The sequence below is a fragment of the Arthrobacter liuii genome (assembly GCF_014639275.1).
Lineage (GTDB): Bacteria > Actinomycetota > Actinomycetes > Actinomycetales > Micrococcaceae > Arthrobacter > Arthrobacter liuii.
In genome coordinates, this window is the sequence record NZ_BMFW01000006.1 from 1 (window position 1) to 56,754 (window position 56,754).

Below are 56,754 nucleotides of genomic sequence, written 5' to 3' on the forward strand. Positions count from 1 at the left end.
CGACCGGCAAAGGCAGGGCACGATGGGCCACACGATGGAAGCCGGCACTGAACGCCTTCGCCATCAGCTTCGACGGAAGAATCAACTAAAACGCCAACGGCGGATCCACCGAAAAACGGACAGTCCCCGACAGCCCGCAATCCTAGCGAATGACTGCCAATGACGGTCGAAAACTGAGCCAGTTGTGGGTTGAATGATGCTCCTATAGCTGTCAGTTGGTGTTGAGCCAGTCTGAGTAGCGTTGGAAGAAGTGGTCGTCGCGGGTGAGTCCGCGCTCGAATCTGGACAGTGTTGAGGGCCAGATGTGAAGGGTGTCGGCGGCTCTCTGGAGGGTGATGTTCTTGGCTGTGCGCAGGGCCCGGAGTTCCCCGGCTGCGGGCGCGGGGTGCGGGTGGAGCAGTTGATCGTAGATCTCGCGGGCGATGTAGCGTTTGAGGCAGCGGATGATTTCTTTGCTGGTTTTGCCTTCTTGCCGGCGTTTGCTGACGTAGGTTTTAGTGCGCGCGTCACAGCTCATGCGGACGAGTGCGATGTGGTGGATCGCTTTGTTGGCCTGCCGGTCTCCGCTGCGACTAAGGCGGTGGCGGGTAGTCTTCCCTGACGAGGCCGGGATCGGCGCGACGGCGACGAGGGCTGCGAACTTCGCCTCGGTGGTAATTCTTTCGGGATTGTCTCCAACGGTGACCAGTAGCTGGCTGGCGGTATCGGTTCCGACCCCGCGCAGGTCCCGGAGCATGGGCGCGTGGGCGGTGACGAGCGCATCGAGTTCGGTGTCGATCAGTGCCAGTTCCTGCGCCAGCGCGCGGTAGCGGCGGGCGAGACGTTTGAGCACGATCGCGGTGGTGTTCAACGGATCCTTCAGATCCCCGCCAGGGCGTGATTTTTCCGGCGCGGCGATTATCGCCGTGCCGGTCATGCCCCGGTAGCGGGAACGCAAGGTGTCCGGGGCGGAGACAAGGATGCTTTTGATCTGGGTGATGACAGCTACCCTGGCCCGCATCGCGGTGGACCTCTCGGCACGCACTACACGCATGGCCTCAACGGCACCGTTACGCGCTTTCGGCAGCGATGTCCCGGAGCCCGCCAGGGCGGCTTCGGCTGCCTGGTAGGCGTCCAATGGGTCCGATTTGCCGTGGAGGCGCCGGTACTGCCGGTTAGGCCGCATGACCTCCAGGACCTGCAATCCTTCGCCGGTCAGGACCCGGGCCAGCTCGGCACCATAGGTGCCAGTGCCCTCGACCCCAATGGCCAGGACGGTGCCGAACGAGGTGATGAATTCGACGATCTTCCGGTAACCGGATCCGACAGCGAGGAATTCCTTGTCCGCGAGGTGCTCGCCGGTGTCGCTGATAACAGCGACATGGTGCGTGTCGGAGTGGGTGTCGATCCCGGCGATGACTTTCAGAAAGTGCTTTGCCATGATGAAACTGCCCTGGCCTTTCCGTTGCGTGCGGTTGGGACGAATCGGGGCACGCCGGCCGGGTGGGCAGACAAGACAGTAATGGGACTTATTCGAACAGGCGCTATTAGGTCATGTCCACCTGGCCGCCGCGTTTCCTGCAGCTCGTGCCACGGTGGGCAGATCATTCACAAGACAAACCCTTCGCGAGGGCGTCAGTCAGAACCCAGAGTCACACCGCAGCACGAGCCAATTCCATCATTACTGTCAGCGCTCACTACAACGTTTCAGGCCTCCGGCGAGGCTGAACTCGTGTGCGCCATGGGATTTTGCCCGCCGATGGGTTCGCGTCGGTTGCCGGTTGAGTTCCGCGCGCACCGCCGTGGGCTTGCCCGTGGGTTAGAGGATGGGTTAGAGGAGTCCGGCTTCGGTCATGAGGTCTGTGACTTTGGTGCTATTGAGTTTCGCGGGGTCGATGGCCGGGGCCTGAAGCTGGTTCAGGGGGACGAGTTTGGGGTTGGCTGGCACGTCGGAGCCAACGGTGTATTCAAAGGAGTCGCCGGTCTGCAGGACCTGTTGGCCGGTTTTGCCGGTGATGAACTTCAGGAACTGCTGGGCCTGGGCTTGCTTTTTGCTGGAGGCGAGGACGGCGCCTCCGGAGACGCTGACGAACGCCCCGGGGTCCTGGTTCTTGAAGTAGTGCAGCTCAACGTTCTTGCTGTTCTCTCCGGTCTGGGCCTGGTCCACGAAGGAGTAGTAATGGTAAAGGACGCCTGCGTCGACCTCGCCGGAGTTCACGGCCGCGAGGACCGGGGTGTCATCCTTGTAGGCCTTGAAATTCGTTTTTGCAGCTTCCAGCCAGGTCCGGGTGGCGTCTTCTCCCTTGAGCTCAAGCATGGCACTGATGATGGCCTGGAAATCCGCCCCCTCAGTGGATGCGCCGATGCGTCCCTTCCAGGCCGGGTCCGCGAGGTCCATCAAGGACTTAGGCAACTGGTCGGGGGTGAGCTTGTTCTTGTTATACGCCAGGACGGTGGATCGTGCCGCGATACCCGTCCAGTCGCCGGTGGAGGGCCGGTACTGCGCCGGGACCTGGGCCAGGGTTCCCGCGTCCACGGGGGCGAGCAGGCCTGCCCCGGCGGCGCGGATCATGGCCGGGGAGTTTTCCGTCAGGAAGACGTCCGCCGGTGAGTTCTTCCCCTCCTCGGTGAGCTGGTTACTCATTTCCAGGTCGTCACCGTTGCGGAGCGTGACCTTGATCCCCGTTTCCTTGGTAAAGGCGTCCACCCAGGCGCCGGTGAGGTTCTCATGCTGGGCGTTGTACACAACTATCCCCTCTCCACCGGACGTGCCGGAATCCGAGGTGCCGGGACCGGGAGTGGAGGCACCGCAAGCGGACAGCGTTAACAGCACGGCTGCCCCGGCAGCGAGAGGGGCGGCAGGGGTTCTAAAGCGGAAGCTCACAGGGAGGACCTTTCTGGAATTTCGGGGATGCCATCCCCGCCAGTGGGAGCAAGGTAAGGCAGGCCTAAGTGTAATAACAACACGTGCCTGTTGCGTAATTTTTTCCTCCACTTCGGGATCCTGTCCCGGGCCGCCATAGGCATTCTTCGCGCATTTCGCACGTTCCTCGACTTTTCGGCCCGGGAGCATCCTGCCTGCTGAACTCTGCCCTCAGCTCGCTGATTCGCTAACAACCATCGCTCATATCAAATGGCTACGATATCTTCAGCGTATGGACGAACCAGCACTAGCGTCCTCACTGCATCACCGGACAACCACTCGAAAATCCGCCGCCGTGGTGGTGCCCGCATGAAGCTTGCCATCAAGGTGATTAGGGAACGGGCACTGCCACTCTTGGTCGTCCTGACGCTAACGGCATGCGCCAGCGGGGTCGATCAGGCCAGGAATCCAGGCCCGTTGTTGCAGGCGATGCGCAAAACGGCAGGCGGGAAATGGTTCTACGACCGAGAGATCCTGGATAACGCCGAGCGGGTGTGCCGTAACCGTGACGAATCGAAGTCAACTGAAGAATTAAGTGCCTACGGATTCACGGCCGCCCAAGAGGCCGTGCTGCTCAAAGAGGCTCCAAAGTACTGCGGCAAGTAAAAGCACAAGCAACCCCCCGGAGTACCCACAAAAGTCCAGCCGCCTTGCTGCACCCGCGGAAACCCAGGGAAATCGCTTCTCTTACGAGCTGGACGTTCGGGTTGGGTCAATGGCTCGTTTCCTGACAGCAGATACATCTTCATGGAGATGGTCATATCCAGTGCAACGATGGTCTCCACGGGCGTCGGCCGCCGGACTCCGCGGGTCGGGGCGTTCGAAACAGTGGCGAAACACTTATCAGGGAAGATGGAACACGAGCCAAAGGAAATCAGGACGGGAGAAGGTACGCGTGATTATCAACAACATGTCACGACGCGCGCTCCGCCAGCTTGCCGCGGCGAGTCTTTCGGTTCTCGTGCTGATGGCGGCCGGAGCTGTCCCGCCACACCCGGCCAGGGCGGGTGTCCCGCCTGTTCGGATCGTTGTCGTCGGCGACTCCCTAAGCACCGGTTACGGTACGTCGCCGCAGCTCGCCTGGCCTGCACTGCTCAGCGCCGACCCGCGTTTCAAGGGCAACGTCAATGTTATTAACGCTGCGGTGAACGGTAGCGGCTACGTCAGCCAAGGAGACTTCGACGGGACATTCGGCACACAGGTCAGCAGCTTCGTGACACCCGATACCGACATTGTTGTTTTCTTCGGCTCCGAAAATGACATGGGCTACGCCCCCAATGCTGTGCATGACGCCGCGAAGGCCACGCTCACCGCCGCCGAGGCAACCGCCCCCAATACCCGTTTCATCGTCGTCGGGCCGCCCTCTTACACTCCCGACCCTGAGCCTGAACGGCTGAACGTGCGCCACGAGATACAAGCGGCCGCGCGTGACACGGACGCCCAGTTCGTGGATCCCATCTCCGAGTCCTGGATATCCGGTCAGGTTGACGAGCTCATCGGGCCCGACGGCGATCACCCAACCGAAGCCGGACAACGCTACCTGCGCGAACGCATGCAACAGCTGATCGACAACCAAGGCTTCACCAGACACGACGCCTGAACACGCGCCCGGTCCGACTGTCGTCCTCCTGGCTCGCGAACACATGGGATCGTTCTAACCGGGGATGAGCGTTGTTAACTAACCGCGGACTCTTCCGAGTCCCACCCTGTTGTGTTGCCGGGATGAGCATTGTGCGGGTCAGGCGCCTGGTTGGCGGCAGCACCACTACAGGTCACGGGCGGTTCGGCAGCGGAATGTGGGTGTGGTCTGTCGCCTCGCCGGGTGCGCCTTGGGATAATTGGGGCTGCCCCGGCTTTTGGTTACTCACGGTCTGGATGGACCCGGTAAGACGCCGTCCTGCCGGGGCCAAAAAAGGCTGACATAGTCACACGGTCTTAGACCGCTGGCCCAGCAGTATGCTGCCACTGGGGGATCGGACCGCCACTAGTCTCTGCGGCTAGGTACAGCCCAACCTGACGTCAAGCAGCGGCGAAAAGCGCGTCAGAGTAGGGTCCGAAAGGCAGTTCCTGCACATGCCCACTGTTGAGTCTTAGAGTCCTACCTGACAACCAGCTCGGAGGCGCCCACGACGGCAGCCCGATGCACAGAGTTATGCTCAACAGGGCTGGAGACGTCGAAAATGCCTTCCTTGGTTGCCTCGCGGAGCCGCTGGAGCAGGGCGTGCTGGAGTTGGTGCCAATATATTGATATGAAGTCTCGCCTCTTCGACCTCAACTCCACCTGGCAGTTCCCCGCCTCGCCCACCGAGGTCTGGGCCGTCATCGCAGACACCGACATGAGTTGGCCCCAGTGGTGGCCGCACTGCTCCTTCGCTACGCCCTTGGAGCGAACCCAAGCCGCAAGCAACGCGCAGGAGGATATCCTGCTGGCCACCACGGCCCACCTGAACTTCAAGGCGTTCCTCGGTTACACGCTCACCATCACCATTCATCCCACGAAGGTCGCCATGCCTCGTGAGATAGAGTTCGACGCCGGCGGGCACTTGCAGGGGATCGGGCGGGTAAGCCTCGTCCCCCAGGAACGCGGCCAGACAACCCGTATGGACATAGAGTGGCGCGTGCGGCCTACCCAGCGCTGGATGAACTTACTGACACCGGTTGCCGCTCCCGCATTCCTAGCAGCACATGCCCTGATGATGCGGCAGGGGGAAAAGGGCTTGCAGCGAGAACTGGCCAACAACCGCGCCAAGAAACCTGCGTAGACCCGTCTACATTCACCTAGCCAGCTGAGGACAACAGTTCTAGGATGTAAACAAGTTAGCCGAGCTGGGGAGCCTTCGCAGCCGACAGTTCGAGTGTGCAGTAGCAAGCACTATGAATGGGGGCCACGATGAAGATTCATCCCACCCTCGCTGACAGCCTCCGGCGCCAGGAGAGCTCTTCCTCGAACGACTGGGAAACCACCTTCCGCACCATGGTCCTCTACGATCTGGCGGCAGACATGGAACTTGGCTTCTTCCTCTCGTACTACCGGAATTTTGCCATCCCAAGCATCGCAGCCACTCTCTACCGGAACGGCGAAATCCAAGAGCGTCCCATGAAGCGCTCCTACGACACTGCAATCGTCATCTACGAGCTCATCGCAAGCGGCCTCGAGAGCGACCGCGGACAGAGCATGGTCGCCCTACTCAATCGCGCTCACCGCAACGTCCCCGGTAGCCCTGACGATTACCTCTACGTCCTCCTCACCCTGCTGGTTGTCCCGATTCGGTGGGTCCAGCACCATGCGTGGCGCCCGCCCACAGGAGCAGAACTAACCGCTGCAGCCCGTTTTTTCGCAGAGTTGGGATCCCGGATGAACGTACAGGGTATGCCGGAGACCTATGCCGAAGCGGAGCGTTTCTTCGACCAATACGAGGCAACCCATGTCTCTGCATCGATTGAAGGCCAAAAGCTGATGCACGCGACAGTTCAGGTCTTTCAGAGCCGTCTGCCGCTTCCTCTACGACCCTTCGCTGCAAGAATGATCAGTGTAATGCTCGCTGATGACCGGCTCGTTGGCGCCCTCGGGCTCCCCCGCAGCGGCCGAGGCTCCCGAGCCACCCTGGGAATTATTCTGGCAGTCCGCAACGCCCTCCACCGCCGGCTGCCGTTGCAGCGAAAGCCTCATTTCACGCCAGGAAAGGCCGGCTCGTCTTTGTACCCGGGCGGCTACTCGCTCGATCAAATCGGCCCCGTCAAGGTCCCTGACCCGTCAACCTTCCAAAGCAATGAACTATCGTGAAGCTCGAAAAGTAGCCCGCAAGGCCGAGCAAGGCTTTGGGTTGCCCAAGGCGCCAACGCTCCAGCTCATTCAGGACAAACTGGAACGTCAAAGAAGCCGCCCCATCATTGTCGACGAACTACCCGGCCTATCCGGATCGGAACTCTGCGGGGTCTGGCTCATCTGCGCTGACCGGGACATCGTGTTGCATGCCCCCGTGAAGTCGGCCTGGCACCGGCAGCAGATCGTCCTTCACGAGTTCAGCCATATGATTCTCTGTCATGACCTCGAACAAAGTAGCGCAGACCTTGCCGCGACCTTCTTGCCTGACCTGAGCCAGGACGTACTCCGCGTGCTCGGACGCAGCAGCTACACAGACGGCGCAGAACTCATGGCTGAAGTTTTGGCCGACCAACTCGCTACTCGGATCATCAACAGCGACGTCGATGCCATGCCCGAGCCCTTGGCATTTCGACAAGTATTCGGCTGATGGAAGCGGTCCCTGCCGCCGCACTCTGGGTCCTGACCGTTCTCAGGCTTCCAACAGCGCTCGATGCTCACCGTGGAAGCGTCTTCCGCGCGACTATCCTCGCTGCGATCGCCTGTACCCTTTATGTCCCAGCGGTCTACTACACCGTCGATCCATTACTTGGCGGACACAACCGCGTGGGGCTGGTTACCCTCTTGTCTTTGCTCCTGGGGTTCTGGCAGTTTCGCACGGCGATTCTGCTGGCAGCGGTTACAGATACAGAAGTGCGACGGCGGCAGCTCGTCTTGGGCAGATTCGCTGCTGCCGCCGTGTGCACCACAGTGACGGCCGGGTTTCTCGCCAGCCGCGTGGATGGCACCGATCCCAACTTGCCGCTGACCTACGCTGACCAGCCCGGGATGGCAGTCTTCCTCTGGACAGGCTCCGCTTTCATCATGTGGGTCTGCCTCGACATAGCCCGAGTGTGCCGCAGCAACGTCCCGCACATGCACGCACCGGCCTTCCGGTCGGCTTTTTCCCTCATCGCAGGGGGATGCGTCCTCTTCGCACTTGTCCTGCTGGACCGGCTGATCTACGGCGCTGTGATTGCAGCTGAAGGCGCCGACAGTCAAACAGCTGCCGCACTGACAGGCTTCTACTGGATCGGAGAGACGGCTGCTGTGCTCCTGGTCAGTCTTGGACTACTTCTCCCCCGCATGGCGGGACGCCTCCGGCAGGGCATCTTCGCGCTGCGGGCAAGGCTACTTCTCATGCAGATCAAGCCAATTTGGAATGACGTTACAAGTTGCCAGCGTGAGCTGGTCCTGCAGGACCACCGCCCCGCTTTACTCGTGTTCTTCTCCCGCCACGCGGAAGCCCAGCTTCACCGGCATCTAGTCGAAATCCTAGACTGTGAATTGGCGAGTCCCCTAGCCCGCGAGCGCCTCAACGAACACCACTTGTCGGTAGTCGAACGCGCCGAGCTCTTACTCGAGAGCCGCTCCACGCCCCACCTTCCTCGTTAGAATCCAGCCCTCACACCTCTGGCATCCAAGGCGCCAGCGTTAGATGCTGTCACGGCCCGTCATGTCGCCCCGCTGAGCCTCGCTGATGAATCAACGTGAACCAGAAGAATTGCGAAGAGTGCCGTACCACATTCGAAGCGACGCGGAGGAGCCACCGGTTCTGCTCCCAACGTTGCGCGAACAGGCACCGGAGTCGTCGCCACCGAGCCACAATTCGACCTTCTATAGTGCCGGCAACAACTTTGAGCTCGCCGCACCTCAAAGCGCAGTTGCAGGCTACGAAGCGTCGCCTGGAGTCCGAGAGGATATCCTGCGAGCGCCAACGCCAAGTGGTTCAGTCCAAGCTCCGCTCTCAAGCCGCAGAGATCGACCGGTTCGAAGCCGAGAGTGCGGAACAGCGGCTGAGCATCAACCTCCTCCAGTCGGAGGTCGCACGCCTTAAACGAGCTCAACGGACTAATGTTCAGGACCTGGCGCACACCGCGGCCTTGGTTGTCTCAATCTCCCGTGCCAAGGGAGTGGCTCTTGACGTCCGAACCTTGGACATCCTCCGCCGGCGGGGTTGGGATCCAAGCAAACAGCAGGGAGGGGCACCCCGACTGTGACCATGTCTATCGCACGTCTGTCTGCCCGGTCGGGTCTGCGCTACCTGTTCAAGACAACGATGATGGATGACTTTTCCGGTTCTCCCCCGGACCCCACCACGTACTACATGAAGGCGGGCACACCCCAGGGGCGTTGGATTGGCGGCGGACTAAACGGCATCAGTAAGACGCTGGGTGACGCCGTCACGGAAACCGACGCAAGAGCGGTATTTGACATGGCGATGCATCCGCTGACCGGCACTCCCCTGGGCAGGCCGCACGCCCAATCTGCCGCTGTCGAGAACAAGGCCGGCCAATCAGCTCAACGGCATGCGGTCATTGGCTTCGACCTGACGTTCAGCGTGCCAAAGTCGGTGTCCGTACTCTGGGCGATGAGCCCACACAGCAAGCAGCAGCAGATCCTGCGAACCCACCACGAAGCGGTCGAGGCGACCCTTGCGTGGCTGGAAAAGAACGTCATCCACACAAGGGCCGGCCGTAACGGCGTCGCCCATATCGGCACCCAAGGAGCTGTTGCCGCCGCGTTCGACCATTGGGAGTCACGAACCGGGGATCCGCAGCTCCACACCCACCTTGTTATCGCCAACCGCACACAACGTGTCACCGACGGAGCCTGGGTCACCCTCGACTCCCGGGCTCTGTACAAAGCAGCGGTCGCGGCGAGCGAACACTACAACGGCCTGCTGTTCGACGCTCTCCAACGGGACCTTGGGTGCGACTCCGAGATCCGCGCTCCCCTCACCACAACGCACAACCCCAGCCAACAGCTCACCGGGATCGATGAAGAACTCATCCGCGAATTCTCCAATCGCTCCCGCCTCATCGACTTGGAAACTGATCGTCTTGTGGCAGCTTGGACCAAGGATCACGGCCAGACTCCCTCGGCTACGACCACCATCAAACTCCGCCAGCAGGCAACCCTGGCTACGCGCGCCCCGAAGCCCGAGAGTCCCACACCACTGCACCAGCTCTCTGAACAATGGCAGACTCGAGCAATTGCCAAAGGTTTCCAGCCATCTGACGTCCTCGCCCACGCCATCAACCGCTCCCGCGTCGCCCCTTTTACCTTCCTGGACTTCACTCCCGACTGGACATCCGCCGTCGCGACCATCGCCCGGGAACGGGTTGCCGGAAAACGCTCAACCTGGAACCGCTGGAACCTACTAGCAGAAGCGGAGAGGGTCTGCGCCCAAATCCGCTGCAGTACCTCATCAGACCGGGCCGCTCTGATAGATGCAGTCGCCACCGCCGCCGAACAACAATCAGCGCCCCTGACCGAGTACCGCTACTCCCTTCCACCGAACGCTGGCCCGGACCTGCAGCTCAACCAGCGGAGCGTTTTCGACTTCCCTGGGTCACGCCTCTACACCGACGCTTCAACACTCGCCTGCGAGGACGCCATCATGACGGCAAGGAAGGACAACGGCGGACCGGCTGTTCGCCCATCAGTCGTCATGGACTCGCTGGACAGCGGCCGCCGTCTGCAAGTGCCGAGGCTACATGCCGATCAGCGCGCGGCAGTTGCGGACGTCGTCCTTAGCGGAAACCGGCTGGACGCCATCGTCGGCCCGGCCGGAACGGGAAAAACCACCACGTTGGGCGCCGTGAAGGCTGTTTGGGAAGCAGAGCACGGGGCTGGGAGCGTCATTGGGCTCGCTCCAGCTGCGGCGAGCGCAGCGGTGCTGAGCCACGAACTGCGCATAACCACCGAGAACGTCGCCAAGTGGCTGCACGAGTCAATGGGTCAGAGTGCAGCTACGAGGGGTGAGCGTTTCTTCCACATTCAGGAACTCCTGGGGGCATCCAATTGCAGCGACCGCCGGAGCATCACATTCGCCCAGGAAGCTGCCCAGCTGGCCGCAACCCAACAGCGCTGGTGCTTCCACCCGAATCAACTCGTCATCATTGACGAAGCGTCAATGGTGTCCACCTTTCAGCTTGCTGCACTTGTGCAACAAGCAAAGGAAGCCGGGGCCAAAATCCTCCTAGTGGGAGACCCAGGCCAGTTGGACGCAATCGACGCTGGCGGCGTCCTCGGCTGGCTGGACCGCCAGGGATTAGCGACGCGCCTCAGGACTATCTGGAGGTTCCATGAGGAGTGGGAGCGCTCATCGTCCCTCAAGCTGCGGGCGGGAGACAACTCAGCGATTGAGGACTACGAGCAGCATCGGCGGATCCGGCACGGCTCCTACCTAAGCATGCTGGACCAGGCGTACCTTGCGTGGCGGGCCGACAGGCACGCTGGTAAGTCGTCTATCCTGATTGCCGCAGACAACGAGACGGTCAGCATGCTCAACGAGCGGGCCCGAGCAGACCTGGTGGCCCAGGGAGTTGTGGATGCTGAGCTGGCAGCTCAACTCGCCGACGGCTTGCAGGCCGGTTCCGGTGACACCATCATCGCCCGCGGCAACAATCGCCGGCTCATTGACAGCGAAGGCGAATTTGTCCGAAACGGCACGTTGTTCGATGTCAGGGCCGTCAACAAGCACGATGGCTCGGTTGCCGCAGTGCGGCGGGAGACTGGAGCAAGCGTCGTACTCCCCCGGACCTATCTTGAGACGTCAGTCGAGCTGGGCTATGCGACTACCGCCCACCGGTCCCAAGGCCTCACGGTCGATACCGGGCACACAGTGATCACACAAGGTCGGTTAACCCGCGAGCTACTCTACGTGAGCATGACCCGCGGCCGGTCCGGCAACTTCGCATACGTCAGCCAAGGCAACGACACTGACCACCAGGCCGTTGATCCTTCGCAGCAGCTGTCGTGGCGCAGCATCCTCGGCGAGGTGCTCGCCGCAGAGGGGGCGGAGCGGGCTGCACACGAGGTCCGCGAGGCAGAGAGGAGGAAGGCTGACAGCCTTGAACGGCTGTATGCCGAGTACGATTACCTCGCGCAGATTGCTGCCGGGGAGGACCTCAGACGCTGTCTGGGAACGCGTGCCCCGCTCGCAGTGCAGGAACTAAGCGCGTCACCGTCGTGGGGCGCCGCAGTTGCCGCCTGGCGAAAAGCTACGGCGGTCGGCCGTCACGGCGCAGAGCGCGTCATGGAGCGGACCGTGCAGGACAGCCATTCAGTGCACGACCCGGTGGCCCTCCTTAGCGCGCGGCTTCGTCGCTGCACAAGAGGAACACCGACGACGGCGATAGACCCTTTGCGCGAATCGTTCCCTGTGCTTGGACCCGAGTTGGCAGACATGATCGTCCAGGTCCGCGAACGCATCCGGCAAAGGATGGAATCCGTCACCTGGGCCTGCCTGACGCAGGATGCTCCGTGGAAGGACGAGCTGGCTGCCGCCGTGGGTGCGACAGAATCCTTGGGCGGGCTGATTCGCGATGTTGCCCTGTTCAGGGATAGATGGGGAATCCACGATTCCCACCTGCCATTGGGAGCTCCCCCGGCGGACTATGAGTGGGAACAGTTGCAGCAGTGGGAAGAAATCCAGGAAGCAACTGAAAGCGCCCGAGGACGTCGGGCTGCCCCTCACCCAGAGATGAGTCCACCCGATATGCATCGATCCCAGCAAGTCGTCCTTATTAGTTCAGGCTGGCAGATCTAAGCTGATATAGAGGCAGAACATTGGTCGTGAACCCAGCGGTGAAACCGAGAGTTGCGACAGCCGGGTTGGTACTGGCCAGCGCGGTTGTTTTATCCGCAGCTGCCCTCTCTCTGGTTCTCCTTCTCTCCGCCGGCGTTCCCTTCTCCGCAAAGTTAGGAGGCTGCGCCACGCTGTTCGCTGCTGTACTACTTACTGGATGGCAATGGTGGCGACGGACTAGGCAACGCCGGGCCTGGCAGGAACAGGCGACGGAACAGTGGAGATCGTTCAGCAATGCCAAAGCGCTTGGCGGCACAACAGCGGAGGTGACGCTGGTTAGCGTTAACGCAGTGCAGCCCACCGGCTCCTGGGTCACGATCAGATGGAATCGCTTCAACCACACTCAGCGGGCCTGGCTGGAGTCGCTTCCGGAACCGATCTGGCCCGGATCTGTCCTGCTCATCTCCCCGGACCCAGCCCAGGTTATGCCTGGCGCGCCATGGCCGGACACGTACTTCATTCAGGCGGTCGATTGTTTGGCCTGGGCTCCTGCCGAAGGGCGCCCGGTGGGTGCTGTAAGGGCTACTGCACTGAATGCACCTCATACTTAAAGCTCCTCTCACTGACCGGTACCCCGCAAACCGCATTCGAACATATGTTCTATAGTTGTTGCGTGATCAAGTCCGGCTCGCCAGAAGACCTCGAGCGCATGACGGCCCGGATGGACGCTGAGTCCAGCCGTCCGATCGATGATCCGGCGCCTATTCGGGACTTCCCGAAGTATGCCCGGCCGTTAGTGTACGTCGGCGGAATCTATGGCAAGGCCGTTGGCTGGACCCACAAGTACGGTCTTATCGAATGGATGGATTCCTCCGGGAAGTACCACATGGGATGGGCCCACTCTTCGAGCATCAAGCGGGTGGAACCGGACGAATGGAAGGGCAGTTCGCGGTTATAGCGGGCACCGCGGCCCATCAGCGAGACAGGACGACAATGGCCTGGTCCTCGGCGGAAAGACCAGGCCATTGCCATGTCTCGCTAGGGGGCAAGCTCAGCAGGCCCTCCCAACGGCGCAGGGTCAGAGACTAACCTCATTCCGCGCCGGCTCGCCGAAAGGGGATACCGACACCGGCCCCTTGGTTGCGATGTTGTACGTCGGCTCCGGCGCCGCTTGCAGGCCCGCCTCTGTTGAAGCGCCAGGCCCAGCAGCACGCGCAGAACGTTGGTATGCAGCGGTACCAAAGCGAAGGTCCGGGCCAATGGTCTCGGCTACGATCCGACGAGCCTCACGCCGCTCCCCATCCTTTTCAAAGGAACGGAATTCCAGCTCACCCGAAACGGTGACGGGGTCGCCCTTCTTCAGCGAATTGGAGGCATTCTCGGCGAGCGCCCGGAACGCGGAGACGTTGTGAAAAACAGGTTCCCCGTCATGCCAGGATCCGTCTGGACCTTGGACCCGCTGGTTCACCGCAACGCGGAGCTTGGCGTGGGCTACCCCCGACTCACCGTAGGTCAGATCCGGATCTGCCACGAGGTTGCCGGCGATATTGATCGGTATCTTGGTGCTCATATCGTGCGTCCTTCCTTCGCGGACGGGGCTTTCCCATCCAACGCTTTATCGACTGGCCTCACGGGCCAGACATTTCCAAGCCCTGCGGCGGTCCCTCTGCCGGCTTCACGCCCGCGAATGTTTGCTGGCCTTCAACCCGCAGGGAGGCTTCCGCAGCCGGAACCTTCCCGCCCAGTCCTGGCGGATCGGTCACTTCGAGAATTTCCTTACTTGCGGCCGTCACCCGGCCAAGCACTGATTTGGCAATATCCACGCGTGAGGCGGGCTTCCGCGACGTAGCTCCGGCTGCTGACTGCTCCGCTTCGATAACTGCATCAGCCCAGCCCGACAGATAGCTTGCTGATTGAGGCCCTCTATCAATTCCGTGCGCCTTAAGCACCGTGTAGGCCACTGACTCCGCCTCGACTTCGGCCAGCCCGCGGTGGTCCACGCTGCTTCCATACAACTTGCCCACATTGTCGTTCGGGCCGTGGAGCAAAACGTGCCCGAGCTCATGCGCGAGCACCGCTGCGCGTTCCTCTGAGTTCAGCCAGCCACCCACCTGAACGCGATGCTGGGCAAAGTCCGTGAAGCCGCTTGTGAGCCCGAACTGCGAGTCCGTGACTTGCACTGAGAAGCCGTGAGCGCGGGCAACTCCAGCCAGCGACTCCCACAGCCGCGGCACCTCGACTGACGTGAGCCCAGCTGATCGAGGAACCAGCAGCGGGGTACCCTCGGTCTGGGAGACGTCGAAGACAGCCTGGCCCCGCCAGCCAGTGATGAGCGTCTTCTTCCCCTCGTCAACGGCGCCGTTGGGAGCCTTGTCGCCAACAGGGATGCGGTGACGCGTGCCGTCCGGCAAGAGCACCTGTTGAACGCGGGCCGTCCTTGGCGCAATCACCCACAAGGCATGCTCACCACGAAGAACATTCCGCCCGTGCCGCTCCCATTCCTTGAAGCCCGCCACGAGCGTGGGCTCGTCGGTACCGCGCTGTGCCATCTGCATCATCAGCAGGGCAACGTTCCCGCCGGAATAGCGCCACAGGCTGGCGGAAGCGTCAAGGAGAACCTGCCAATGTGATGGCGACTCGACAGCCTTTTCAAGAATCGAGTGCAGTCCGTCCATCAAGGCAGCAACACGTTCCTCGGGCGCCAGTCGCTGAGGCTCCAACGGGGAGTTCGGGCCAGCGGAGGGGCTTGACGGAACTTCGGGTGCAGCGGCCACGACAGCCACCCTTCTGTTTCTTGGACCGCAGCTCAGCTGCGCAGACACCAGTTCATGGCGACCAGGTCATTGGAGCGACATGACTCAGAATTCGGGAACCAATTGATGGGCCGCCTTGCACCAGTCGAGGAAGGCCGGATCGTCGTTCGCAAGCATGCGCGGTGCGGGATCCTTGTGTGCCTGCAGTCCTACGCATCCGGCCGCCCGGGTGTGCGTCCTAAGACGTTCGACTGCGTGTGGGAGCCTTTCATGGAAGGCGAGCGGCCCGAAGCCAGGATCGTCCGTTGTGTAGGAGGCCAACTCCGCGCGGTGAAGCGCGTACAACTCAGCCACGATCTCAGGGTGACGCCACCAGCAGTCCGGGACGACCGACGTCGTCAGTTGGTAGGTGGCCACGAGCCATCGCACCCACGCAAATAGCGATCGCCATGCCTCCTGTGATTGCTCGGTCGTCATCTCCCGCCAGCGGCGGGTCACGGACTTGGGCCCAGCCTGTCCGGCAAATGCCGACCTGAAAAGTTGTGCAGTAATCTCGTCGTCCCCAAAGGAACCCGAGGAGGGAACATCAAACTCGTCGACGTTGTCACGGCTATGCATCAGGAGCCCCTTCGGTCTTCTGTTGACGCTGCTTGTGCCCGTCGGCCAACAGGCGCTCCATCTCAGCCTTCAGGCGGCGCAGTTCCCCGGCGTCCTTGCGCTTGTGCCATTCCAGGAGATCCAACAGAATAGGCCGCGTGCGCCGACCCAGCATGAGTGCGGTGCCAGCTGGGAGGCGTCGAATCTCGTCCAAGGCGATCACCGGACGGTCGCGAAGCTGTTCGCCGTCCTGCCGGCCCTGTGACGACCAGGAACGCGTGGTGAGCGTCAAGCTGCGCTCGCCGAGCAGACCGGCGAGCGATCGGAGGTCGTGTTCGTCAGATCCGCCTCCGAAAATCACCTTAATGATGGCGGAGTCCCATATTGTTGACGCTTCATCGATGGACCAGCCCGAACGGGCCTGAGAAAGGGATTGGAGGACGACGAGGGTGGAGATGCCGATGCCGCCGCCATCAGCCAGCGCCACGGGGAGGCCCGGCCAGGGAGCCAGGTTGGCGATCTCATCGAGTATGAGGGACAGCGGCGGCTCAAGCCTGCCGCCTGGCGAAACGAACGCCATTTCGCGTGCCGCGCTGTCAATGTCGTCGATCAGGGCGGACAGGTATGGACCGGCAGCAGCCGCGCCTGCGCGCGTGCCGATCAAATAGAGCGTGCCCCGTTCCCGAATGAACGCCTTCGGATCAAACTCCTCGGACTCATCCTGCGGGTTCAGTGCAGCCAAAACCTTCGGTGAAGACAGCGGGGCAACCGCTGCCGAGACACCGATCCAGGAGTTCGAGGTATTCCGCGGGTCGTCTTCCAGGATTCCCATCAGGTCTGACTGCCAACCAAGCGCCGCGCCTGGCGTGCCCAGGACTTCCAGCGCTTCCCGGGCAAGCACAGGGCTGGAGGACCAGCGTCGGAATGCAGCCACTCCCTCGCCGGACAGGGCAGCAGCATGGAGCAGGCATTGGAGGACGATCAGCGAGCGCTTCTGCCACGCAGCGTTTTCGCCCTTCATCTCCGTGTCCGCGGTAATGACCAGCGCTCGCCGGGTGGCAACGTCCGGGTCCTCACATCCCCGCACCGGTGACCAGCGGAGGGACGACGGCAAGCCTGACATGCCTTGGGGATCGAACACCGTCACCGGGCGCCCGTCAGAAGCCCTTGCCTTCATGGTCACTACAAGGTTGTCAGCCCGCGTAGACGTCGTTACGACGGCACCGGGCGCGTCGAGGATCGCGTTGATGACCACGTAGAGGCCCTTGCCGGACCGGGGAGCACCCTGGATCACCATCGATTCTTCAGTGGAAACGTGGACCGTGACGCCGCGGGATCGACCCAGGGTCCAGGACAGATCCTGCACCGAAGGCTTCACCAGTCCCGGGCGCGTGAACTTCCCCCGCTTCTGCACCGCCCTCGCCCCAAAGTCGTGGACGATTTCGGCGCGACGGGCAACGCCGTCCCGGTTCAGGATGTCCTGCCGGAGCCATGCCCCCGATTGCTTCCACCGCCTCCACGCAACCAGCGCAGCCACGGCGAGCGCTCCGACCAGCAGCAGGGCCGGAGCCAAGATCCACCAAACGCTGTCCGTGCCGACTGCGCAGTCCCCACTGCGGATGACTATCCAGTCCATCCTGTTGGCCAAAAGTCCGACGACGGCACCCGGGTTGAAGGGCGACGGCGGCAAGGCGCCGCAGTGCCAAGAGGTCGCGAGCTGCGCCGCGGCCTGCACCAACGCGCAGAGACATACGTAAGCCGCCGCTCCAACGAGAGCAGCGGTGCAGAGCGGATTGTCGCTGGCAGCCCGGGAACTCACTGGCTGTCTCACAGCATCCTGCCGTCAGTCCCGAAAACGTCCAACTCGTCCGTTGTCACCCGGTTGGCAACGATGAAGGAGCGGTTGCCGACCTTCCAGAGACCGACGCCCTTCGGGAGATTCTCAACGTGCTCGCACTCGGCTTCGGTAAGGCCCAGCGCTTCCTTGGTAAGCCGCATTGCGTCGTGCTTCTGGCGGTAGATGATCCTGGTGTCGGCTTCGGTGAGGAGACCCAGGGCTTTCTGCCGATGTCCGCTGGTGCTGTCACCGATCTCGTTGAGGTCAGCGACTTTATGCATGATCAGCAGGTTGGCGATGCCGTAAGTTCTGGCCAAACGCCACTGTTCGCTCATCTTCGCCAGCATGTAAGGATCAGCGAGCATCCGCCAACCTTCGTCGTAGACGACAAGGCGCTTGCCGCCGTCGGGATTGGTGATCGCCGCCTCCAGCCAGGTAGCGCCGCAAGCGGCCGCTAATGACAGGGCTTGCTCCGAAGCCCCAATGAGCGCCGAAGTGTCCATCACCATCATTGGGGCGTCCGCGTCGAAGGCTACGGTGGACGGAGCATCAAACATGCCTTCGAGATCACCGGACACCGTGCGTCTAAGGGAATGGCTGACGGCGGTTCCGCCCTCGACCCCGACGAGAGCCACCATCTCCTTCGACGGTCGCAGCAAATGGTCAAGCACCATGGGCAGCGTGGGGTTGGAGTTTTCCGCCATTGTTTCCATGAGGGCGATATCCAAGGCCGTGTGCTCGACGGGTCGGAGCGGCATTCCTTGACGCATGAGGGAGACAAGTGCCACCAGGAGATACCGGCGCCGCTGGCGAACAACAGCCTGCCACTGTGCTTCAGTGAGGGCGCTTGACCGTGGCCCGGCGTCCAGTGGATTTACTCGTGCGGGACGGCCTGGTCCGACGGAAATGACCTTTCCGCCTACAGCTTTGGCGACGGCAACCCACTCACCCTTGGGATCGGAGGCGACGGCGGCTTTCCTGCCCAATGTGATGGACCGCGCGACGAGCGACTTGCCGCACATCGACTTGCCTGTGCCGACGGTTCCGATAACGACGATGGATGGGCCGCTGATGATCCCTTTGTCGTAAAGGATCCAGGGATCGTAGGAGAAGGCTCCTGACCCGAAGACATCGGTTCCGATGTAGGTGCCTTCATGCCCCAGCCCGGACTCTGTGAGGAACGGGTAGGCGGCCGCGAATGTCATGGTCGAGGCGCGGTGCGGTGCCGGACGCAACCGGTGTGGGCCCCGGAGCGAGTTCGGCTCCTTGCTCCCCCAATCTCCCGTGAAGCGAAGCTTCTGAAGTCCCGGCTGTTCATCCTCCGACGGAGCACTCGCCCGCTTGGACGCCCAAGGTGCGGACCGCCGTCGTGCTTTCTGATCCCCCCGACTTACCCCCGACGGAAGGTACTCGAAGCTGCCATTCGTCTTGTTCATCGCAGTCCTCTTCCCAAGGGCATGGCGCTCGCAACGAAAGCCGCCCATTGCTGTCCGTAGAGAAGCCGCAGCTCAACGAAAGCTCCCGCTGCCGCGGACTCAAGCTCCTGGCGGTGTCGTGCCAAGTCCTCCAGTGAGGTCGCTGTGACGGTCATATAAGAGGCCGGACGGACGTCACCGTGGCCGGCGACAATCTCTTCTTCCCTCTGTGTCACTTCTTCTTCCTCGGCCCTTTGCTCACGCGTGAGCGGCCTGTCGAAGCGGGCATTGATACGGCGACGGGTCTCGTGGGCTTCCTGGGCTGAACGGATGTCGCGCAGAGCTTCAGCGGTCGGTACCGCCCGAATAACCTCGGTGAAGGTGTGGCGGAATTCGCCCACATAGATCAGAGGGTGGAGGAAGCCCGGGAAGACTTTCTGCCGCGGCCATTCAGCAATCCAAAAGGTCTGGTGGAAGCCGGAATCTGTCCGCAGGTAGGTCCAGTGCTCCTCTACACCCATCGGGCCTTGCCTCATGAGCTCATCTGTAGACTCTGCTGCTGGTGCACTCGACGCCGAAGCTGTCGCGGCCATCGCTTTGCCGGCGGGCAAAAGGGCAGGATCGAAAGCGCCGCGAATGATGGCAAGCAACCCCGCCTCGCCGAACCATTCCTCGACCTTGACGTTGTGAGTACCCAGCGACGTTCGTATCGCATCGACTTCGAGCCGTAGGACGTGTTCAAGGCCGGTGACGCCCCCGCCCGACTCCCTGATCCGCCGTCGCGCCTTACTCGTGTCCAGGACAACCGCGACGACCAGCTCATGGCTCATAGCCGAGCCGGCGGCCCCCAGTAAGTCCTCGTATGCACGTTGACCCCATCCAGAGTCTTCCTTGTCTCGCGCCGGCAGGGCATTCTCCCTGTAGAAGTCCCAGAGGGCCGATGACGGGTAGGGCACCGTGTAGTCCTGGATGGCGATGCGGGCAACGCTTTGCCGTTGGGCCATGCCGGCCTGAACGCGTGACCAAGCCTGGACTGCCCACGCTTTATCGTCAGCATCCAGGAGAGCGAACGACCGCGTACTGCACCGCAGCACCGCGATTACCTCCTTGCCGTGTCCATCGACCAGGAAGCATTCCCCACGGGCGGTCGTTCGAATCTCCAGACTGCCCAACCCACCCGGAAGGGCAAGTCGGCCGGCGAGGCGTGGAGCTTCAGGCTTTGCGAGAAACCTCGTCTGGCCCGCAGCTGCGCGATAAAAGAACGTCGCGATCTGTTGTGCCCAGACTGGATATGGGACACGGGAGTACTGCAGGATACCGAGCAGAATGAGCGCAAGCCAGATGGGCCCAGTGGTGAACAACCCGACTGGACCGTGGCTCGCCGAGGCAACGATGGCGACGGCAACTCCCCCGGCGACGATGAGCAACTGGTACCACTTGAGCCCGAGGAAGAAGCCTCGGCGTTCGTACCTTGGGAATTTGACGGCTTCCAACGCGCGCCCGTCTTCAGACATGAGGGGTGCCTCCCTTCGGAGGGTCAATTCTTGGTGGCTGGGGTTTCGGAGGTTGCGGGCTCGACGGTCCGGGGGTGTTAGCGGGAGGCCGCCCTCGCGGTCCCGGTTCTGTAGGTGTGCTCTGCCGGGCTGGCGCTGGAGCAGCGCCGCCTTGGCTTCTCGGACTCTCACGCACGAACCCTGTGGGTTCCGCGGACTGCGCTGCACCCGGTGATCCGGTTGACGATCCTGTCTTCAAGGCTCTCTGTCCTCCATCGGGGCCCGGTGAGGTCAACCCGGCGGGCACAGGAGGAGCTGACACCTGTGTCGGGAAGACGTTACGGCTCGAACTGATGGGCCGTGTCATGGCGGAACGACTCACCATGTTCGCGAGAGTCAGTCGGCCGCCTGCCTGCCGACTGATTTGCCGGGCCGCAACACTGGTGCTTCGCGACAGAACGTGGCCGCCGCCAGCCGTTTGCGCGGCTGCAGCCAGTTCCCCTCCAGCGAAGCTCACGAGGCGCAGGGCCATCATGGGTGCCCCACATGCGAGGGCCATGCCTACGGTTCCGGCTGCCAAGCCCGCGAAGGACTTGGAATCGGCAAAGAGCTTTACGGCGACGGCCAAAACTGTTGCAGCCAAGGGCTTGGCCACAACCAATGCGATGACGACCTCACACCAGCGACGAGCCCAGGATTTTGTCTTGTCCCAGGGCAGCAGCATGAGGGCCACTGGCGCGACGGCGGCGAGTACAACGACGGCAAACGAGCGGAAGATCATCGAGCACATCAGGATGAAGGCGAGTATCCACACGACTACTACGGCCATCATGGTTACCACCGCCGCGCCTGCAGGGCCGCCGGTGTTTCCTGGAGCCAACGAGACCAGGTTCCATTCCCGGCCACTTCCCTGAGGCGCTCGTTCAAAGCCGAAGAGCCGCATGAAGACGAGATAGGGGTCGGAACCAATCGATTGGAGCAGGGCGGCGGATGCCAGGTCCGTTGCCCGCGTCAACTGACGGACAAGGTAAACGGCGGCGCCCACCAGTGGGATGGCGACGGCCCCGCCTATCATCGCCCTTCCAATGCGTCTGGGTTGCTGGCTGATAAGCCCCGAGAGCAGCTGCATAATCATTACGACGGCGAGTGGAGTCAGCATTACAACCACCCACCAGCTCGTGAGTCCCTCGATGGACAGCCACTGGGAGTCGTCGACGTTCGACACAGTGAAGGCACCCGTGATGAAGGCCCACAGCCACGACGCCATGTTCTGCAGAATGTTTGCGAACAGTGACGTGACCGCGCCAAGGGCGTTGTCGTTTGCCTGTGACACCAAGCCGCATCCGGGCGGCCACCATCCATTGAGATCGCACTCAACGGGCATGACCTAGAACCCGAGAGGGAATGCGGTCTGCGACCAGAGGATGTAGCCGTTGATGCCGCCAAGGATGGCAGCCACGGGCCCTGTCCAGAGGAGGATCACGCCTCCGCTGGAAGCCAGGCGCGACGATTGGCTCAGCTTGCCGGCCAGCAGCAGGGCTGCGCCGATGATCGCCACGATGGCGATGATGATGAAAGCGCCGACCAGGATGCCGCCGCCAATTTGTTTGAGCGATTCAAGGAAGGGGAAACTCGCGTTCGGCGTGATTCCTGGGTCCACCGCTGCCAGAAACATGGGTGCTCCGTCCGTCGTATTCCATGGAGTGAGCAGATGAGCTCACACGTTCATGGGAGGTGAAGTATGGAACGACATGACCTGAACATCGAACACGCCTATCGGACACGACGACGACCAGACTTGCATTGGCCCCAGACAAATATGGCGCAGGAGGTGGTCCTGATCGCTCGCAGTCAGATGCGATGAGGCTGCCTAACGTCTGCCTACGAAGAGGACGCGTCCGGCTGATTCGGACGTTTCTGCCCCAGCTCCAGGAGGTTGATGTCCACGCTGCCGCTGCTGCTCGGCTTTGGTGATCCGCGCAGTTTCCGCAGTTTGGTGGCCCGGTACTCGTCGCGGGCGAGGTTGAACGTGTAGAGGGTCATGAGCCCGGCGAAGCCGATCAGCCACAGAGCACCCCACTCCGGGGGATTTCCGTCCCAGAGCGGGCGCTGGAACAGCCACACGCCGGTGGCCAGGCCGAGAACCATGACCACCATGAGGATCCCCATGCCCCACCAAGTGCTGACCTGGGCGTGGCCGCTGCCTGGGGTGAACCCAATCTCATCAGCCGGGTAGCTGTGCAGCTCGCCGGTGCTGGTCTTGCGCAGGACGCGCTTCTCGCCGGCGGCCACTGCCTTCTTGTGTTCGGCGTAGACGGCGTCTTCACGGGCAAACCGTTCACGGTCGTAAACCATGGTCATCCTTTCGTGGCCCGGATGCACGGCCACCGTCTGTCGATCGCGTCATGACACTGATTCCTGCTTCCGAATCCTGACCGAATATGGGAAGAAGTCCAGGGTCATCTGGATGCGGTGATCCGGGTAGCGGAGGAACCATTTGTAGGCTTCGTCGTCGGATGCCTCCCACCAAGGCTTGGGCAGGCCATTGAGCTTCCGGGCCTTCCGGCCCAGCCACTCATGGACATTGACCCAGCACTGAATGACCGCAAGACCGAACAGGACCGCGAAAAACATCATCACCAGTGCCATGACGGGGACAGGCTGAACAATGCAAGTACTCCAAAGCCCAGGCACGCCAGCGAGGCCGGCACCATGAGCATCATCATGAACAGGCTGAAGTTGAAGGATCGAATCAGGTTGTGGTCACCGCCACCGGAGCTGGCCCCAATACCCCACTCCTCCTTGGTGTAGGCATAGATGGTTGTACCAGCCGCGGCGTATCCGTAGTAGAACGGACGGTTGATGGCGCGCTGTAAGGCTTCGTTTTTCGTCTTTTCCCCCATGAAATCAAGCCTATCCGTGTGATGGTGCGGTCGTCGGTCCGCCACCCTTCGGGGAGAGGCCACAGTCGCGGCTAAGTCGGGCAGCGTAGCCGGTGTCAGCGGCTGGCCGTGTGAGTCAGCTGAGCGAACACTATGACGCCGCGCAGCGTTATAGCCGGGCCGCTACCCTTCCAGTCTTCGGCCTTCACGCGCTTGAGGCGGACTTTCGTCACCGGCTTGTTGCGCTTGTGCAACACATCGCCTAGAGCACCGAACCCGACCTGGCCATTCCGGTATTTTGCCTTAGAAGTCCCTATCGAGAATCCTTCGGGATGCCTGTATCTACAAGGGGTTGACGTGCACAATGATGACTTGGGTGTCCTTGGAACCGTCGTAGCGGAGGTCGTAGGTGACCTGGACACCGGTCGAGGTGCCCGGGGTGATGGCGAAGTCGCTCTTCTGATCCGGCTTGGCGGAGACGTCGCGGATCCACCCTTCGGCGGGGTCGCTGGGGATGCCGTACCGGTCAACACCCTCACGGATCAGCGTGGAGAGCTCGTCCAGAGACTTGGCGGTGAGGAAGTAAGTGACCTCACTGAAGTCGGGGCCGCTGTTCATGCCGTTCAGCCGGATGCGGTCCGAGCGTGCCGTGATGGCCGTATAGGGCGCCTCGATGATGATCTCGATGGGCTTGTCGGTGTGGACGTCCGGGGCTTGGCTGGAGCCGTCCTCAAGACCGACACTCTCCTTCGTCAGCCGCCCTTTCTCCATGTCCAGGAGCACGAACTTCGATGCTTTGATGTCCTTGATCCCGGGCTCGTCCAACTTCGAGTAGATTTTGGCACCGGCCGGAGGTGGGCTGCTTGTGGCGGAGGGCGTGGCCCCGCCGTAGGGCACAACACAGCCAGTCAGCAACAGCGGCGTGGCAATCAGTACGGCAGCGAGGCGTTTCATCGTTCCCCCAGATTGATGATGTCGTGTCTCAGACTACCGGCCGGCCCCGCGACTCCCGGCGCACCCCAGAACAAGACCCTAAAAATCATGCGTGGGTGCCGACGCTACTACGCCGGGCGCACACCATTTTTGGCCCTGGGGGTTGGAGAGGTAGTCGGTGTGGGCCACGCAGACGTGTGGTTACAAGTACTTTGAGGTCTCTTTTGTTGCCTGCGTGCCGGACCGAGTCTAATGGTGCAGTGAATCTCCTGACCAAGCTTTCCGTCGCCGCTGCGGCGGCCGCTCTCCTGCTGTCCGGCTGCGCTGCTCCTGCGAAGACCGCCGATGTCTCCCAACCCACTCAGATCAGCGCAAGCGCAAGCGCCAGTGCCACGCCGTCTCCGACGGCTGACCCCGACCGGGATATGAACGCAGCACTCATCCTGAAAAAGACCGCTGATGTGTATCGCCAGCGGATGGCCGAAGCCCACGGCTACGCGGTCACCAAAAACACGGAGGCCCTCGATACTTTCTGGCTGCTGATGACGGACATGGTTCATGGTCACGGCAGATTCGTGTCACTCTCACAGAGGGCCTACTCCGACGCCAGCGATCTGTACGGTGAGGCACCCACACCGGCCGCGCTCGATGATTGGGATGATGTCATGGACGCCAACGGCCCGCTGGTAACGCACGCAACGCTGTGGCGTGAGGCAGGAAATGAGGCTGAATACCAGGCAACCCTGAATGTTCTTGACCAGGCAGACAGATTGGCGAATCAGCTCTCATCGAAGGCACAGTACACTTCGACGCCGTTGCCGCCGCTGGTACCGGGCGCCTGACACGCCTGTACCGGCGTAGTGCAACAGCCGGGCTCCAGGCCCCTGATGCTTAGAGTGTCAGCATGGAGAGTAGCTTCCTGATCGTTTTAGTTGCCGTGGTAGCAGCTGTCCCCGTAAGGGTTATCGTGGCAGCCGTCCGGCCCAGTCGACCAGGCCGCCACAAAGGCGCCTATATTCCTGCCAAGGACCGCCCGTCTTATCCGGATGCAACTAACCACAGCGCCACCAGAGATGCCATTGGACTCCGCTCAAAGAGATTTCCCGAGCTGGAGCGGTAGGAAGCCAGCAGGATCATGGAATCTGAACTGGACGCCGGCGACATGGAAATGTCGTCGAATGAAGCTGCCGCTTACCTCAGCGGCCCTGTGGGCTACACCCTCAGCGCGAAGCTCGTCCGGGGACTTCGCTACCTCGACGCCGGCCCGATAGTCGAGAAGCGCGGGAGCCGGCTGGTGTACCGCAAGTCTGCGCTGGATGCCTTCCTCAATGAACACGGCACGGATCCCCAGGTCTGGATCCAACCAGCCTGGAAGAAAGTCTCGGATCAGCTGCGCGGCATTAGGGAAGCTACTGGTGATAGTGGTTTCGACCCGTTGATTGAGACGCTGGATAAGCGTGGTCCCAAGGATGGCTGGGACCCTGACTTGGCGAAGTAGCAAGAGTCATAGCCCCACGCCTCCCCAAGATGTCACCGCCCTGAATGGCAGCTGTCCGCCGCGCCACCTATGCTTCCTCCATGGGGAAGAAGCCGGCGAGAAGCCCACATCTGTTCAGAGTTTTCAAAAGCACCGATCGCCAGAGCCTTATCGTCAGGTATCCCTATCAGGATGACTCAGACCTTGAGTACGGGTACGCCGAGGCAGCGAAGCGACTCGCCGCTTCATTCCAGGGCCAACCGATCGATGACACGATTCTCCTGCCGTTCATGTATCTGTGGCGGCATGCGGTCGAACTTTCACTGAAACAGCAGATCAAGCTGGCAGCCAGGCTCCGGCGCGCCAACGGTGAGGAGGACGAGTCGCTCGATCCCGAGAAGCTGCGAGGCTGGCTAAATCGAACGCACAGCATGAGGGAGCTGGCCACGTCGTTGGCCGCGCATTTCGCTGAGCTCGACCTGCCTAAGATGCCGCAGGAAACGAACAGGACACTCTCCTGGTTTATCGATGCGGATCCGAACGGCCAGACCTTCCGTTACGCCGGCGGGCTCCCGGACACCCAGGACTTCATCGACTTCCCCGCACTCAACAAGTGCCTTGAGGACACATACAACATGGTTTCTGCCGGCATCGACGTGCTGTGGGCGTATAGCGAGGCGCAGGAGGATTTTCTCGCCGAGAGACGTGAGTTCGAAGCCGAGATGCGGGCCGATTTCGAAGCCGAGATGCGGGCGGAGTACGGGTCAGAATTTGGCGGCTATGCCGACTACTAGGCGGTCGGCCCGTGTCCTGGCGAATGCTCATCAACTAAACGGGGCAGTGATGGAATCCGGATTCGACGCCGGGGACATGACTGCGAAGGAGGCTGCGGCCTAGCTGAGCGGCCCGGTCGGGTTCGAGATCAGCGTGAAATTCCTCTACGGTCTCCGCTCACTCAGCCGCGGCCCGGTTGTTGAAAAGCACCCTTCATCTCCTGTGGCTTCAACTATGGCACGCAGCTGGCCGGCCACCTCCCGCCACATGCCCCTGTGCTAGTTCTTACAGATCACATGGTTGATCTGCACTTGGTCGGGATTGAGTCCTGAGCGGGCTTCAATGTGCACTCGCTTAGGACTGTCTTTCGTCAGATTGCTCACCGTGCCGCTGGCGGTGCCTATGGTCTTTCCTTTCTGGAGCAGATCCACCATGGCTTCAGCCGACTTGCAGCCAGCATAAAGTGGCGTCCATAGCCATACTTCGGTGCACGCTGCCCCTGTAGTGCAGGTGTACTGGTCGTGCGCGACCCACTTTAGGTAAAAGGAGCCGTTCTGAGCCCAGTCTCCTTGCCGTTCCAGCTCCTTGACGACAGCCGGGTCGGCGCCGGGTGCCACTGTCGCTGCAGCGTCGGATGCTGAGGTTAACGACCCGGGCTGTGATACTCCGATGGCGAATATGCCGACACCAATGACCACCAATGCGGCGATGACGGCAATGAGACCGCCGTATCCTTCTTTTTTGCGTGGAGGGTTGTACGCTGTAGCGGGCTGCGTTGGCTGTCTTGTAGGAGACGGCGCCGGCGGCCGTAGTGGCGGGGAAACTGCTGCGGAGATGACGGTGTTGATCCTCTTGTGGGCGCGCACATCAAAGACCTCGCGCTTCTCCATAATCATCCGTGTGTGCTGAAGGGCTGCCTCCCACTGATGGAGGCTCCCCTGCGATTCCTGGACCCAGGAGTTGGCGTCAGCCAGGAGCTTCGCGAAGATTCGTTCCTTGGCCTTTTCAACGGCTGTCCGCACGTGCTCTCGGGCATGCCCCACCGTGGTCAGCGGGTTCTCGTTCCTCGCGGCTGCGATTGTGCAGACGTGCCAGGCGATGGCGTCGGCAGCACCTTCACAGACTTCGTTGAGCCGCTTTTTGGATACTGCGGCAGGTGGTCCCAGATGCAGCTCCCCGCTGAGGTCCACAGGCGTCATGATCAACTCCGGGTCCACCAGTAGATTCCAACCCTGCGGACGCGCCGGCCAAGAGGGGTCCGGTCTCCAGTCCGGGCCGGGCCTCCACCCCTCTGCCGGCCGCGGCCAGCCGGGTGGAGGATTGAAGACTTGGAGACGCTGCTGCGAGCCCGCAGCAGCAGGACGTGCCGTTGCCTGTGTTGACACGCCGTGAGCAGCGGTACTGGATGACCAGGCTGCCGTCTTGAACGCATCGATCTTGGAACGCGTCCGGAAGTACCTGACGGCGTTGATGATGGCGAAGATTGGGCCAAGGACAATCGCACCTTTGAAGGCCACATATGAGCCCCCAGCCGAGGCCGCGTTGTAAGAGGCGAGAGTCACGAGACCACCCACGACGGCAATGCCGACGTGGATCCATGCCCAGACCGCAAACCGCCGCGCGGCTCGCTCCAGCTCGGCAACATTGCCCAAATCCCCCACTTTTTACGTCCTTCTAAGCAGCGCGGCGTGATCCGCTTGCGCTAAGCGTAGTGGGCCACCGCCTTCCCCGTTATAGCGTCCCGAATATGTCGCAGGGATGGACTGGGAAAGGGCCAAGGATCTGTTCATCGGTGGGCCGTGCTTAGCCCTGCTTGAAGATCAGCTGCTCTATCTGTTCGGGTTCGATGCCAAGCTCTTCCGCCCATTCGGCCATACAGCTGGTGTACCGACGGTAGCTGTCGGCGCTGTTCCAGTTGAGCCAGAGCGGGCCGATTTCGTTGCAGTTCTTCCTGAACCAGCGTGCCACAATGCTGTCCAGGATCGGGGTCGTGGCTACTTGCTCGGAGGCCTTGGTGGAAAAGCTGATGTATTTAGTGACCAACGCCGGCCCCCACCAGGCGAGAACTTCCTGTCACTCCGCCGCCGGTCAACGACGTGCTCGAACGCGGCGTTCCCGCCGCTGGTCATAGCGATCTGCGCGAGCGTGAACAGCTCGGCGTTGAAGTGCTTGCTGTTTGCCGGGTCCGTGTGACCCTGATGACCCGCTCAGCCCGGTATGGACCGAAACCCGTCCCTGCATAGCCCCAGACATAGCTGGCGATGTAAGCATCCAGAGCAGAGTTAGGGTCCCGGATGAGCTTGAACGAGTCCAGGACGCCTGCGCGGCCTATACGATTCGGCAGTGATTCGAGAACGCTGTAGTCGCCGAGGTACTTTGCCCAGCTCTTCTTCTTCCATTCAAAGGGACCTTCGACGGCCGGCCCTCTGCATTCCAGTTCTTGAATCTTCTTTGCAGGTCGTCGGGCACAGCCGGCATCGTCATATCTCCCTTAGGTGATCGTCCACTACTCTCGCATATGCCGTCCGGGTTTCTCCTTAGGCCGGGTCCGGGACTGATGCGAAATTGAAGACTTTCCGACCGTGAATAGTATGCAGCATGGGGAACAGTGAAAGCCGAGCCACGTCCTTCAAGAAGTCCTTGGAGGCCGCCGGATACAGCGTGGTGTGGAAGCCAAAGAAGGCCTGGTTCCCTGGGCGACTATCGAGGCGCTTCCCGCCACGGCTGCGGACACACTGTTGGTCATTTTCCGGGAACTGGGCGGCGTGCCGGCCCACCACGCAGCCCTGGCACCCGGCGGATGGGACATGCAGGCTGACCAGGTCCTCATTGAGTTTGACGAGGACCTGCATTTCAACAGGTACCGGGCCTTTTCACTCGCCACACCATGGTCTGCTGAGCTTCCCTGGTCCGCGACGTACCGTGCCTACTCCACGGGGATGGAAGGGATGTGCCTGAATGCCGGCGGACACGGCGGAAAGTGGGCCAATTCCTCCTCAGACCGCTTGTTCGGAGGCTCCGATGAGAAAGAGGTTCTCGGACCTCTGGGCTCTTCCCGGTGGAAGCAGCGCGCCCTTTATGACGCAATCAATGATGCTTACGCGCTGTGCTCCACGCAGGTGTCCCTGGCCAGGGTTTCGATCCATGACCAGATCGGTGGTTTGAACGTAAACCAGGCGACGAAGAAAGACCTTCTTCTGGAGCCGGAGGCACTCAGGCCCTTCCTTTTGGCCAGGACGGTGCCCGTGGAGGGGCTGAGCACCTCGCCATGACCCTGTCGCTGCAAGGAAGCCTTGGCTGGCGCAGCCATTAGCGCAAATGGAGTCATAGGAGTGCAGGTGCCGCCACTGGAACAGGGCCCGGGATGGTCACCGTAGTGCGCGGCGCGGCGTCACAGCCGCAAGGTCCTCACAGCTGACTGCCTGAAGCGACGTACTTGGTCCGTGAAACACCAGGAGGGCTTCACCGGTCATATCTTTCACGGCCTCTGGGGCCTGAGGAGGGACTGAGGTGAGGCCATAGATGTCCTCCGGGCGATCAGAATTACCCAAAACGGTGCTCTCGTCGGGGACGACAATCCGGTAGTTGTTGGTGTTTCCCATATTTGAGAAACGGAAAATCAGGCCTAGGGCGGGGCAATCCGTTGTGAAGGCCTCAACGGTATTGATGGGGCTTTGGTAGACGGTATCGGCGCCATACCTGGCGAGCTTGGCTTCCCACAGTCCGTCTTTTGCCACCCCTGAAAGGCCGGGGTCCCTGCAACCCTTTACGAGGAAGATGTCGGCGTCAGCCTTCCGTTCCTGCAGGACCGGTTTGCCGTCCGCATCAGGATGGTTCTTGCGGCACTCGGCAAGCACGTCGGGCGCGGCCCGCGGGAAGGCCCATTGGCCAGCGGCGACCAAAAGAGCGAGAACGGTACAGACGCCGGCGATCGTGCCTAACGACCACCATTTGCTGCGGGCCGAGCCGCCGCTCTGAGCGGAACCGCTTCCCGTGTCGCTCATACGGGGAGTATCTGCTCATGCTCCGGGATCGTCAATGGCCAGAGACGGGTTGGGGTAGAAGGAGGGGGCACACGGAGAGTCCCTAAAGAGTGGCCATTTACAGGCCCAAACAAGCGGATAGACCAAAAGACTGGCAACGTCCTAAGCGCCGTCGGCCAGCTCTTGCATCCGCAGACGCCGCTCTTCCCACTGCTCGGGCGTGAGGTCTGGAATGTTCGGCGCGGATGGGCGCAGACCGATGAAACCGTCCAACTGCTCGCGCACGATGTCCAGGTGTCCGGCATGTCGGTGGGACTCGGCGATCATGTGCACCAGAAGGCGTTCCACCGTAGTGTGGCGGTGTCTTGTCCACCATGGCACCACGGCGGGTGCATCAAGCTCCAGTTCGTCGAGCACGGCATCGGCTGCCACCGTTGTCTGCCGGTACATCATGACCGCCTCAGCCAGCGTCATAGTCGGCGGCGCGAGGAAGTCTGCCTGGGGGTCCCCGGATGCGATGACGCCCCGGACAACGGGGTTCTCAATGTCCCGTCCAAGACATGAAATGAAGTACTGGGACTCGGTGACGGCCAGGTGGAGCAGCAAGCCCATGACATGCGTGCCCGTCCGAGTCAGTGGAGTACGTGCCTGGGCATCACTCAAGCCCTCACACTTCCACAGGATTGCTTCGCGGGCATCGCTTAAATATTCACGAAGCTGGGCTGCTCTGGCTTCTGTATCGAGTGGCATGAACTGAGTCTAGGAGCGCGGCTCGATCGCCGAGGGGCGCGTGAAGTCACGCCGCGTCAGGAACTCCTGACTCAGGCGCTTTCCCGACCCCAAGGAGAGCGACGGCGAGTAGAACCACCTTGCCACCCTGAATCAAGGGAGCCACCAAACGCAGGTACTCCTGCCGCATTGCCGACTGCATTTCCGGCGTTTGGCTGGTGACGATCATGCCGATTCCGCCGACGCCGCCTGCCGGGCCTGCCCACAGATCTTCAGCATCGATGGTGAAGTCCCAGTCGAGGGTGTCTGTCTGCACTGAATCGAGGCCGGCCCGCACCAACAGTTCATGGAGCCCAGCCTCCGTGCGGTCAAAGTCCTTATCGGCTGGAAGCCTCTGTTGGTCCGGCACCACTGCCCCGCTGGCTTCCACCACGTCGGCCCACAGCTTGTTGATGGCGGAGAGTTCAGATGGCCAGATCGTCACGGAGACAGCTCCGTCCGGCCGGCAGACGCGCATCAGCTCAGTCACCGCTGCGCGGGGATCCCCGACATGGTTCACAACGAAGGTGACACGACTGCGTCAAAAGTATCCGCTGCGAACGGTAGCTCCGGAAGTCGGCCGACCAGGAGTTCAGCCTGCGGCGCCGCCGCAAGGGCCAGCGAGAGCATCCTGGCGTCCGGATCCACGCCCGTCACCTCTGCTCCGCGGCTTAGGGCCAGGGCTGTGACGTTGCCGGTGCCGCATCCAATGTCAGCCACACGGCGCCCGGTGAAGCTGCCGACCACTGCTTCTGCCGCGTCCAACAACGGCTCAACGGCCCCGGCGCACAGGTGGGGGAAACTGCGGGCGTACGGGCCGCCCAAGCCGGCCCAATTATTGAGGGAGTCCTTTGCCATGGGTCGACAGTATCTCCCCGGTCGGGCCGGCAAGCCCCAACAACAGATGTCGCGCAGCCCGGGCTAAGCTCCTGGGATGGCGGGTGATATTCGGAGTCTGTTCCTCAACGGCACAGTCGGGTCCGGAAAGACGACGACGGCCGAAGCCCTGCACCGGATTCTGATCGACGACGGAATCAGCAGCGCCGTCGTGGACCTGGACCAACTCCGGCGCGCATGGCCGGCTCCCCCGAACGACCGGTTCAACCAGGAGCTTGTACTACGAAACCTCCAGGCGGTCGCCGGAAATTACCGCCATGCAGGGGTGGGAAGGATTATTGTGGCCGGCGTCATCGAACACGCAGCCGATGTTGAGCGCTACCGTCAGTCTCTCGGCGGCCGTGAGCTGTCCCTGGTCCGCCTGAAACCAACCATCGGCACCGTTCAGAAGAGGCTGCGGCACCGACACGAGGCTGGGAGTCCTGATTTGTCCTGGCATCTGGACCGCAGCGTGGAGCTGGAGGGGATCCTAGACAAGGTCCGGCTCGATACTCATGTCGTCGAACTGTGGCTCAGGGTGGGTGTCCCATCCCCGGTGCGCGATGGCTGCAGCATTCTCATCATGCTGCTGGTCAGGGCTCTTACCCCTGCCGGAACGGTCCTTTGATACGCGAAGATATTCACGAACCAGGAGATTCTTTGGGTCCATAGACCCACCCCAGTCCAAATAGTTGTCCCCACTCACCGCGGCGAGGTGGGTCTCCCAACGGGACGTGGCTTATGCGCTGACGCGCCTATGGCCGAGATGCCCACTGCCCGCGACATGACCCTGTCAGCGCGGAAGCAGATCAAAATAGGCGGTGCCAGAATTCCAGCTAATTGGATGCAGTAATGTACCAGCGGCGGGGTTCAAGGCGCTCCACATCATGCCGTTGCCCGCGTAGATGCCAACGTGCCCCCAGTTATCCGGTCCTTGGGGATTCTGAACCACCAGGTCCCCCGGCTGCGGGTCGTCGGTCCGTACCCCACCACGCCACTGCTCCACCCGCGGCAGTTCGATTCCAGCCTGCCGATAGATCCATTGCACGTAGCCCGAACAGTCCCAGGCTTTGAATGCAGTGCCACCCCACACATACCGTCCACCTAGGCCTTCCTGCGTGAACCGCAGGATGTCCTGGCGGAGCTGACTCAGGTTTTTCCAAGAGGCCGCAGGCCCCACTTTGGGCGCCGAAGATGAGCAAGGACCTGGCGATGTGTCCGGTTCCAACGCGGCAACGACTGCTGTCGCCGCACGCTCCCAACGCGCGTAAAGCTCGGGAAAAGCAGATACCTGGACTGCCTGAGCAGCCAGGTCTTTGTCCATCGCCTGCCACCCCGGTACGTCGAGAAGCCCTCGAGGACGTCCTCGGTTGGGACCCAAAGGGCCGCCGTAGAAGGCGCGGGCGTTGTAGAAAACGTCCATAAGCTGCTCAACGCTCCCCCACCCCGCCGTGGGACGTTGTTGAGCCGAGCCTATCGAGTCGTGGTCGCTCCCAACGCCGTCATTCGGAAAGCCCATGGAAGCCGGCACCCTGGGGTTTGCGAGTACGCGCAAACTCGACTCCTGCATCGCCATCATGATGGCAATGATCTGTCCCGAACGGGGTACGCCAAGCTGTTTCCCGACCCTAATGTACGCGCGAGCCACGCTTTCCTGTCGCGAGTTCAGCTCGTATAGCACCTGGCTGCCATCGCGGACCTCCAGACCCTCGGCAGTCCACGTACCCGTGCTGGTAGATGCAGCATCAGCCGGAGCACAAGCGACAGTGGGCTCGGCCTTCAGACCGGCAACTAGAGCCACACCCGCGACGAACGCCATCAGGCCGAGAAGCACAAGGACAGTCACAGCGGCAGCGACACCCTTCAGCAGTGCCCGTCGCCTGACCAGACTCGCCGCTGCCACAAGACCGATCATCAGTAGACGATCCGGTCTGCGGTCGCATAGAAGCCAACCATGACGCAGTGGTCCGCAGGGGCTGTAACCGCGGGCGGGCAGTTCAGCATCACCGTTATAGGTGTTGAATAAGTGTTTCGATCCCTGCTGGTCTCATCGACCACTTGCACGATCACAGTGCACACATGAAGGCCTGCCCAGGGAGGTGGGAATTCCTGAACTTTGGCCAACTCAAGATCGCAGCGAACAGATTGCGCGGTGCCGGTCCGGCGCGCCGCCTGCTGTCCAAGACTCGCGAAGGAAGTGGCAGTCACTCCAGTGGCCTCGAACTCTTTGACCAACACCGATAAAGGGTTGGATCCATCGGGAAGCAACTCCCACCACGAGCGCACCCGTGCATACACATCCGAATACGACGACGAGCGGCTGTCCCAGGTGTAGATTCCCCTTGCTGCCTCTACAGCGAGCGCACGGAAGTCGCGCGTTGGCGAAAGATCAACAGGCGAGGCCAGTGCGGCCACATTGGTTTCGCCAGGGAGAGCAGAGGGCGCGCCCGTTGCCGAGGGCGTCCCGGAAGATGCTGACGCCAGAGGCGTGCTTGGTGTCGGGCTAGTGACCGACGACGTACCCGGCCTATCGCCCCGCCAGAACATGACAACAAGGCCGCCTATCAGCAACACAACGAAGAGTCCGGCAACGAACGAGCGCTGACGGCCCACCGCAAGGAGTGCACGCAGTCCCCGGCTCCCCGTCCCCCCGCCAACCATGACTTATGCAGTCTGCCTGTTGGCCTCGTGCTGGAGCACACGCCAAGCTGTCCGGTACAACTGCCGCGCGAAACCGATATTCACGGCGACATACCGCTCAGTGACACCAAGCTCCGTCGCCAGCGCCGCCATCTGCACAGACCTAGGCAGGCCGCGCAACCCTGGACGGACTATGGTCTCCGCGACTCTTCTCAGAACAGCCGTAGGAAGGCAATCCGCAGCGCACCGGCAAAGACCTTCCATGCTGACCCCCGGCTCCGGGTGGCAGTTCAAAGCAGCATTGATAGTCATGGCGGTCTGCCGCACGACGGTAACGGCATGCCAGCGCCTCCTGTCCCTTGGCGAGGGCGGCCCGTAATGCCTTGGCCCGACTAGGCTTGAGACAGCCAATTGCCAGATATCCTCCCTCACGTTTCTTTGCACCAGGCCAAGCATGGCCTGAGCCCAGGCGTGATCGACATACTTCTCTGTGCTGTCCCAACCCAACCCGGCGCTGACGACAGCAAGCACTTCAGGTGAGGGTTCCGCCGTCGTGAAATCCATGAGCAGGGGCAAAGTCCGATGACTAAGTTCGCGCCGTACGTGTGCCGCGCAGATTTTGTTGCAAACGCCCTGGACCCAAGCTTCGAACGGAATTCCCGGCAACTCCCGGTAGCGCCCCTTCGTTACCCCGTCCCATACCGCGACCCGAATGTCCTGCATAAGGTCGTCCACATCGCAGGTGCGTCCAATCCGCGCCAGGCGCGAGACGACGTAACCCTGCACGCTGTTCACCGCGCTCATGATTTGGTCGAGCGGCATGTTGCACTCCCCTGCCGCGGGAGGGTTCAGCAATGAGACGTCGACAGTGACGGTTTTGGATGGTTCCGAGCTGTTTTGATTTGGCTTAGCGTCGATTTCCACGACTTCACCACTTTGTTCAGATCGAGTAGTTAGCAGAGTCGCGGGAAGAGGCCACTCGCGGACGTGGATACGCAGATCCAGCAACGATCAGTAGAAGCTACAGAAATTATTGTCGAAGATACTTATAGTATCGTCAAGGGTGCGGTTCTTACTTTTTCGTCGACCTTCGGGAAGAATGTGGCTATGCCACGGATTACCCAGCCACACGACGCCGCCTGGTCGGCCGACGTTGAGGCTGCCGTCGCTACTTTTGGCAACCGGTCGCGGAACGAAATTCTCCGTTTCCTTACGGCGAATGGACCGGCCACGCGCGGCGACATTGTCGCCGCCGTCAGCGCCGGCGAACCGAGTGTAGCCAAGCACCTCACGGCCCTGGAGGACGCGGGCGTGGTGATAGTCGACGTCGAACCTGGGCGCCGGCACGGGCGCTCGCCCCGGTACTCTGCCAACGCAGCCCGAATAAAGGAACTGCTCGACGCGCACCTAGGCTACCTGCTCGAGAAGTAGCGGCAACGTTTGCGACGGCGGTAGCGCCTGTTCGATCTACTCCGCTGCTTCACGCGCGTCTGACGATGAACCCGCCGCTGCTTGCTCACCTTCCGGCCGCCGGCTGATGTCCCTGTTCAAATACTCGGTGATGACACGAAGCGTCTCCGGGGACACATCACCAAGAGTCCTGGCCGCAAACGTCTTCACACGAGCTGCGCGCAGGGACTTCACAAACTCAAGCTGTGAATCAATGCGCTCGGGCAGGTCAGCGGCGTCGTCTCCCTGCAGATACCCAGGGTCGACATTGAAGATTTCACACAGACCTCCCAGCAACGCCGGGTCACTGACGAGTCTCCCCGTGCCGTCCTTCATGTAGAACCAGCGGGCTCTGGAAAGCTTGATTCCCCTGCTCTGCAGCTTCTGCTGAACCTCACGGAACGTGACCGGCTGACCTCGCTCGGCAACCACAACATCAAGCAGAAGGTTCAGGCGTCGCGCCAACTCTGCCTGTGGCGACAATTCAGCATTGAACGCCTCTTGGTCAGAAGACAAGACCCGCCTCCCTCCTGGTGCAATGGTTACGCCAACTCTGGTGCCCAGTATTCCTCTGGCGACCGCCGCCTGCAATAACACCTGCCGGACGCTTCCATCGCCCTATGGATGAGCGTATCGTTCTCCTGTAGACCCGTCTACAGCTAGTCCAGCCCTCCCCAAAACGCTATTCGGTGGTGGTCTCCCCTTGGTAGAAGACATCTTGATGAACCGGACGCGAAGCCGACTCCTTAGCTTCCTGGTCGCGCATGGCCCAGCCTCTTGCGGGGAAGTCTCCCGTGCCCTGGGACTGTCGCAGTCGACCGTCCGTCGCCAGATGGCCCTGCTGCGCGGCGCAGGCGTTGTCAGGTCGGAGGCGGGAACATTTACCGCTCAAGTGGACCAGGTTGAGCGGCAGTTTCGGGAGTTATCCGCCAAGTTCCAATGTCCAGCTACCGAGATCTGATACCCACCCACTGAAGCTTCAGACATATCGATATGGGGGTCCCACTCAAGCGTGTGGCCTCCTCGTGAACAGAAACCGGCCCAGCCATGTCCTGCCGATATTTTGCGAATTGTCTTGTAACTTCAGATGGGTGTACGTGTCCGCAATGCGGTGGAATATAGGAATTGGAGTCGCAAGCACCTCCTATCTTGGCGCCCATCGTGGAGCAGCCCACCGCGATCACCAGTTCCGAAACCCGATTCCGCCCCTTCTTACTACCGACAGTAAACGCGACCTTCAGCCCCAAAATCAGCCGGGGGTATCCCGCACGCCTCTATACAATTCCCGCCTCTGAACGAGAGGGCGGAAATCATAGCCGACGCCGGGAACGTTATTTACTACCGACGGCCAGAGGACCGGTGCGTCGAGCGATGGATCCTTGCTTCAAGGACGAGAAACTGACGCTGTTGGTCACTGTTAGGCCTTTCGACCTCAGAACCTTGCCTTAGCAGACATGTAGAACTTCACCTGCGGACGGCCCCAACGTGTCGCGCCGGGGCTGTCTGCCCAGTTACGTGGCATCGAACGCCAACTCGTCCGGCTCGAGTGGTGGCAGTTCGTGCCTATGGCCGTTGGAATCCAAACCGACAACGTAGTGCCGCTTCTGGGGCTCCAGCACTAAAGACGACGGGTAATTCACGTCCGGCCCGAAGCCCCTCAGACGCCACTCCCCCTTCTTGTCACCGCTTTCCAAGAGCGTCCCCATGATCTTGACAGTCTGGGTGATCTGCACTCCAACTTCTCCGTCGATATCCGTCCACCACGCAGCTGATGCGCCGACCTGGTGCTCCCTGCGGTCGTGTCGAATTACCGAGATCCACTGACTGATGCGGGCCCCAACGAGCAAGAATCCCCCGCCCACATTAGCCGTGCTGTCAATGCCGTGTAGTCGCACCCGGCGGAGAGGCCCCGAGAGCGTCCCGTCCATAAATCGCCGCAGAATAGCCGGACTCGACACAGTCACAGGGTGCTGACTGGTATTCGTAAAGGCAACGCGGATCACAGCAAAAAGCCATTGGTCGTCATCTCTCGTTTCAAAGAATACGTGGCCAGGCTTGACTTGTTGATAAGTCTCCTCATCCCAAGATGCACCCACTGCAAACCCGTAAGGTCGAGGGCTTCCGTTTTCGTCGGTATCACTAAAGGAGGTGGTAACCACAGGCCCTCTGGCTTCCATGCGGGAACGGATAGCCTCCGCGGCCATGAGTAGTGAGTGTTTCGCTTGTTGCCGGGTTAGTTCAAGAGCATCGTTTGCCGACCTCACAGCAGCTTCGCTTGCATCGGCTGACCGTTTGGCCTCCCCCGCGGACTTTCGAGTCTCTATGGACTGCCAGGCAATCACACATGCTGAAGCTGTGGTCGCCATTGCCGCGATCATTGTCCAAAAAACTGACGGTTCCAACCCGACGCCCCCATACCTCGCTACTACTCAGAAATTGCCAGGTTCGATGCTAGCCGCCCTTGCATGTAAGGATGGCCGCGTGAAGATCATCGTTCTCCTGTCCATCGCAGTTGTTGCCGTCGTCCTTACCGTTCTCGGCATCATATGGAGTAGCCCACATAGCATCCGTTTAGACCCGGAAAACGAGGGCCTGATCATCATGGAGACACCCGATACGCCATGGCAGGCGCAGCGTGGGAAGATCCTGGGCATTGGAGGCGCAGCGCTAGGGTTTGTAGCCACCATGATCGCTCTTTTCACTGAGAGCTAAGGTGACGGCTTGGCCGCTGCCGGGCACTTCCGATTACGTCTCCCGTCGGAACCGAACTTCGCCTAGCGTTCTGGGGACTGGGACCCCAGCCGTCTCCCTTACATCCATCCACTCCTTGACTCGAAGGTCCTCGTTCTCCTCCGACATGAGATAAACGTACTGCGTTGATCCAAAGACCATCGGCCCCTGGATTCCTTCCCTCAGCGCGGTCCTTACCCGCTCCACGCCGTCATCTTCCAGCAAGTTAAGGAAGGCGACATCCAGGTTGAAGATGTCTAGCGTGTAGCGAGCGGAAAACCGTAGTAGCCCTCCCCGTGGATAAAAACAACGCAAGTCTGCGGCCATCTTCTGCCCCTCCACGGGCCGCGGCGGCGTTTGAAGCATTTTTCCGTCGTGACTTATATGCCAGTCCACCAGAGACACCATTCCATCCAGTACCACAGCATCGAGCTTTTCATCGAAATGCTCGCAGGCGTCCCGGACATCCTTCGCAAGGAACAGAGGCCAGCTGTCATCAACCCGTAAAAGCTCACGCAACCGACTACCGCGGTAGTCAGCGTGTTGCTGCCGGCTCTCCTTCGTGGCCCTGGGGTGTTGGCGCACTGGCCCGGGTTGCAGTATCCGTTGTACGACGATGGCGGCAAAGAGGGCTGCTTGAAGGTCCCCCCAAACCATGGTGTCGTTGCTGGGGGTCCCCTCGGCCATGGCTCTAGTCCAGGCTCTCTTGATGTAGCGGCTGCCGAGTTCAGCCTGCCGTTGTATCTCCACGAGGAAGGCATCAAGCCATAAGGCCTCAGTTGTTTCAGGTGTGCCACCCGAAAGTGACCGCATGAAGATTTCGGTTGTGGCCAAGTTGGCAATACCTCTTTCCGGTGGGTAAGCGGTGGATTTCCCCGTCGCGCAGGGGCTGGGATCCCTAATTTTCGACGGCTGCCGATCTGGCGGGCCCATCGCCCTTAGAACCATCGGTTAGCAGACCGCTCTACTTGTCCATCTTGTCCATGTGTTGAGGGCAGTAGGCGCCCACCGCGGCACCATGCACGGCCACGAGCTGTTTGACTGTGTAGGCAACGCCACCGGCTTTCAGAATGAAGCTATTGATGTCGGACCCCATGGCGCCGCCGTCGTACATTTTGCAGAAGCCCTGACCGATGTCCACCAGATCGTTGTCTACTCCGGTATTACGCAGAGCCGGCTCCGACTTATAGATGGCGTTGAGGTAGATCTCCTTCACCTGATCCTCCCGGCTTGGAGCCTTTGTTGCTGCTACGGCAGCCGCAGCCGGCGTGGCGCTCACGGAAGGGCTCGCGGCCGACGCTGTGCTCGTTTGCGGTGTCGCCGCTGTCTGAGCTGCGGAGCAGCCCGTCAGCAGCAGGGCGGGCAGCGCAAGAAGCGCCAAGGCCTTATTCATGTCTGTTCCCCCAAGTGAATGCGATTCGGGCCCCCGTGGCCGACGTCGTTTCATGAGTATGGCCCACGTCGTCCGCGGCGTCCATGATGTTGTCCGGACCATTGCCATGGGGAAAACTGGGGAGGCGCGACCAAAGCTAGGGAATGACCGCTTCCCACCGTCCTCCCCTGTAGCTTTCGGTCCATGGCAGACAGCAGCGAGCGTAGGGTCGGTGACGCAACAGTGAATCAGGTAGCGGAGTACCTCGGACACCACCCCGAAACCATCCGGATCATGGCCCGGTCCGGCGACTTCCCTAACGCGTATAAGGCGGGGCGCGGCCGGCCGAACTCCCCGCTGCGGATCCCTTGGTCCGACGTTGACCGATACCGATCCTTGCAGCCCAGAGCCAGCAGCTAAATCATTTCCGGAAACGGAAAGCCGGAACCCGTGAACACGCTCGCGGGACCAAAGTGGTGCCTATGACACCCAAGCCTGAAGCCAAAGACTTTACTGGAACCCACCTTGCGGACCGCGAACGGACCCCGGCGGGCAAGGCCACCTGCCAGGAATGCCCGTTCAAGGAGAGCAACCGGGACCGTGAGAACGTCTTCGACCACTACCCGAATGAAAATCTGACTCGCTACTGGCGCGAGGTCTCCCAGGACGGGGACTTCTTCACCTGCCACATGTTCGGCGTCGACGCCTACGCCTTTGACGACTCTGCTAAGGCCCAGGGATTCAAAGCTCCGGTAAACATCGGTCACGCCAGGGAATGCGCCGGTACAGTCGCCATGCTCCGCCGCGAGCTCGACATCCTCAAGGGCTACGACACCTTGGCCGAGTACAAGAAGGCCCGCCCCACTGGCATAAGCGAGAAGACCTACCGTCGCCTGCAGGAACGCATCAGCGGTAAAGCGCAGCCTGCCCTGAACTTCTCCGACTTCGTGAAGCCCGACGACGTTATCCACCCGGAGGACTGGATCGACACCTCATCGGAACAGCGGATATTCAGCAAGGATGTCGCAGCAGACCTGCTGAACGTCATGGCCGTCCTGTTTCCGGAGACAAACGCCTGTGACTGCCCCACCTGCCGAAACCATGGCCAGGTGCACCTGATGAAGGATCTCACGACCGCCGGCGGCGAGACTGTGGAAGTAGATGCTGCCATGTTCCCGCTGCTCAACGCGCTTGCGCGGGCAGGCATCGAAACAACGGAATCATGCGTCAACCTCGCAGAGGCGGTGCAGGCGCTGGCCCCAGGAGAAATAGGATCCCTGACCAACATGGCCGCCGGCAAAATCAACTACAGGCCAATCATGCTTCGCCGGGAGCCCTTTATCCGGCTCAGCAACGAGACGCCCGCGGCCCAGGCTTTCCTCTTGGCAGCGGGACAGACTCCGGGCGTCACCGTGGAGACGGACGGTAAGCTCTCACAGCTGATCTACCGCAAGAAGGCAGAGGGGAGACTGCTGCGCATCGCCCAGGTCATCGGCGCTGCAGCCCGCCGGTAGCCACCATGCACATCACAGATGCCCCCTTTGTGGACACCTCAGCCGCGGACCTGACACACCAGCTCGGCCTAGGGCAAATCCCCGCCTTAGCCTCGCTCACCGTCGGCGCCGTTGACCTATACGTGTTGGGTGCATCCCATCAGGTGCGTGTAGGGGACTGGAGCGAAACGGTAGCCTGCCTGCCAGGCCGCTCCAGCCACCTGCCCGCAGTCATCACATCGCCCGGCTACACGTTCACCGCCAAGGTCCACACCTACGGCAGGGAAGGGCTCACCGCCCGCGTTCGGGAGCTCAAGGCGCACGTGCAAGGGCACCCCAACGGCCTTGTCGTCGTGTTCCAAGGCGATCCCCTGGCGCTCACTGCTATGACCACGACAGCGGATGCCGTGGGGATGCACTGGAACACCTGGCATGTTTACCCCCAGCACGGCCAAATAGTCACAACGGAGAGCTGGCTGGCTCCGCTTGAGAGTGGCATGGCTTGAACGATTAGCAGTACTGAATCAGCTCGTGGTCATGGGAGAGGCGGATGTCTGACTCCATCTGAAGTAACTTTTCGACAGGAGAATCCGGGCCAAGCCCGAGTTCATCAAGGGAAGGGCCCGTCACTTCGACAGCTTCTCGGATGATCGCAACGCAGGAAAGGTGTTCAGTGATCGGACTGACTGACGCAACGTTCACCGGTTGCCGTGGGCTGGCGCTTTCGATGGTCGCAGCAATCGTGTCTGACGGCAGTGCCGCAATGAAGATAACGTCGTCCAAGTCGTCCTTAGCCGCGTGATCTCGGAATTCTTTATTCGTCCTGATCTCATGGAGGACCCGGTCAAGCACCGCTAGACGAGATTCGGCGCGGAAATCGTGACGAGCTCGGACAAAGTACTGCACGTCATCCACCGTCAACGTTTCTTCGATGTGGACATGAAATTCGCCGTCTTCGGAAAGACCTGCGGCAATGGCAATCTTCATGATCTCGGCCGGACTCGGGTCCTGATCGAACGCGGCGACAATCCCCGGCAGCTGCGGGCTCGACAAAGAAACAGATTGGGTTTTGCCCCACCTAGTGATTATCATCTGGGCGGAATTTACCACGGAGAACCTCCTTTGCCTGCTCGTCGCTCAACCCTACATCTTTACGCAGAATCTTCTTCACCAATCCTCCGGAAATCTCCTTGGACGAATGTCCGGAGAACGTCAGAGGTGGATACTTCTCATGTTCGAGTGTCTCATGGCTACCCTTGCCGTTACCAGTGGCTACGTAACCGAGCTTGTCGAGGAGGCGCCGGAGCTTCTTTACGTCCATGGACGGATAGTCACTGCTTCCCACGCCACGTTTCCCCTGTCGCCCCTAGGGCTCCTGCCTGTCTTGGGCCCGGTGACAATCATATGCGGTGGGCCCGACAGTTCCTCGCTTCACCCACCGCTTACCCACCGGAAACAACAATTATCAACCGTGAGTGTTCATGACGATATGAGCTAGACCGCCTCAAATTCCGCTGAATCCCGCGGGCAACCATGAACATGCAATACCGTCCCAAACCGGCATCCTCTAATCCGCCGATAGCAGGCGGGTATTGCGAGCCGTCGAAGAAGATCAGGGGCATGCGTGTTCGGCCCCTGATCGATTCACGCTCATCCCTTCCAGGGTGTCACTGGCAGCCCTTCAAGATGTCAACTATGGCATCATGCTCAGCCGGCGTTACCCAGAGACTGTATTCGGCCTTGACGGCAGTCTGTCTTTCTACGTATTCGCATCGAAACGCTTTATTCGGCGGAAGCCATGTGGCGGCATCCTTGTCGCCCTTGGCACTGTTCGTGGGGCCGTCGGCTGCCATGAGGTTCAGTGGGTCGTTCGCGAGTTCTTTGCGCTGGTCCGCGGTCAGCTGCTGGGCACCTTTCTGCCACGCGTCGCTAAGCGGAACGATGTGGTCGATCTGGATGTCGGAGCTGCTGTCCCGCCCCCGGACGAAGTTGATAGTGGTGCCGGTGTACTTGTCCGCCAGAGTGCCTGACGCGACAACACAATTGTTGGTGCCAGGCTTGAATATTTCGCCGGTCAAGTCGCGGGCGAGTATGTCGTTCCTGGTATCGCAGCCGTTGTGGTCTGTGTCAGCCCAAGCAGGTCCAAACTCATCGCGGGTATAGCCCGTCTTCGGAGCGAGGCCCTTTACCGGGATGCTCCCGAGCTGGACGAGAGCCTTGGATGCTTCACTGGCGGTGCCAGCGACCGTCGGCTGACCCGCAAAGTTGCTCGGAGCAGACCCCATGCCCTCTATGGCATGGGCGGCAGCGTCACAACCAGCAAGAGGGCCAACCAGCAAGAACGCGGCGGCGGCGGTCAAGGCTGGGGCGATTGAGCGAATGATTTGAACGGCCCTTCCGTACGGCGAGGAGTTATTCCACGCTAACTTCGGCTACCTCATACAAGCGGTACGAGGACATGTCGTGCCCGCCACATCGGAGCAAGTGGAAGAACCGAGCCAAAAGCACCTGTCAGGCTGAATCAGTTCGCCGTGGCCAAGCGGACCTTGGAACGGGTCCCTATGAGTCGCTGCTTGGTCAGTGGCTGCTCCGTCGTTCGCAGGGGCTCGGTGCCGCCAGGAAGGATCTCACTCAATCTTGCAATCTCACGGATGTGCTCTGACGTAAAGATGATCTTTCCCTTGCCCCAGCAGGCGTGAGGGAACCTTCCACTGGTCGCGCCGTCACGCAGCCAAGACTCGGTGCAGCGCATCAGCGCTGCTGCTTCGGCAGGCTCAAAAAATTCGATATCCACAGCGTCTCCCACGAGTAGGTGCACGTTTCTCAGTACATGCGCCCGGCAGGACTGGCCGACATGACCGAATTCCCTAGCCGGTGGCGCCGCTTCTCGAAGGCTCGCTAAAGCCGCTGGAAGGCCGTCACCGAGCGTTCAGTGGCGTCAGCACCCACTTGCAGTGCCTCGGGCATCAGGTGCCCGTACACCTGCTCAGTCGTCTTCGTGGATGCGTGCCCGAGCCGGCGGGAAATGGTGAACAAGGGCACGCCGTCCTGGATGAGCCAGGACGCGTGGGTGTGGCGAAGGTCGTGAATCCTTGGGTTCTTAGTCAAGCCGATTGCCTGGGCCGTGCGAACGGCAGGGACCCAGTAGTCAGCCCAGAAGAGTTTGTGGACGATGCGCCCGCCCTTGGGCGTCGTGAACACCAGTTCCTTTCCTGGCCTGCTTGCCACCAGCGGAATCAGCAGCTCCACCAGGGCCGGGTTCAGCCCGATGGTCCTCTTACCGGCCCCAGTCTTCGTCGCGCCAACATAGAACTTGTTCTGCCCATCCCGCTTCCACGCTTTGTTGATCCGTGCAGTGGGCGGTTTGGACAGCAAGTCCACGTCAGCCACGGTCAAGGCTGTCGCTTCTCCGAAGCGCGTGCCGGTCATGACCAGGAAGTCCGTGAACGCCTTGTACCGCTCCTCCATCCCCTCCATGATGAGCCTGTACTCGGCATGCGTCAGGAACATGGCCTCATCTTCAGCCTTCTCAATGTTAGGAAGCTGCACACCCCTACAGGGGTTGCGGGTGATGTAGCCGAGCATCTCCGCTGTATTCATTGAGGCCGAAATCAGGCCATGGATATTGTGGATAGTTTTCGGTGCCTTTTCCTTGGCCATCATTGACTTCACCCAGTGGGCGATCACGCGATAGTCGACCTTGTCCACGGGGACGTGACCGATGACCGGCCGGATGTGGAGATCCAGCATGGTCTGATAGGTCTTGATGGTTCCGCTCGATGGTCGGATCAGCAGATCGATGTGCTCCTGGATGACTTCAGCCACAGTGGGGGGACGTTTCTCATTCGTCAGGATGGCGTGCTGAGCGATCTCAAAGGACTGGCCGTTGGCGTCCAACAGCCGCTTGAGGGTTTCCGCCTCTGCAAGAGTGGCTACTGTAAGGCCTTGGGCGGTCTTGGACTTCTTGTCCCGCCAGCGAACCATGTAGGACTTCGAACCGTCCTTTTTGGTGCGAGTACTGATGCTGGCCACACACAAAACGGTACGCTCGTGTACACACTTTGGCGGATTTTGTACACGCAAATTCCTTCAACAGGCCCTTGACCTGCGAAAACACTGTGCCCGAGGTGGGACTCGAACCCACACACCTTTCGATACCGCATTTTGAGTGCGGCGCGTCTGCCAATTCCGCCACTCGGGCGCGGATTACATGTAGCAAACCGCTACGCCCACAGCTGACTGTGAGCAACGCGATCGCTTCACGTACGCGGAATTACTCTACATGCAGATAGGCTGAATTCCAGAATCGCGCCGCCGTCGCCGCAAACGAACCCTGCAAGCCAAGTACAGCCGCGGTGGCACCTAAGATAGTGATGTCCCGCCGTACCTTTTCAAGGAGATCCCGTGACTGAACAGACGGAGTCCAAGCCCACATCCCAGCCGGCGCGCCGCGTCATTGTGGCAGAGGATGAAACCCTCATCCGCCTCGACATCATCGAGATACTGCGCGGCGAAGGCTATGACGTTGTGGGCGAGGCGGACAACGGCGAGAAGGCCGTCCAGCTTGCCGAGGAACTGAAGCCGGACCTGGTCCTGATGGACGTCAAGATGCCCGTCATGGATGGCATTTCCGCAGCCGAAAAGATCGTCAAGGCCCGCATCGCCCCCGTGGTGCTGCTGACCGCATTCAGCCAGAAGGAACTGGTGGAGCGTGCCCGCGACGCCGGCGCCATGGCCTACGTCGTGAAGCCCTTCACGCCCGCCGACCTCATCCCGGCACTTGAGATCGCGCTCTCCCGCCACGAGGAAATCAAGGCCCTCGAAAGCGAGGTCTCAGACCTGCAGGAGCAGTTCGCCACACGCAAGCTCGTGGAACGCGCCAAGAGCCTCCTCACCACCAAGATGGGCCTGACGGAACCGGAAGCCTTCCGCTGGATCCAGAAGACTTCCATGGACCGCCGCCTCAGCATGCGCGAGGTTGCCGAAACCATCATCAACCAGGTCAACTAGCCCGCCGACCGGGCCCTGAGGAGAATTTCGACGCCGGCCCGGTCACCAAACGGCCCGGTCACCAAAAGCAGAAGGACCCCTGCCAACCGGCAGGGGTCCTTTCGCATTCTGAAGACTAGGCCTTCTTCTTCTTTTCCGGCCAGGGGCCGAGCTTTTCCTTGTTGCTGGGCAGCTCTCCCCCGCGGGTGGAGTCGGCGAGGTCGCCTACCTTGTGCACCTTCAGGGAGTTCGTAGAGCCGGCCTTTCCGGGAGGCGAACCGGCAGCGATAACCACCAGGTCACCGTCCTCGACCAGGCCCATCTCCTCCAGGCTGCGGTCAACCTGCGCGGTCATGGCGTCGGTGTGGTCCACCATCTGCACCAGCACCGGCTGGATTCCCCAGGTCAGGGCCATCTGGTTCCAGACCTGCTCCACCGGGGTGAACGCGAAGACCGGCTTGATGGGGCGCAGGCGGGAAAGCCTGCGGGCGGAGTCGCCGGACTGGGTGAACGCACAGATGTACTTGGCGTCCAGCTGGTCGGCAATCTCGACGGCGGCACGCGTGATGGCGCCGCCACGGGTCCTGGGCTTGGTCCCCAGCGGGGGGACGCGCTCCAGGCCGTGGACCTCGGTGGATTCAATGATCCGGGCCATGGTCTTGACCGTCTCGATGGGGTACTTGCCCACACTGGTCTCACCGGACAGCATGACGGCGTCGGCTCCGTCCAGGACGGCGTTGGCGCAGTCAGAAGCCTCTGCACGGGTTGGACGCGGGTTGTCGATCATGGACTCGAGGACCTGCGTGGCCACGATGACCGGCTTGGCCCAGCGGCGTGCCAGCTCAACCGCGCGCTTTTGCACGATCGGCACTTCTTCGAGCGGCAGTTCCACACCCAGGTCGCCACGGGCCACCATGATCGCGTCGAACGCGTCGATGATCTCGGGCAACTGGTCCACGGCCTGGGGCTTTTCGATCTTGGCAATGACCGGCACGCGTCGGCCTTCTTCGTCCATGATCTCGTGCACGCGCGATATGTCCGAGGCGTCCCGGACGAAGGACAGTGCCACGAGGTCGACGCCGCGGCGCATCGCCCAGCGGAGGTCGTCCTCGTCCTTTTCGCTCAGGGCGGGGACGTTGACCGCCACGCCGGGAAGGTTGATGCCCTTGTTGTTGGACACCATGCCGCCGACGGTCACCTCTGCGACCACCTTGACGTCGTCGACCTCAATGGCGCGCAATGCCACCTTGCCGTCGTCGATCAGCAGGGCATCGCCTACCTTGACGTCCTCGGTGAGGCTCTTCAGGGTGGTGGAGCAGATCTCCTGGGTGCCGGGAACGTCCTCGGTGGTGATGGTGAAGATGTCACCCACGGCAAGGGCGTGCGGACCGTCAACGAAGCGGCCCAGGCGGATTTTGGGGCCCTGCAGGTCGGCCATGATGGCCACGGCCTTGCCAATGTCGGACGCGGCCTTGCGGACGTTCTCGTAGGTGTTGTCATGCACGGTGTAGTCGCCGTGGCTCATGTTCATGCGGGCGACGTCAACGCCGGCTTCCAGCACCGCGAGGGTGTTTTCGTAGCTGGCAATTGCCGGGCCGAACGTAGCCACAATTTTTGCGCGTCTCATATACCTACCCTATTGGTCTCTTGCATTGGTTAAGTTGTCGGCGAGGTGAACCCTCGATGCATCACCGGGGACGGCGGTCAGAGGACGGCGATGGCCCGGTCCGTCGGCGCAACCGGTGCGGGAAGGATGGTGCTTCCCATGAGGTACTTGTCCACTGCGGCAGCGGCGGCACGCCCCTCGGCGATGGCCCACACGATCAGGGACTGCCCGCGGCCGGCGTCGCCGGCAACGAAGACACCCTCGGTGTTGGTCATGTAGTAACCGTCCCGGGCCACGTTGCCGCGGCCGTCGAATTCGGCGTGCACCTGCTCAGTGATGCCACCCGGTTCGGCACCGGCGAAGCCGAGGGAGAGGAGCACCAGGTCGGCAGGGATGATCCGTTCGGTACCGGCCTTGGGGAGGCGTTTGCCGTCCACGAATTCGGTTTCGGCCACCTTGACCCCGGTGAGCTTGCCGTTCTCGCCAACGAACTCCACCGTGGAGGCGAGGTAGGTGCGTTCGCCGCCTTCCTCGTGCGCGCTGGCCACCTCGAACAGGGTGGGGAACGTCGGCCAGGGCTGGTGGCCGGCACGTTCCGACGGCGGCTGCTTGCCGATGGCCAGGGTGGTGACGGATGCAGCGCCGTGGCGGTGTGCGGTGCCCAGGCAGTCTGCACCAGTGTCGCCGCCGCCCAGGATCACCACATGCTTGCCGTGGGCATTGATCTGGTTTTCGATTGTCTCGCCGGCCACAGCGCGGTTGGCGGGCACCAGGTAATCCATGGCGAAGTGGACGCCGTCCAGGCCGCGGCCCGGGATGGGCAGGTCACGGGGAACCGTGGCACCCGTGCAAACCACGACGGCGTCGTAGCGCCTGCGCAGCTGCTCCCAGGTCACGTCGGTGCCCACGGAGACGCCGGTCCGGAAGCGGGTGCCTTCGGCCTTCATCTGCTCGACGCGGCGGTCCACCTGCTCCTTTTCCATCTTGAAGTCGGGGATGCCGTAGCGCAGCAGGCCACCGATCTTGTCATCGCGTTCGTAGACGGCAACAGTGTGGCCAACGCGCGTGAGCTGCTGGGCGACGGCCAGTCCGGCGGGACCCGAACCAACCACGGCAACGGTCTTGCCGGTCAGGCGCGCGGGTGGCAGGGGGCTGACCCAGCCGTTGTCCCAGGCCTCGTCGATGATGGAAACTTCCACCTGCTTGATGGTGACAGCGGGCTGGTTGATACCCAACACGCACGACGCTTCGCAAGGCGCGGGGCACAGCCGGCCGGTGAACTCGGGGAAGTTGTTCGTGGCGTGCAGGCGCTCGATTGCTTCCTCGCCCTTGTCCCGCCACATGAGGTCGTTCCACTCGGGGATGAGGTTCCCGAGGGGGCAGCCCTGATGGCAGAACGGGATGCCGCAGTCCATGCAGCGCCCGGCCTGGGCCTTCAGCGTGCCCTTTTCCTGGGCCTCGTAGACCTCTTTCCAGTCCATGATGCGGACGGGAACGGGACGGCGCGGCTGGGTTTCACGCTGGCGTACTTTCAGAAATCCGCGTGGATCAGCCACCGGTAACCTCCAGGATTCGAGACCATACTTCTTCGCCGTCGGGGTCAAGGCCCTCTTCGATGGCGTCGAGACGGGTTTGCAGTACGGCCGCGTAATCGCGCGGCAGCACCTTGGTGATGCGGGCAGCGGTGTCATCGAAGTTCTCGAGGAGGCGCGCCGCCAGCTGGGAGTCAGTTTCTTCCACGTGCTTGACCAGCAGGCCGTGGACGATGTCGCGGTCCTCGGAGTCCAGCTCGCGGAGCTGCAGCTCCCCGGACTCCAGCGCCTGCTTGTTGACGCGGGTGGTCCGCAGGTCCAGGACGTATGCGGTACCCCCGGACATGCCCGCGCCGAAGTTGCGGCCGGTGCGTCCGATGATCAGTGTCTGGCCGCCGGTCATGTACTCGCAGCCGTGATCGCCAATGCCTTCGACGACGGCGGTAGCACCGGAGTTGCGGACCAGGAAGCGTTCGCCCACCTGGCCGCGCAGGAACATCTCACCGCTGGTGGCGCCGTAGCCGATCACGTTGCCGGCGATGACGTTCGTCTCCGCTTTGAAGACGTTGGTACGGTCCGGGCGGACGATGATCCGGCCGCCGGACAGGCCCTTGCCCACGTAGTCGTTCGAGTCGCCGTACAGCCGCAGCGTGATGCCCGCGGGCAGGAACGCACCCAGGGACTGGCCGGCGGTGCCGTTCAGGGTGACGTCGACGGTGTCCGTGGCCAGGACGTCCGTACCAAAGGTCTTGGTGACCACGTGGCCCAGCATGGTGCCCACCGAACGGTCGGTGTTGATGACGTCCACGGTGATCTTCACCGGGCTGCGGTCCGCCAGCGCTTCGGTGGCCATGGTGATCAGGCGCTGGTCGAAGTGCTTGTCCAGCTCGTGGTTCTGGCCGGTCATGTTGCGCAGCGGCGCGTCGTCGTCGAACTCCAGGCCGTGCAGGATCGGGTCCAGGTCCAGGCCGTCGGCCTTCCAGTGGTTGATCGCCTCACGGGTGTCCAGGACCTCGGCGTGGCCGATGGCCTCCTCGAGGCTCCGGAAGCCAAGCCCGGCCAGGATCTCGCGGACTTCCTCGGCAAGGAACTCGAAGAAGTTGACCACGAACTCCGGCTTGCCGCTGAAGCGGGCGCGCAGCTCGGGGTTCTGGGTGGCAACGCCCACCGGGCAGGTGTCCAGGTGGCAGACGCGCATCATGATGCAGCCTTCCACCACCAGCGGAGCGGTGGCGAAGCCGAACTCCTCGCCGCCCAGCAGCGCGGCGATGACAACGTCGCGGCCGGTCTTCAGCTGGCCGTCCACCTGGACCACCACGCGGTCACGCAGGCCGTTGAGCATCAGCGTCTGCTGGGTCTCGGCCAGGCCAAGCTCCCAGGGGACACCGGCGTGCTTGAGCGAGTTCAGCGGCGACGCGCCGGTTCCGCCGTCGTGTCCGGAGACGAGCACGACGTCGGCCTTCGCCTTGGTCACGCCTGACGCCACGGTGCCGATCCCCACTTCGGAAACAAGCTTGACGTGCACGCGGGCCGAGGGGTTGGCGCGCTTGGCATCGTAGATCAGCTGCGCCAGGTCCTCGATCGAGTAGATGTCGTGGTGCGGCGGCGGAGAAATGAGTCCGACGCCGGGGGTCGAGTGCCTCGTCCGGGCCACCCACGGGTAGACCTTCTGCGCCATCAGCTGGCCGCCTTCGCCGGGCTTCGCGCCCTGCGCCATCTTGATCTGGATGTCGTCAGCGTTCGTCAGGTAGAGGCTGGTCACGCCGAAACGGCCGGAGGCGATCTGCTTGACGGCAGAACGGCGCTTCGGATCGAGCAGGCGATCCACGTCCTCGCCACCTTCACCCGTGTTGGACTTGCCGCCCAGCTGGTTCATGGCGATGGCCAGGGTCTCGTGGGCCTCCTGGGAGATGGAGCCATAGCTCATGGCTCCGGTGGAGAACCGCTTGACGATGCTGGAGACAGGCTCCACTTCCTCAAGGGGAACCGAAGGGCGCTCGTTCTTGAACTTGAGGAGGCCGCGGAGGGTCATCAGGTTCGTGGACTGGTCGTCCACTCCCCTGGTGTAGGCCTTGAAGATGTCGTAACGGCGCTCACGCGTGGCGTGCTGGAGCCGGAAGACGGTCTCCGGGTTGAACAGGTGGGGTTCGCCGTCGCGGCGCCACTGGTACTCGCCGCCACCCAGCAGCGGGCGGTGCGGCTGTTCGATGCCGCCTTCGGGGTAGGCCATCTGGTGGCGCGCGGAAACCTCGGCGGCGATGACGTCCAGGCCCACGCCGCCCAGCTGGGAGTGCGTGCCGGCGAAGAATTCGTCGACGAGTTCCTGGCCCAGGCCCAGTGCCTCGAAGGTCTGGGCGCCGGTGTAGGAGGCCACCGTGGAGATGCCCATCTTGGACATGATCTTCAAGACGCCCTTGCCGAGGCCCTTGATGAGGTTGTAGACGCCGTCCTGCGGGCTGACACCGGTGACGTCGCCGGCAGCGATGAGCTGCTCCACGGATTCCATAGCCAGGTACGGGTTGACGGCGGAGGCGCCGTAGCCGATCAGGACGGCCACGTGGTGGGTTTCGCGGACATCGCCGGCCTCGACCACCAGCGCGGTCTTGGTCCGGTTGGCGCTGCGCAGCAAGTGGTGGTGCACGGCGCTGACCAGCAGCAGCGACGGGATGGGCGCCCACTGGGCGTTGGAGTCACGGTCGGACAGCACAACGTACTGGACGCCGCGGTTGATGGCGCCTGAAACCTGCTCGCAGATTTCCGTGAGCCGGGCGCGCAGCGCGTTTTCGCCGCCTTCGGGCCGGTACAGGCCGCGGACCTTCATGGCCACGCGGTTGCCGTCGGCGTCCTCGATGTTGGCGATCTTGGCGAGCTGGTCGTTGTTGATCACCGGGAAGGGCAGCTGGACCTGGGACTGGCGGACCTGCTTGGTGTCCAGGAGGTTGCCGTTGGGGCCGATGGCGCAGGTCAGCGAGGTGACCAGCTCTTCGCGGATGGCGTCCAGCGGCGGGTTGGTGACCTGCGCGAACGACTGAACGAAGTAGTCGAAGAGCAGGCGGGGGCGCTTGGACAGCACGGCCACCGGGGTGTCGGAGCCCATGGCGCCCAGCGGTTCGGCGCCGGTGCGGGCCATGGGGCCGAGCAGGATTTTCAGTTCCTCCGTGGTGTAGCCGAAGGTGCGCTGGCGGATGTTCACGGACGCTGCGGTGTGGAGCACGTGCTCGCGCTCGGGCAGTTCGTTGAGGTCGATCAGGTTGTCCTTGACCCACTCCGCCCACGGGTTGGCGGCAGCGACCTCGGCCTTGACCTCTTCGTCGTCGATGATCCGGCCCGCTTCGGTGTCCACCAAAAACATCTTGCCCGGGGACACGCGGCCCTTCTTGACCACCTTGGAGGGCTCGACGTCGATCACACCCACCTCGGAGGCGAAGACGATCAGCCCGTCCTCGGTGATCCAGAAGCGGCCGGGGCGCAGGCCGTTGCGGTCAAGGGTGGCGCCAACGAGGTTGCCGTCGGTGAAGGAGACGGCAGCCGGGCCGTCCCACGGCTCCATCAGCAGGGAGTGGTACTCATAGAAGGCGCGGCGTGCCGGATCCATGGTGGCGTGGTTTTCCCAGGCCTCAGGGACCATCATCATGATCGAGTGCGTGATGGGACGGCCGGAGAGCCACAGCAGCTCGGCTACCTCGTCGAAGGACGCCGAGTCCGATGCGCCGGGAGTGCAGATGGGGTACAGCTCTTCCGGCGAGTCACCCAGCAGCGGGTTGGCGAGCTGGGACTGGCGGGCCCGCATCCAGTTCCGGTTGCCCTTGACGGTGTTGATTTCACCGTTGTGGGCAATGGTCCGGAACGGCTGCGCCAGCGGCCAGGACGGGAAGGTATTGGTGGAGAAGCGCGAGTGCACGATCGCGAGCTTGGTCTTGAACCGCTTGTCGGAGAGGTCCGGGTAGAACGGCTCCAGCTGCGCGGTGGTGAGCATGCCCTTGTAGACGATGGTGCGGGAGGACAGCGACGGGAAGTACACGCCGAACTTGTTCTGGGCGCGCTTGCGGATGCGCCAGGCGCGGGAGTCGAGCTCGTTGCGGTCCAGTTCCTCGCCGTTGGCGGATGCCAGGAAGGGCTGGGAGAAGTAGGGCATGCAGGCCCGGGCCATGGCGCCCACGAGGTCGGCGACTACCGGCACTTCGCGCCAGCCAAGGACCTTCAGGCCCTCGTCGGCGGCCAGTCCTTCGATGCCGGCTTTTGCGGCGTCGGCTTCACGCTGCTCGGCGGGAAGGAACGCTGTACCGGCAACGTACTGGCCGGGTGCGGGCAGCTCGAACTCGGTAACTGCCCGGAAGAACTCGTCAGGGATCTGCATGAGCAGGCCTGCGCCGTCGCCGGTCCCTTCGTCGGCGCCCACGGCGCCTCGGTGCTCAAGGTTGCGCAGCGCGGTCAGTGCAGCGTCGACGATGTCGTACCCGGGTTCGCCGCGCAGCGTCGCAATGATGGCGAGTCCGCAGGCGTCCTTCTCCTGTTCCGGGTTGTACAGCCCGGCGGCTTCCGGCATGGCTGCGAAGCGCTTGAACGGCGACATTGCAGTCCCAGGCTGGTCCGGTTCGGACCAGCTGGGAGTGTTAAGAGTTTGGGTCATGGGAGACGTCCTTCCTCCTGATCGTGCGTATGGAAGGGACACCGTTGGCCCCACTCGTCGGCGCCGCTGTTGAGGGCACAACAAAGTGTTGATTACTGGAAATTGTAGGCCAGCGCGGCCTGCTGAACTAACGGTTACGCAGGCCCCTGCCCGAGGCAACACCGGACCTCAGCTCTGTGCTGTCCGGACTTGCCCCATGCCACGACGTTGTGGTTTGCGGGCCCTTCGAGCGGTGGCTCTACTGCCCTGCGTGGCCGGCGCCCTACTTACCGGATCCGGCCTCCGATGCGGGTCCCGTGGCTGTGCTGCCGGAGTGTCCGGCAGCAGCCGCATCCGTTCCGGTCTTTGAGCCGGCCGGTGCTGCCGTGGCTTCTTCCGTGGGGTCGGAAGCACGCCTGGAACCGCTGTGGTTATCAGGGAGATTACCACGCGAATCACTATCTGAGACAACATTGTCCGGATCACGGACCTCTGTGACGGTCCCGGAATGTGGACCTGCCGCCACGGCCCCGTCCGGCTCCCGGCCGGCAAGGTAGACGGTGTCCGGTTCCGGACGGCCTTTGAGTCCCAGGAGGATGAAGGCGACCAGGGCCGCCAGGAACACAAAGATGCTGGTCCACACGTTGAGCCGGGCGGTGATGCCGAGGATGCTGATCTGTTCGGCGTCATCGATGCGCATGGCCTCAATCCAGACGCGGCCCAGCGTGTAGTACATGGCGTACAGCCAGAAGAGCCTGCCCCGGCGGAAGTTGAACCGCCGGTCAAGAACGAGCAGGATCAGGACGCCCGCCAGGTTCCACAGCGACTCGTAGAGGAAAGTGGGATGGAACAGGGTGTCCACGGGCATGCCGGCGGGAAAGTTCGGGTTGTTGGCGTCGATCTGCAGGCCCCACGGCAGGGTGGTTGGGCCGCCGAAGAGCTCCTGGTTGAAGTAGTTGCCCCAGCGCCCGATGGCCTGTGCCAGGAGAAGTCCGGGTGCCGCGGCGTCGACGAATGCGCTCAGCTTCACGCCGCTGCGGCGGCAGCCGATCCAGGCGCCGACGGCCCCAAGCACGACGGCGCCCCAGATTCCCAGCCCGCCGCGCTGGATCTGCGGGATCAGTGAGAGGTCACCCGTCCCGTCAAAGCCGGGACCGAAGTAGGCGTCTGGTGATGACACCACATGATAGAGCCGTCCGCCGATGATGCCGAAGGGGATGGCCCAGATGACGATGTCCCAGACGCTGCCCTCAGGGGCACCGCGCTTGGCCCACCGGACGGACGTCAGCCACAGGCCCACGACAATTCCGGCCAGGATACACAGCGCGTAGGCATGGATCCGCAGGCTGCCCCACGGAAGGGGGATGTCGAACCCTGACCAGTCCGGGCTGGGGATGCTGGCGGGCAGCAAAGTGGGGGCCAGGGCTGCTGCCTGAAGGAGTGGCTGCACGGGCTAGGCCTCCGTTTCCTGCGTCAGGCCCGGTTCCCGGGTCAAGCCGGTACTGAGGTCCTTGGTGAGGGCAGCAACGGCGTCCACTCCCCCGTCGCGGAGGGCTGCCACCAGGGCCGTGCCCACGATGACGCCTTCAGCATAGGCGGCGATCTCCTGGACCTGGTCCGCGGTGGAGACGCCAAGCCCGACGCAGACGCGTTCGGCACCGGCGCCGTGCGCAGCCGCCACAACGTCCTTGGCTGCGGTGCTGACGGAAGTCCGGGCACCGGTGACGCCCATGATGGACACGGCGTACACGAAGCCGCGGCTGGCGTCCACGGTCCGCTGCATGCGCTCCGGGGTCGAGGATGGTGCCACGAGGAACACGCGGTCCAGCCCATACTTGTCCGAGGCTTCCATCCACTCGGCGGCCTCGTCCGGGATCAGGTCCGGTGTGATGAGCCCGGCTCCCCCGGCCTCGGCAAGCCGGCGCGAGAACTCATCCACGCCCATGCGGACCACGGGGTTCCAGTAGGTCATGACCAGGACTGCGGCGTCGGTCTTGCTGGTGATGCCTGTAACGACATCGAACACCTGGCTGACATGGAAGCCCTTGGCCAGGGCCTCGGTGGTGGCGGCCTGGATGACCTGTCCGTCCATGACGGGGTCCGAGTAGGGGATGCCGATCTCGATCAGGTCGGCGCCATTCTCCGCCAGGGCAATGCCCGCGGCGATGGTATCCTCCACGCTGGGGTAGCCGGCCGGCAGGTAGCCGACGAGGGCCGAGCGCCCCTGGGAACGGGCCCTGTCGATG

Annotated in this window: 56 protein-coding genes, 1 tRNA gene and 2 pseudogenes (1 of these 59 only partly in view); 20 read left to right on the forward strand and 39 right to left on the reverse strand. The window is 62.1% G+C overall.

Going from position 1 to position 56,754, the window contains the following annotated elements:
• Positions 1-211: 211 nt before the first annotated feature.
• Both IEW19_RS08900 and IEW19_RS08905 read right to left on the reverse strand, forming a co-directional pair.
• Positions 212-1,420: an IS110 family RNA-guided transposase gene (locus IEW19_RS08900; protein WP_188571294.1), complete on the reverse strand. Its 1,209-nt coding sequence runs from the start codon at positions 1,418-1,420 to the stop codon at positions 212-214.
• Between the two features lie 390 nt (positions 1,421-1,810).
• Positions 1,811-2,863 (reverse strand): iron ABC transporter substrate-binding protein, encoded by a 1,053-nt coding sequence (locus IEW19_RS08905; protein ID WP_229748393.1) that lies wholly within the window; start codon positions 2,861-2,863, stop codon positions 1,811-1,813.
• 348 nt (positions 2,864-3,211) lie between these two features.
• On the opposite strand from IEW19_RS08905, the gene IEW19_RS08910 reads away from it, so the two are divergent.
• The 7 genes from IEW19_RS08910 (at position 3,212) to mobF (ending at position 12,321) form a co-directional block, all read left to right on the forward strand.
• Positions 3,212-3,508: a hypothetical protein gene (locus IEW19_RS08910; RefSeq protein ID WP_188571296.1), complete on the forward strand. Its 297-nt coding sequence runs from the start codon at positions 3,212-3,214 to the stop codon at positions 3,506-3,508.
• Between the two features lie 289 nt (positions 3,509-3,797).
• Positions 3,798-4,502, forward strand: coding sequence for an SGNH/GDSL hydrolase family protein (locus IEW19_RS08915; RefSeq protein ID WP_188571297.1), 705 nt, complete (start codon positions 3,798-3,800; stop codon positions 4,500-4,502).
• 649 nt (positions 4,503-5,151) lie between these two features.
• Entirely contained in the window at positions 5,152-5,664 is a 513-nt protein-coding gene (locus IEW19_RS08920) for an SRPBCC family protein (RefSeq protein WP_188571298.1), read from the forward strand.
• A gap of 128 nt (positions 5,665-5,792) precedes the next feature.
• A complete protein-coding gene (locus tag IEW19_RS08925) occupies positions 5,793-6,686 on the forward strand; it encodes an oxygenase MpaB family protein (protein ID WP_229748394.1) in 894 nt (297 codons plus the stop codon).
• A complete protein-coding gene (locus tag IEW19_RS08930) occupies positions 6,673-7,155 on the forward strand; it encodes a hypothetical protein (RefSeq protein WP_134164281.1) in 483 nt (160 codons plus the stop codon). Before IEW19_RS08925 ends, IEW19_RS08930 begins: the two co-directional genes overlap by 14 nt.
• Positions 7,155-8,159 (forward strand): hypothetical protein, encoded by a 1,005-nt coding sequence (locus IEW19_RS08935; RefSeq protein WP_188571299.1) that lies wholly within the window; start codon positions 7,155-7,157, stop codon positions 8,157-8,159. Before IEW19_RS08930 ends, IEW19_RS08935 begins: the two co-directional genes overlap by 1 nt.
• A gap of 607 nt (positions 8,160-8,766) precedes the next feature.
• The gene (mobF, locus tag IEW19_RS08940; protein WP_188571300.1) at positions 8,767-12,321 is read left to right on the forward strand and encodes a MobF family relaxase; all 3,555 of its coding nucleotides are present in this window, start codon (positions 8,767-8,769) and stop codon (positions 12,319-12,321) included.
• 89 nt (positions 12,322-12,410) lie between these two features.
• Here the strand turns inward: mobF and IEW19_RS24385 are convergent.
• Positions 12,411-12,470 (reverse strand): annotated as a pseudogene (locus IEW19_RS24385) (hypothetical protein); the annotation flags it as partial.
• A gap of 503 nt (positions 12,471-12,973) precedes the next feature.
• Between IEW19_RS24385 and IEW19_RS08945 the strand changes: the two are divergent.
• Positions 12,974-13,258: a hypothetical protein gene (locus tag IEW19_RS08945; protein WP_188571301.1), complete on the forward strand. Its 285-nt coding sequence runs from the start codon at positions 12,974-12,976 to the stop codon at positions 13,256-13,258.
• 120 nt (positions 13,259-13,378) lie between these two features.
• Here the strand turns inward: IEW19_RS08945 and IEW19_RS08950 are convergent, their stop codons facing one another.
• From IEW19_RS08950 to IEW19_RS09005, 12 genes are all read right to left on the reverse strand, one after another.
• Positions 13,379-13,870: a single-stranded DNA-binding protein gene (locus IEW19_RS08950; protein ID WP_188571302.1), complete on the reverse strand. Its 492-nt coding sequence runs from the start codon at positions 13,868-13,870 to the stop codon at positions 13,379-13,381.
• A gap of 58 nt (positions 13,871-13,928) precedes the next feature.
• Positions 13,929-15,074, reverse strand: a complete 1,146-nt coding sequence (locus tag IEW19_RS08955) for an ArdC-like ssDNA-binding domain-containing protein (RefSeq protein ID WP_188571303.1) — start codon at positions 15,072-15,074, stop codon at positions 13,929-13,931.
• Positions 15,075-15,158: 84 nt separating this feature from the next.
• On the reverse strand, positions 15,159-15,671 hold the full coding sequence (locus IEW19_RS08960) for a hypothetical protein (RefSeq protein WP_141160684.1): 513 nt from the start codon (positions 15,669-15,671) through the stop codon (positions 15,159-15,161).
• On the reverse strand, positions 15,664-17,481 hold the full coding sequence (locus IEW19_RS08965) for a type IV secretory system conjugative DNA transfer family protein (RefSeq protein WP_229748395.1): 1,818 nt from the start codon (positions 17,479-17,481) through the stop codon (positions 15,664-15,666). Before IEW19_RS08965 ends, IEW19_RS08960 begins: the two co-directional genes overlap by 8 nt.
• On the reverse strand, positions 17,478-18,692 hold the full coding sequence (locus tag IEW19_RS08970) for a putative type IV secretion/conjugal transfer ATPase (protein ID WP_133247125.1): 1,215 nt from the start codon (positions 18,690-18,692) through the stop codon (positions 17,478-17,480). Before IEW19_RS08970 ends, IEW19_RS08965 begins: the two co-directional genes overlap by 4 nt.
• Before the next feature lie 227 nt (positions 18,693-18,919).
• A complete protein-coding gene (locus tag IEW19_RS08975; protein WP_188571305.1) occupies positions 18,920-20,416 on the reverse strand; it encodes an SCO6880 family protein in 1,497 nt (498 codons plus the stop codon).
• Positions 20,409-21,779 carry a type IV secretion system protein gene (locus IEW19_RS24205; RefSeq protein WP_373283579.1) on the reverse strand — a complete coding sequence of 457 codons (1,371 nt, stop codon included), beginning with the start codon at positions 21,777-21,779 and terminating at the stop codon, positions 20,409-20,411. The genes IEW19_RS08975 and IEW19_RS24205 overlap by 8 nt, the downstream gene beginning before the upstream one ends.
• A 3-nt stretch (positions 21,780-21,782) precedes the next feature.
• Positions 21,783-22,070 (reverse strand): hypothetical protein, encoded by a 288-nt coding sequence (locus tag IEW19_RS08985; protein WP_109864358.1) that lies wholly within the window; start codon positions 22,068-22,070, stop codon positions 21,783-21,785.
• A 206-nt stretch (positions 22,071-22,276) separates the two neighbouring features.
• Entirely contained in the window at positions 22,277-22,750 is a 474-nt protein-coding gene (locus IEW19_RS08990; protein ID WP_188571307.1) for a hypothetical protein, read from the reverse strand.
• Between the two features lie 48 nt (positions 22,751-22,798).
• Entirely contained in the window at positions 22,799-23,044 is a 246-nt protein-coding gene (locus IEW19_RS08995) for a hypothetical protein (protein ID WP_188571308.1), read from the reverse strand.
• Positions 23,032-23,298 carry a hypothetical protein gene (locus IEW19_RS09000; protein WP_188571309.1) on the reverse strand — a complete coding sequence of 89 codons (267 nt, stop codon included), beginning with the start codon at positions 23,296-23,298 and terminating at the stop codon, positions 23,032-23,034. Before IEW19_RS09000 ends, IEW19_RS08995 begins: the two co-directional genes overlap by 13 nt.
• Before the next feature lie 321 nt (positions 23,299-23,619).
• Complete coding sequence (locus IEW19_RS09005) at positions 23,620-24,231, reverse strand: hypothetical protein (protein ID WP_188571310.1); 612 nt, start codon at positions 24,229-24,231, stop codon at positions 23,620-23,622.
• A 239-nt stretch (positions 24,232-24,470) separates the two neighbouring features.
• Between IEW19_RS09005 and IEW19_RS09010 the strand changes: the two genes are divergently transcribed.
• From IEW19_RS09010 to IEW19_RS09020, 3 genes are all read left to right on the forward strand, one after another.
• Positions 24,471-25,052, forward strand: coding sequence for a hypothetical protein (locus IEW19_RS09010; RefSeq protein ID WP_188571311.1), 582 nt, complete (start codon positions 24,471-24,473; stop codon positions 25,050-25,052).
• Between the two features lie 293 nt (positions 25,053-25,345).
• Positions 25,346-25,708 (forward strand): helix-turn-helix domain-containing protein, encoded by a 363-nt coding sequence (locus tag IEW19_RS09015; protein ID WP_188571312.1) that lies wholly within the window; start codon positions 25,346-25,348, stop codon positions 25,706-25,708.
• Positions 25,709-25,752: 44 nt separating this feature from the next.
• A complete protein-coding gene (locus IEW19_RS09020) occupies positions 25,753-26,481 on the forward strand; it encodes a hypothetical protein (RefSeq protein ID WP_188571313.1) in 729 nt (242 codons plus the stop codon).
• A 258-nt stretch (positions 26,482-26,739) separates the two neighbouring features.
• Here IEW19_RS09020 and IEW19_RS09025 read toward each other — a convergent pair whose 3' ends face one another.
• The 3 genes and pseudogenes from IEW19_RS09025 to IEW19_RS24210 all read right to left on the reverse strand — a co-directional run bounded on the left by IEW19_RS09025 (position 26,740) and on the right by IEW19_RS24210 (position 28,907).
• Entirely contained in the window at positions 26,740-27,678 is a 939-nt protein-coding gene (locus IEW19_RS09025; RefSeq protein ID WP_188571314.1) for a hypothetical protein, read from the reverse strand.
• Between the two features lie 586 nt (positions 27,679-28,264).
• Positions 28,265-28,513 (reverse strand): annotated as a pseudogene (locus IEW19_RS09030) (8-oxoguanine DNA glycosylase OGG fold protein); the annotation flags it as partial.
• 73 nt (positions 28,514-28,586) lie between these two features.
• Positions 28,587-28,907, reverse strand: coding sequence for an 8-oxoguanine DNA glycosylase OGG fold protein (locus tag IEW19_RS24210; protein ID WP_371818254.1), 321 nt, complete (start codon positions 28,905-28,907; stop codon positions 28,587-28,589).
• Between the two features lie 220 nt (positions 28,908-29,127).
• Here IEW19_RS24210 and IEW19_RS09035 point away from each other — a divergent pair, with 220 nt between their 5' ends.
• Entirely contained in the window at positions 29,128-29,733 is a 606-nt protein-coding gene (locus IEW19_RS09035; RefSeq protein WP_229748397.1) for a DUF7255 family protein, read from the forward strand.
• 96 nt (positions 29,734-29,829) lie between these two features.
• Here the strand turns inward: IEW19_RS09035 and IEW19_RS09040 are convergent, their stop codons facing one another.
• The 4 genes from IEW19_RS09040 to IEW19_RS09055 all read right to left on the reverse strand — a co-directional run bounded on the left by IEW19_RS09040 (position 29,830) and on the right by IEW19_RS09055 (position 32,070).
• Positions 29,830-30,465: a hypothetical protein gene (locus IEW19_RS09040; protein WP_188571315.1), complete on the reverse strand. Its 636-nt coding sequence runs from the start codon at positions 30,463-30,465 to the stop codon at positions 29,830-29,832.
• Between the two features lie 141 nt (positions 30,466-30,606).
• Positions 30,607-31,194, reverse strand: coding sequence for a DinB family protein (locus IEW19_RS09045; RefSeq protein WP_188571316.1), 588 nt, complete (start codon positions 31,192-31,194; stop codon positions 30,607-30,609).
• 46 nt (positions 31,195-31,240) lie between these two features.
• A complete protein-coding gene (locus tag IEW19_RS09050; RefSeq protein ID WP_175318411.1) occupies positions 31,241-31,657 on the reverse strand; it encodes a hypothetical protein in 417 nt (138 codons plus the stop codon).
• Positions 31,658-31,728: 71 nt separating this feature from the next.
• Complete coding sequence (locus IEW19_RS09055; protein WP_175318412.1) at positions 31,729-32,070, reverse strand: class I SAM-dependent methyltransferase; 342 nt, start codon at positions 32,068-32,070, stop codon at positions 31,729-31,731.
• Between the two features lie 76 nt (positions 32,071-32,146).
• On the opposite strand from IEW19_RS09055, the gene IEW19_RS09060 reads away from it, so the two are divergent.
• Positions 32,147-32,716 (forward strand): AAA family ATPase, encoded by a 570-nt coding sequence (locus IEW19_RS09060; RefSeq protein ID WP_229748398.1) that lies wholly within the window; start codon positions 32,147-32,149, stop codon positions 32,714-32,716.
• A gap of 165 nt (positions 32,717-32,881) precedes the next feature.
• Here IEW19_RS09060 and IEW19_RS09065 read toward each other — a convergent pair whose 3' ends face one another.
• From IEW19_RS09065 to IEW19_RS09075, 3 genes are all read right to left on the reverse strand, one after another.
• Complete coding sequence (locus IEW19_RS09065) at positions 32,882-34,003, reverse strand: C40 family peptidase (RefSeq protein ID WP_188571317.1); 1,122 nt, start codon at positions 34,001-34,003, stop codon at positions 32,882-32,884.
• Entirely contained in the window at positions 34,003-34,503 is a 501-nt protein-coding gene (locus tag IEW19_RS09070) for a hypothetical protein (protein ID WP_188571318.1), read from the reverse strand. Before IEW19_RS09070 ends, IEW19_RS09065 begins: the two co-directional genes overlap by 1 nt.
• A gap of 249 nt (positions 34,504-34,752) precedes the next feature.
• The gene (locus IEW19_RS09075; RefSeq protein ID WP_188571319.1) at positions 34,753-35,652 is read right to left on the reverse strand and encodes an RNA polymerase sigma factor; all 900 of its coding nucleotides are present in this window, start codon (positions 35,650-35,652) and stop codon (positions 34,753-34,755) included.
• A 183-nt stretch (positions 35,653-35,835) separates the two neighbouring features.
• On the opposite strand from IEW19_RS09075, the gene IEW19_RS09080 reads away from it, so the two are divergent.
• Positions 35,836-36,159, forward strand: a complete 324-nt coding sequence (locus tag IEW19_RS09080) for an ArsR/SmtB family transcription factor (RefSeq protein ID WP_109864167.1) — start codon at positions 35,836-35,838, stop codon at positions 36,157-36,159.
• Positions 36,160-36,195: 36 nt separating this feature from the next.
• On the opposite strand, the gene IEW19_RS09085 is transcribed toward IEW19_RS09080, so the two are convergent.
• The gene (locus IEW19_RS09085) at positions 36,196-36,693 is read right to left on the reverse strand and encodes a hypothetical protein (protein WP_229748399.1); all 498 of its coding nucleotides are present in this window, start codon (positions 36,691-36,693) and stop codon (positions 36,196-36,198) included.
• A gap of 205 nt (positions 36,694-36,898) precedes the next feature.
• Between IEW19_RS09085 and IEW19_RS24215 the strand changes: the two genes are divergently transcribed.
• Positions 36,899-37,138: an ArsR/SmtB family transcription factor gene (locus IEW19_RS24215; RefSeq protein WP_188571418.1), complete on the forward strand. Its 240-nt coding sequence runs from the start codon at positions 36,899-36,901 to the stop codon at positions 37,136-37,138.
• 550 nt (positions 37,139-37,688) lie between these two features.
• On the opposite strand, the gene IEW19_RS09095 is transcribed toward IEW19_RS24215, so the two are convergent.
• Positions 37,689-38,543: a hypothetical protein gene (locus IEW19_RS09095; RefSeq protein ID WP_188571320.1), complete on the reverse strand. Its 855-nt coding sequence runs from the start codon at positions 38,541-38,543 to the stop codon at positions 37,689-37,691.
• Between the two features lie 115 nt (positions 38,544-38,658).
• Here IEW19_RS09095 and IEW19_RS09100 point away from each other — a divergent pair, with 115 nt between their 5' ends.
• Positions 38,659-38,889, forward strand: a complete 231-nt coding sequence (locus IEW19_RS09100; protein ID WP_188571321.1) for a hypothetical protein — start codon at positions 38,659-38,661, stop codon at positions 38,887-38,889.
• 33 nt (positions 38,890-38,922) lie between these two features.
• Here the strand turns inward: IEW19_RS09100 and IEW19_RS09105 are convergent, their stop codons facing one another.
• Together IEW19_RS09105 and IEW19_RS09110 are read right to left on the reverse strand one after the other, a co-directional pair.
• Positions 38,923-39,741, reverse strand: a complete 819-nt coding sequence (locus IEW19_RS09105) for a hypothetical protein (RefSeq protein ID WP_188571322.1) — start codon at positions 39,739-39,741, stop codon at positions 38,923-38,925.
• Positions 39,742-39,871: 130 nt separating this feature from the next.
• A complete protein-coding gene (locus tag IEW19_RS09110; protein ID WP_188571323.1) occupies positions 39,872-40,300 on the reverse strand; it encodes a DUF732 domain-containing protein in 429 nt (142 codons plus the stop codon).
• A gap of 183 nt (positions 40,301-40,483) precedes the next feature.
• Here IEW19_RS09110 and IEW19_RS24220 point away from each other — a divergent pair, with 183 nt between their 5' ends.
• From IEW19_RS24220 to IEW19_RS09125, 3 genes are all read left to right on the forward strand, one after another.
• Positions 40,484-40,699, forward strand: coding sequence for a helix-turn-helix domain-containing protein (locus IEW19_RS24220; RefSeq protein ID WP_188571324.1), 216 nt, complete (start codon positions 40,484-40,486; stop codon positions 40,697-40,699).
• Between the two features lie 62 nt (positions 40,700-40,761).
• Positions 40,762-41,793 (forward strand): hypothetical protein, encoded by a 1,032-nt coding sequence (locus IEW19_RS09120; protein WP_188571325.1) that lies wholly within the window; start codon positions 40,762-40,764, stop codon positions 41,791-41,793.
• Between the two features lie 5 nt (positions 41,794-41,798).
• Positions 41,799-42,278, forward strand: a complete 480-nt coding sequence (locus tag IEW19_RS09125; protein ID WP_188571326.1) for a DUF2617 family protein — start codon at positions 41,799-41,801, stop codon at positions 42,276-42,278.
• A gap of 4 nt (positions 42,279-42,282) precedes the next feature.
• Here the strand turns inward: IEW19_RS09125 and IEW19_RS09130 are convergent, their stop codons facing one another.
• The 5 genes from IEW19_RS09130 to IEW19_RS09150 form a co-directional block, all read right to left on the reverse strand.
• Positions 42,283-42,882: a hypothetical protein gene (locus tag IEW19_RS09130; protein ID WP_188571327.1), complete on the reverse strand. Its 600-nt coding sequence runs from the start codon at positions 42,880-42,882 to the stop codon at positions 42,283-42,285.
• Positions 42,851-43,093, reverse strand: coding sequence for a type II toxin-antitoxin system HicA family toxin (locus IEW19_RS09135; protein ID WP_188571328.1), 243 nt, complete (start codon positions 43,091-43,093; stop codon positions 42,851-42,853). The genes IEW19_RS09130 and IEW19_RS09135 overlap by 32 nt, the downstream gene beginning before the upstream one ends.
• Before the next feature lie 346 nt (positions 43,094-43,439).
• Entirely contained in the window at positions 43,440-44,132 is a 693-nt protein-coding gene (locus IEW19_RS09140; RefSeq protein ID WP_229748400.1) for an HNH endonuclease family protein, read from the reverse strand.
• 538 nt (positions 44,133-44,670) lie between these two features.
• The gene (locus IEW19_RS09145) at positions 44,671-45,804 is read right to left on the reverse strand and encodes a tyrosine-type recombinase/integrase (protein WP_188571329.1); all 1,134 of its coding nucleotides are present in this window, start codon (positions 45,802-45,804) and stop codon (positions 44,671-44,673) included.
• A gap of 87 nt (positions 45,805-45,891) precedes the next feature.
• Positions 45,892-45,973, reverse strand: a tRNA-Leu gene (locus IEW19_RS09150).
• A gap of 203 nt (positions 45,974-46,176) precedes the next feature.
• On the opposite strand from IEW19_RS09150, the gene IEW19_RS09155 reads away from it, so the two are divergent.
• Positions 46,177-46,782 carry an ANTAR domain-containing response regulator gene (locus IEW19_RS09155; RefSeq protein WP_009358190.1) on the forward strand — a complete coding sequence of 202 codons (606 nt, stop codon included), beginning with the start codon at positions 46,177-46,179 and terminating at the stop codon, positions 46,780-46,782.
• Positions 46,783-46,897: 115 nt separating this feature from the next.
• Here IEW19_RS09155 and pyk read toward each other — a convergent pair whose 3' ends face one another.
• The 5 genes from pyk to trpA all read right to left on the reverse strand — a co-directional run.
• The gene (gene pyk, locus IEW19_RS09160) at positions 46,898-48,388 is read right to left on the reverse strand and encodes a pyruvate kinase (protein WP_188571330.1); all 1,491 of its coding nucleotides are present in this window, start codon (positions 48,386-48,388) and stop codon (positions 46,898-46,900) included.
• 77 nt (positions 48,389-48,465) lie between these two features.
• Positions 48,466-49,923: a glutamate synthase subunit beta gene (locus tag IEW19_RS09165; RefSeq protein WP_188571331.1), complete on the reverse strand. Its 1,458-nt coding sequence runs from the start codon at positions 49,921-49,923 to the stop codon at positions 48,466-48,468.
• Positions 49,916-54,529 (reverse strand): glutamate synthase large subunit, encoded by a 4,614-nt coding sequence (gene gltB, locus IEW19_RS09170; protein WP_188571332.1) that lies wholly within the window; start codon positions 54,527-54,529, stop codon positions 49,916-49,918. The genes IEW19_RS09165 and gltB overlap by 8 nt, the downstream gene beginning before the upstream one ends.
• A 262-nt stretch (positions 54,530-54,791) precedes the next feature.
• Positions 54,792-55,958 (reverse strand): prolipoprotein diacylglyceryl transferase, encoded by a 1,167-nt coding sequence (gene lgt / locus IEW19_RS09175; protein WP_188571333.1) that lies wholly within the window; start codon positions 55,956-55,958, stop codon positions 54,792-54,794.
• A 3-nt stretch (positions 55,959-55,961) separates the two neighbouring features.
• Positions 55,962-56,754 carry the 3' portion of a tryptophan synthase subunit alpha gene (gene trpA, locus IEW19_RS09180; RefSeq protein ID WP_188571334.1) on the reverse strand. 56 nt of this gene lie beyond the right edge of the window, so 793 of the gene's 849 nt are visible here — the last part of the coding sequence; its start codon lies beyond the right edge, outside the window; the stop codon is at positions 55,962-55,964.

Bases quoted from the DNA above. Each gene is read 5' to 3' on its own strand.
- IEW19_RS08900 (WP_188571294.1), bottom strand. From the start codon at position 1,420: ATGGCAAAGCACTTTCTGAAAGTCATCGCCGGGATCGACACCCACTCC.
- IEW19_RS08910 (WP_188571296.1), top strand. From the start codon at position 3,212: ATGAAGCTTGCCATCAAGGTGATTAGGGAACGGGCACTGCCACTCTTG.
- IEW19_RS08920 (WP_188571298.1), top strand. From the start codon at position 5,152: ATGAAGTCTCGCCTCTTCGACCTCAACTCCACCTGGCAGTTCCCCGCC.
- IEW19_RS08925 (WP_229748394.1), top strand. From the start codon at position 5,793: ATGAAGATTCATCCCACCCTCGCTGACAGCCTCCGGCGCCAGGAGAGC.
- IEW19_RS08930 (WP_134164281.1), top strand. From the start codon at position 6,673: ATGAACTATCGTGAAGCTCGAAAAGTAGCCCGCAAGGCCGAGCAAGGC.
- IEW19_RS08935 (WP_188571299.1), top strand. From the start codon at position 7,155: ATGGAAGCGGTCCCTGCCGCCGCACTCTGGGTCCTGACCGTTCTCAGG.
- mobF (WP_188571300.1), top strand. From the start codon at position 8,767: ATGTCTATCGCACGTCTGTCTGCCCGGTCGGGTCTGCGCTACCTGTTC.
- IEW19_RS08950 (WP_188571302.1), bottom strand. From the start codon at position 13,870: ATGAGCACCAAGATACCGATCAATATCGCCGGCAACCTCGTGGCAGAT.
- IEW19_RS08960 (WP_141160684.1), bottom strand. From the start codon at position 15,671: ATGCATAGCCGTGACAACGTCGACGAGTTTGATGTTCCCTCCTCGGGT.
- IEW19_RS08970 (WP_133247125.1), bottom strand. From the start codon at position 18,692: ATGACATTCGCGGCCGCCTACCCGTTCCTCACAGAGTCCGGGCTGGGG.
- IEW19_RS08975 (WP_188571305.1), bottom strand. From the start codon at position 20,416: ATGTCTGAAGACGGGCGCGCGTTGGAAGCCGTCAAATTCCCAAGGTAC.
- IEW19_RS24205 (WP_373283579.1), bottom strand. From the start codon at position 21,779: ATGCCCGTTGAGTGCGATCTCAATGGATGGTGGCCGCCCGGATGCGGC.
- IEW19_RS08985 (WP_109864358.1), bottom strand. From the start codon at position 22,070: ATGTTTCTGGCAGCGGTGGACCCAGGAATCACGCCGAACGCGAGTTTC.
- IEW19_RS08990 (WP_188571307.1), bottom strand. From the start codon at position 22,750: ATGGTTTACGACCGTGAACGGTTTGCCCGTGAAGACGCCGTCTACGCC.
- IEW19_RS08995 (WP_188571308.1), bottom strand. From the start codon at position 23,044: ATGGCACTGGTGATGATGTTTTTCGCGGTCCTGTTCGGTCTTGCGGTC.
- IEW19_RS09000 (WP_188571309.1), bottom strand. From the start codon at position 23,298: ATGGGGGAAAAGACGAAAAACGAAGCCTTACAGCGCGCCATCAACCGT.
- IEW19_RS09005 (WP_188571310.1), bottom strand. From the start codon at position 24,231: ATGAAACGCCTCGCTGCCGTACTGATTGCCACGCCGCTGTTGCTGACT.
- IEW19_RS09015 (WP_188571312.1), top strand. From the start codon at position 25,346: ATGGAATCTGAACTGGACGCCGGCGACATGGAAATGTCGTCGAATGAA.
- IEW19_RS09020 (WP_188571313.1), top strand. From the start codon at position 25,753: ATGGCAGCTGTCCGCCGCGCCACCTATGCTTCCTCCATGGGGAAGAAG.
- IEW19_RS09040 (WP_188571315.1), bottom strand. From the start codon at position 30,465: ATGAGCGACACGGGAAGCGGTTCCGCTCAGAGCGGCGGCTCGGCCCGC.
- IEW19_RS09045 (WP_188571316.1), bottom strand. From the start codon at position 31,194: ATGCCACTCGATACAGAAGCCAGAGCAGCCCAGCTTCGTGAATATTTA.
- IEW19_RS09055 (WP_175318412.1), bottom strand. From the start codon at position 32,070: ATGGCAAAGGACTCCCTCAATAATTGGGCCGGCTTGGGCGGCCCGTAC.
- IEW19_RS09060 (WP_229748398.1), top strand. From the start codon at position 32,147: ATGGCGGGTGATATTCGGAGTCTGTTCCTCAACGGCACAGTCGGGTCC.
- IEW19_RS09065 (WP_188571317.1), bottom strand. From the start codon at position 34,003: ATGATCGGTCTTGTGGCAGCGGCGAGTCTGGTCAGGCGACGGGCACTG.
- IEW19_RS09080 (WP_109864167.1), top strand. From the start codon at position 35,836: ATGCCACGGATTACCCAGCCACACGACGCCGCCTGGTCGGCCGACGTT.
- IEW19_RS24215 (WP_188571418.1), top strand. From the start codon at position 36,899: ATGAACCGGACGCGAAGCCGACTCCTTAGCTTCCTGGTCGCGCATGGC.
- IEW19_RS09095 (WP_188571320.1), bottom strand. From the start codon at position 38,543: ATGGCGACCACAGCTTCAGCATGTGTGATTGCCTGGCAGTCCATAGAG.
- IEW19_RS09110 (WP_188571323.1), bottom strand. From the start codon at position 40,300: ATGAATAAGGCCTTGGCGCTTCTTGCGCTGCCCGCCCTGCTGCTGACG.
- IEW19_RS24220 (WP_188571324.1), top strand. From the start codon at position 40,484: ATGGCAGACAGCAGCGAGCGTAGGGTCGGTGACGCAACAGTGAATCAG.
- IEW19_RS09120 (WP_188571325.1), top strand. From the start codon at position 40,762: ATGACACCCAAGCCTGAAGCCAAAGACTTTACTGGAACCCACCTTGCG.
- IEW19_RS09125 (WP_188571326.1), top strand. From the start codon at position 41,799: ATGCACATCACAGATGCCCCCTTTGTGGACACCTCAGCCGCGGACCTG.
- IEW19_RS09135 (WP_188571328.1), bottom strand. From the start codon at position 43,093: ATGGACGTAAAGAAGCTCCGGCGCCTCCTCGACAAGCTCGGTTACGTA.
- pyk (WP_188571330.1), bottom strand. From the start codon at position 48,388: ATGAGACGCGCAAAAATTGTGGCTACGTTCGGCCCGGCAATTGCCAGC.
- gltB (WP_188571332.1), bottom strand. From the start codon at position 54,529: ATGACCCAAACTCTTAACACTCCCAGCTGGTCCGAACCGGACCAGCCT.